Origin of the sequence: Paenibacillus sp. EKM10P, assembly GCF_011800655.1 — a bacterium.
GTDB lineage: Bacteria > Bacillota > Bacilli > Paenibacillales > Paenibacillaceae > Paenibacillus > Paenibacillus polymyxa.
Map to the genome: position 1 here is coordinate 1 of NZ_JAALET010000023.1, position 45,716 is coordinate 45,716.

Sequence of the window (45,716 nt, forward strand, 5' to 3'; positions counted from 1 at the left end):
GGTGACCAAGGCCCTCAAGGAGTCCAAGGTGACCAAGGCCCTCAAGGAGTCCAAGGCGATCAGGGACCACAGGGCGTACAAGGTGATCAAGGCCCTCAAGGAGTTCAAGGTGATCAAGGCCCTCAGGGAGTCCAAGGCGACCAAGGACCACAAGGCGTACAAGGTGACCAAGGCCCTCAAGGTGTTCAAGGTGTTCAAGGTGACCAAGGCCCTCAAGGTGTTCAAGGAGTCCAAGGTGACCAAGGCCCTCAAGGTGTTCAAGGTGTTCAAGGTGACCAAGGCCCTCAGGGAGTTCAAGGCCCACAAGGAGTCCAGGGCGACCAAGGACCTCAAGGCGTACAGGGTGACCAAGGACCACAGGGCGTTCAAGGTGATCAGGGACCTCAAGGAGTCCAAGGCGACCAAGGACCTCAAGGAGTTCAAGGCCCTCAGGGAGTCTAAGGACCGCAAGGTGACCAAGGGCCTCTATAAGCTTAAGGTATAATTAGAAAAAGAACCCAAAAGTTATTTCATAACTTTTGGGTTCTCAGGCTGTCGAGAAACCCCCTGTTTTTTTGCAGGGGGTTTAAAACTGTCTTAGTGGTCTAAAAACTAGAGTCCTCAGATCGTTTTAAATCGATTTTTGTTTTAAAAGATGCGTCTACCCATATAAAAATAGAAGTGATCGAAAAGTCCTCTGGACTTTCTCGACACTCTAAGCAGCTCCTGCATCTGCAGGAGCTGCTTTTTGAAATATCATAGAAACAAATATTAAAAATAGGCTAATATTGAGTTGAATATTGTGGGCCCTCCCATAAACTGTTGTGATACCGGAAAGATGTGACCAAGTATGATCATCCTAAGGGTTTTCAAAAATTTTTTGCACGATAGTTCACAAATTCTCCAAAGGGGGACTGATTGATGAACCTTCACTGGAATATACGCATGTTGAATGCTGCAAATTGGCGACTACGAAGAGCAATACGTCTTTTAAAACTGAAAAGGTTCGAAAAAGCTGAATATGCATTTTAACCACTATAGTTATTCTCAATGGTACGTTGAATTACTTAAATAAATGTAAGAAGACTAAACACCCTCGGAAAATATCGGGGGAGAAAAAATAGTAAACGAGGAAGATTGCAAAAAAGGTGCGTAAGAAAAGTGAATTTGGTTTTAAGGGAACTGAAAGAGCTAAACGCTATGCTGAACAGAGAAAGATAATATTTGTCAAGAAAGGAGTTGCAAGATCCTTACTTCCACTTGGTAAATCATTAAGATATATCGATAGACTTGAAAACTCAAAAATAAAGGACCCGACTGGAGCTGCTGGAGCAACAGGAGTGACTAGGGCAACTGGAGCCATCGGATCTTTCCAACAGTTTCAGGTATCGGAGAATACGCCAAATACGACAGGAAGTTCAGCAATTCCGAAACGTCAGTTGCAACTACATTAAAAACAATAACAATTATAGGGGTTCCAACAGGGAGTCGAGTTTGGTTAACAGGAATCGTCGGATGGGAGGCTACAACAGGTAATACATCATAGCGGCAGGCAGAAGGGATTGAGATAGCGCGGGCAAGGGGTGTTATGTTTGGGAGACCCCGGCAGCCCTTTGATGAAGCGGCGTTTATTAGACTCTATGAAGAATGGAAGGCTGGCCGAATAACAGCAACGGCGGCTTACAGCAATCTGGACTAACGAAGCCTACCTTTTATCGCCGTGTGAAGGAATATGAAGAGTCGTTAGCTAATTAAATTTTACCTTGAGGAAATGTTTATTGATGTTCTTTGTTAATGAGGCCCATAGAAAGAACTATGAATCTCTATTAGAATTCTATGCAAGCAGCCTACCAAGCATTGAATATGAAGTAGCTTGTTATATCTTGGCTTTGCCCGAAGTTTTAAAGAGGATACCTGAAGAACACAGCTTTAAATTTGCTTTTGATTGGGTGCATCATTGGGAAGATGAGAATGATGAAAGCACTAAACGCTTATCTGATGCTATTTTTACATGGATGATCCATACAAATATTTGGTGTTTGCGGGGATGCACATGTATAACGGTGAAATTTTTAGATTTAATAACGGTCTTGATAACTGGAACGACACTCACTTTCAAGTCTTTTTGTAGGCATGTAAGATTAGAGAAAAGTTATAATTACGAACACTATTTGAATAAATTGGTTCTTTAGAAGAATTGGAAATGAGGGGTTAGATATTCTCCTCTCATGCTACAACATATTGAATAAGGAAAGTGTATTGTAGGGACTTTAAAAAGCAGAAAGCCCATCTGAAGGAGAGACGAACTTTATTGGACACATTAACTTTTGGTGTATTATTATAGCTGCTGCCAGACCAATCATTTGTAACTGTTAATCTATTATCTTGTTCAAAGGGATAGGCATTCCAGGAGTCATCTGTTATACTTGTGTATTCTTGATTGCCATGCCATATTGCCAATTCACTTTTCTCAGAACAAATGGTTCTTTTGTTACTTCGCTTAATGAGGTTGGATCCACAAGTCCCCATCAATAACCATCAAGCACTCTACGCCCATCATTATTATTTATTACAGCAATGGTCTAGGAAGGTGCAATGTTGTATCTGGGTGCGTGCTCAGTGATCATTCTTTAAAGTTGACGGATCTCACAAGAAACCAAAATAAGGTATTCATAATCGTAAAAGATTCTGAAGAAATGATAGGGATGAGAAGACTTGAATCTGGTATGTCAGTAAACAACGAATTTTTTTCTGATATTGTCAGGTATGAGCACGAAACTATAAGCGGAACGACCATAATAAACTCGAATGTTAGTTCACCTATATTTTGGAGCTGTAACCTGCATCATCTTGTATTTGATACCTGCGATCTTACGAATGCGAGATTTTTTGCCGGTAGTACAATTGATAATTGTACATTTATTCGTTCCGACTTGCGCTCTGTCGGCATTGCCAGAGACGAAGCTGTTTTCACCAATTGCGAATTTTCCTCCTGCGATATGAGAGGGATGACATTGGAGAATGCTACGTTTATCGACTGTACTTTTTATAAATGTAGATTCAAGGACCGGATTTTACAAGCGGCGAATATCGTCAATTGTTCCTTTACCGGCAAGCTAGTGGATATTACGTTTGAGGGAAATGGCAAACAAAAGCTAATCGCCAATTTTGAAAACTGCATCCTTGACGGTGTTCGTTTTGTGAGCTGTGACCTGACGCAATGTATTCCGCCAAAATCCAAAAACCATCTGTATGTTGAACAGGTATCCGCACGTTTGAAAAATGCTTTAACGAAGATAGGCGATGACCCTAATCTATCTGACGATGATCGGAAAGTACTGGTACGCAGTCTGCGCAAGCTTGAGCATATGGAACAATATATTTTTAACACGGCGCATATGAAGAAAATATATGGTGATGTTTTTGTTGAGCGATTTTTCAGTAGTCTGGAATGTAACAATGCGTAAACCTAAACAATAGAAATTATATAGGATTACGACGGGAACAGTATATATGTAAAAGGAGTCCACTGGAGATCATTACCTCGGCGAATCACTGTATGGTAGTTGATATAGTATATTATGTTAAATTGAACAGCATACTACTTTGAAAAGAAAGAGCATCCGCCGTCGTAGCCCTGCTGATGCTCTTTTTTCATGCGTACATAATCCACATCCACCTTGGCTTCATCCCATTTCACCTTGAAAATCCGTGCCGATTCCGCTTTGATCGGATGCTAACAATGGAACTGATCTCATATTTGTTGATTTAAAACCAATAATAGGGTAGAAGATATTTGAACAACACTGAAAACAGGGTAGAGGCATAGATGATGCTATTTACACAATACAGGGCTAAAATTGTGAGGATTCTAGTATTTAAGATTCAAAACTTAAGCAGCAGCTTGCAAATTATGGCGATCTTAAGGAATAAGAGTTTGGAATATGGGGTGCAATGAAGTGGAAAATGCAGAAAGATAGTGCGGAGGATTTACGGCTTGTCATTGAGTACGTGGAGCTGCCCTTTTTGTTGACGATACTGGAGCACCATCAATTGGAGGATCGTAGTATTACGGCCAAGTATCTTTGCCGGGGGTACACACGAACTAAGACTACTCTGGAGCAAAGTCAAAGTAGATACAGAAATACGGCTTGCGAATATTTGGGCATAGATATCAGCTCACTAAATGTCTGAAGCTTATTCAAGATGGGGGGATTTGTCCAGACTCAAAGAGTCCGTTTGGACCCCCTTTGTTCAGGAAGCTACGGACAGGAAAATCAACTGAATACATATAAATGAATGTTAAAGAGCGATAAAAATCGCTCTTTTTGACGTGTTTATGTATTCTACTATGTTACTGATTGACTATCTTCTTTTGAAAAATCTACATATATCACTAAAGAGACGACTATGGTAAACACCTGGATTAGAAACTGAGGTACAAACATCAAAAACCCATGTAAATTCCTCCTTCAATTCCTTATACATTATTATTTTCTAATTACTTCTACTAATAAAAAAGAAAGATCGCCACTTAAAATGATGTAATTTATTAACTTATTTGTGATAAAAATTCTATCAATTGTACTATTTTCGGCTTTAGTTGATTTTGGAGTTTTTTTTCTACTTTTCAGTCTAACAAACTTGGATATATTAAGTATTTAGTACAAAAGATTTATTTGAAAAAACTATGCAGCGAAGGTGAGCTGCTACGTATAGAGCTGCTAAGCCGCTTGGGTGAACCGAAAGAATCTATTTACGCTCATGCTTGGGAAAAGGAAGCATGGGCAGTTGATGCTGAGCGATCCGGCAAACTGGTCGAACGATTAAACCTGTGGGAAACGGAGAATAAGCAAGGCGCTCACGCTCGAAGATGCTAATGCTACTCAAGAAGCCATTAATTTACTAAGTACATTTGATGAAGCCGATTACTACCGGAAAAATAAAGTCCTAGACTGAGAAATAAAGTGTTAGACTGGCGGCCAGCTATTCTGGAGATTAGTTTAAGATAAAGCGCGGGGAACCTTACCATAAGTAACGTTTGGGCAGTAACCGCTACATGGTCATTTTAACTTTGATTAATAAATTCATGAAGGTCTCGCCTTCTTCTTCAGTAAGGCCCTGGGTGATACTTTTTTCTACCTCCATGAATATTCCATTGAATTCTTCAACGAGATCGGTCCCTTTCTTTAAAAGAAATATTTTTTTCTGCCGCTCGTTATCCTCCGGGATGATACGTTTGATGTACCCCTTTTTCTCCAGCCCTTGAAGCATACTGGTAATGCTAGCACCTGTCCGATTAAAGTGGAGGGCCAGATCTTTCTGGATAACACCTTTGTCCTGATTCTCAAAAATGTAGCCCATCATCTGCCCTTGTTGAGCATTCAGCCCAAGTTCCGATAATTTGGCATTTGCCATGCCTCTGATCTTCATTCCGATGTCTCGGATCAAATCTGAGTAGGGGGTATGCAACAAACCTTGTTTTGTCAACCGAACCCGACTCCCTTCTTATAGTTAGAAATCTAATTATAAGTTCATCTTAATGTTCAAACTCCTAATTGTCAAAACATAAATGCTAGATATCATTCAGTTTTAATATTGACAATTAGAAATCTAACAGTTATATTTCAATTAAAATTGATTGGAGGAAACTGCCATGATTACTGCAATCACCAATGCCCGTATATTTGACGGAGAAAAAGTGATCAAAGCGACAACGGTCCTAATTGAAGGCGAACAGATTGTATCGGTGGGTGGGGAAATACCGGAACATGCGGTCATTATCGATGCGCAAGGAGGGACTTTGTTGCCGGGCTTGATAGATGCTCACGTTCACACTTCCGTGGAAGGCTTGCGCGATGCACTGAAATTCGGAGTTACGACTGAACTGGAAATGATGGGCGGGTTCACGAAAAACGGCCGAGAGGCGCAATTGAAAGGAATCGAGAATATTGCCGACGTACGATCAGCTGGGATGGGGGTTACACCACCTGGGGGACATCCTGATGAACTCATGCCGGGGGATGGCGAGATTCCAGACTTTGTAATGAAGGAAATGGAGAAGATGAGTGAGGAAGAACGTAACGCCAGACTGGCCGCACATAAGCATGATCATGGTGAGGCGCCCACCGTATCAACCCGGGACGAAGCGCTGGCATTCGTGGACCAACAAGTTAGAGAGGGAGCCGATTATATCAAGATTATGATTGAGGAAGGAACGGTATTAGCAGCGCCCGGCCTGCCCGTCTTAAGCCAAGATATTTTGAGTTCGGCTGTAGGGGAAGCTCATCGTCACCACAAGATGGTGATTGCTCATGTTTTAACTGCTGAATCCTCCCGGCAAGCTGTAGAAATTGGAGTCGATGGACTTGCTCATCTATTCATTGACCGTCCTGAAACCACGACGGATTTGGTGAGGATGATAGCAGAGGCAGGTGTTTTCGTTACGCCATGTCTCGTCCTGAACTCCTCAATTATCGGGAACCCTGCATCTGAATTGGTAAGGGATCCCCGTGTGAGTGCCAAGCTCAGTCCCGAATGGATCAATACGCTGAATGCCAGTTTCCATACTTTCCCGCAGGGCAGCATGGCAGATAGCTATCGTAATGTAATGGACCTTCATCGTGCAGGAGTAGACATCCTGGTGGGAACGGATGTCTCCGTACCGGTTCCATCGTTGGGGGGACTTGCCCATGGGGCCAGTGTACATCACGAGATGCAGCTATTGGTTAAGGCAGGATTCACACCCTTAGAAGCCCTTCAGTCCGCTACCTCGAAAACAGCTCGCCGCTTCGGCCTGAACGATCGCGGACGAATTGTGGAGGGGGCGAGAGCGGACTTGGTCTTGGTCGACGGGAATCCGACGTTGAATATCTCAGATACGCTATCGATTCGCGAAATATGGCAGCGCGGTACGCGCAAAATAGCGGAAGCGTGAATCATGGTGGGTAGACCAGACCTTCTTATAGAAATTGAACGAGAAGCAAGAGAATAAAAGTCGGGCCCTCATCTAGTTGTTGAGGACCTTGTGTTTCACCAAAACTTGCCGTTACAGATAGCGCGGAGAAAACCCGAACATTCATAAAGTGGCCGGAATCGGACAGTAACAAATAAAGCCCCGTCTAATAACCGGGGCTTTATTTGTTTAAAATGATTTAGGATTGATCTGCTTTAATAACGGATCATATTCCTCAGGTTCTTCATCTCCCTGGCGGGTTTCTTGAAGGGGAGTTTTCTTAGCCGTTATTTGTTCGTCTATAGTTACGGCAGGTTGTGGTTCAGGGATAGCTTTCATAGCAGTAAACGGCGTTAAAGGTGTTTGTAATCCATTGAGCAAAGGTTCATGATAGAGAATTTTTTGTATGTCATGTTCTGTGATGTCTCGATATCCAAACCGATCAATCATGTGCAAGACGATACTTGCTAGGGATAATTGTATGTTAGACGTGCATCAATCCAACGATTTACTTTTACATGCTCTTTTAACTCGCCTACTCGCCAAGAGACGTATTTCCGCGTAGGTTCTGTTAACCTTCAACACCCGCCTCTTGAAAGAAACTTTTTTGTGCAAAATATCCAATCCATGCACATTCAAGTTTACAGCGTATTCGCCTGGAATCCAAACTAATAAGCAATGGACTGCATCGGCAAACTCCTTTGCTTCTTTATATAGATCAGGCTCAAAGGTGATACTCCACCGCCGAATACCATAATAATTTCAATGTCGCCGCCAATCATGCTGTAGTGGTCTTGCATAGCAACCAGGATGTTGTTAGCTTCTGCATATTGTGCTTCTTCCATAAAGCTAGATGCCATTTTGTATAAGTTATCTTTAGGGTCTTGAAGAATTTGATCAACATGTTTTAGGGCAACACAACCACTTTCTCTTTACAGGACGCAACAAATTTTGCATATTGAATACAAGTTTCTAATGAATCATTTGGTTCCATAGGCCACCATCGTATGAATCCCCTGGGAGCTTTGGAGGCATAGCTTTCGATTTCTGATGGAATTCGACCTACAACCACAATTTCAATCTCCCTAAAGTTGTTTTCAATACCCTTTTGAAGTGTCTTATTTAATTGCGTATGCTCTATTTCAGGGCAGGAATGGGGGATAGGGAACAATATCGAGAATCTTGAGGTATCTTCTTGAATAACGTGAGCAGATTTCCGGGCAGGATCATCCATAGAAGTCTCCCATATACGACGATAAGGTAGTAGCTGGGGTAAATCGAGTTCTTTCAATCTCATTTGAATCCTTTGAAAATAGCATCTGTATAGTTCCCCAACAAGAACCTGAATCTGCTTATTTCTGAGGAATGTAGTGTTATTTCCATGTTCGTTACGATACTGGATATATATTAAATCAGGGACGTTCACTATTTTAGTACAAAGAAATGTCCGAACCAGCAGATCGTAATCATCTGCTACCAGTAGTTCATTGCGATGGCCTCCGATCAGATGATAACAGTCCCTCGTCCACGCACGTGGATGATTGGGTAAACCGACTAAATGACGAATGGTTTTGCCATTAATGGTCGTATGTTTTTGTACATTTTGCCATCTGTTCATTTCATGCAGCCAGACTCGATAATGAACACTGTAACCAAAGCCACAATCCCAGCCGTACCAATGCGCATGATTGCTCCCTGCATACACCTCAGCACAATCCCCATAAACAAAGCCACAGTCAGGATTTTGTTGAAATGCTTTGACGATTTTCTCTAGGCAGTCAGGAGTTAGCTCATCATCATGATCGACTTCTACTAAAATTTCCCCTGTACAGAGACCTGCTGCAAACCTTTTGATAGCCCCTATATAACCATTGCGGGAATCCTGACGATATCTCCGCACACGGTGATCCTCTAAAGGGAGTAAATACTCCTGGTATGTCTCATCTTCATCCCCGGAATCATCCACGATTACCCATTCCCAGTTCTTGTAGGTCTGCTTCAATAAAGATTGATAAGGTCGTTGAATTTTTTCTTTTGATCTGTAACTTGCAGTAAACACGGATATTAAAGGTGTGTTTGAAGTGAAATGTGTTGGAGGAATCGTTCTATTCTCCAGAAGAGGATCGGTTGCCTTAAGCCAGCAGAAAAATAAATGCATAGGTTGAATTTCGTCTGGTGATTGGAAGTGCAACCAGCGTTTTTTTTCGTGACCAGGTAACGCTTTTAGTGCTGAAAATTCTCCCCACTCTTCTCCAAGCGAGACGTAAACCCGAGGCTTTTGAAGGCTATTGTCTATAAGTAGTTGGTCAGCCTCATACAAGTTTATTGTAATGTGATTTTCTTCCAATTTATCTATCAATTCTTTTACATGATCCTTTAAAACCTTCTTCGATACAAATAAATGAGCTGTCAGTAGCGGAGTGAAATTTAATGACATGATCATTCCCCTTTACCCGTTTCGAACACCAACGAGAGGGAGGTGCCGATTCAGACGTAAGTTATTATTTTTATTGAAATACCCATTTTCCCGGCATCATTCTATTTCCCAGCAATATATATGTATGTGTATGTGTATGTGTTCGGGGATGTGAGAAAAATGCCAGCCCATATAAACATAGCGAATTAAATCGTTTGAAGCCTCCGGTAGACACCTAAGCATAAAAGAAAGGTGGAGTAAGCGTGCAATGCCCATTAGTAAGTGTAGTTATACCTGCATATAATCGGCCGTATACACTAAAAGTCGCCATCGACAGTGTATTGGAACAAACTTATCCGAACATCGAAATCATTATTTGTGATGACAGTACAACGAATGAAGTACAAGAAATGCTTGATTCTTATTTAGATTCTTTTCCCCAAATTAAATATTATAAAAATGATAAAAATCTTTTTCTCGGCAATTGGCATAAATGTTTTGATTTGGCGTCAGGTGAATATATCAATTACTTGATGGATGACGACATGTTTCATAAAGAAAAAATAGCGAAAATGATCTATTTTTATGAAAATTTTGAAAACATCACACTGGTTACTTCGTATCGGCAAACCATAGATGAATCAGGGGCTATTCTCCCACCGCTCTATGCAACGGAAAGACTGTACGAGGAAACAAGGATAATGGACGGAAGAATGTTGGCAAACGTTGCATTAACTCGTTGTTTAAATGTGATTGGTGAACCTACGACAGTGTTTTTCAAAAAAACAGATCTTATCGAACGGTTTGGAGTATATAAAGGAAAACAGTATTCTCTTCTTAATGATTTGGCTTCTTGGTTGAACTTACTATCAAAGGGAAAAGCAGTGTATATTACTGAAGCGCTAAGCTATTTCCGAATACATCCCAATCAAAATAATCAGACGCTTGGTCAAAGTGCGTTCACGGAATGGTTAGATATTATGATTGCCTCAAGAGATGATGGATTTCTTGATACTAACGATTTATTTAAAGCTGCACTTCATTCTTATCAGGAACGTATAAGAGGTCGTCCACCATTTGTTGCAGATATCAAGCGAATTGAAATGATATTAAAAACATTGGAAACCTAGCTTGCTCATCCCATATGCGAAGGAGGCTGGCTGATGTTCGACATTCCCTTCTTACGACCTAATTTAGTAAAAAAGGAACGGTTTATTGCTAATTTTGAGAAAATAGAAGAGACGCGGATTTACTCCAATTATGGTCCCTTAAATAACCTGTTTGAAGAGCGGGTTATTGCACAAATGTTTGATGGAATCGGTTCAGCTGTTACCGTTCATAACGCTACCATCGGCTTGATTTTGGCGATCGCTCAAAGCAAGCGACCACAAGGCAAATATGCTGTTATGCCAAGTTTTACTTTTGCTGCCACTCCACTTGCCGCTGAGTGGTGCGGGCTAGAACCCTACTTCCTTGACATTGAACCGGAGAATTGGCAAATGAATAGGGATCAGTTAGAGCAGACAGTCAAGCTGCTGGGAGATGAGATTGCGGTAATCGTTCCTTATGCCACTTTCGGTACAGCCCTTGATTTATCTGTGTACAATAAGCTGCAGGAGCAAGGAATTCCGGTAGTCATTGATGCTGCTGCCAGTTTTGGAACTATAACTTCCGAGGAAGCCACCCATTTTGGTAAAGGCTTTGGAGGAGCCGTAGTATTCAGCTTTCATGCCACCAAATCATTTGGTATTGGAGAGGGTGGATTGGTATACAGTTTGGACCGGGATGTTATTAGGCGAATTCGTCAAGCGGGGAATTTCGGTTTTTCCAGCAGCAGGGAGTCTGTCACCCAAGGCCTTAACAGTAAGATATCCGAGTATACTGCTGCTATCGCTTTAGCCACTCTCGATCATTTCAAGAATGTACGGGAGAATAGAAGGACGATTTACGAATATTATCTTCAAGAACTGATCCAAGCAGACTTATTAGAACGAGGATGGTCTGTACAAAAAACGAAAGGATCGGTTGTTCATCAATTTGTCCCTGTTCTTAGTCCGGATTCACACACGAATCAAGAGGTTGTTAAGTTATTAGCTTCTAATTCAATAGAAGCTAGAACCTATTTTTCTCCGGCGTGCCATCAGCAGAAGCAGTTCCAAAGCTATACGAGGTCTACTCTTCATGTTACCGAACATATTGCCAAACATATTGTCAGCCTGCCCTTGTGGGAGGAACTGGACGAGATTAATATTCGAAAAATTGTGAATGTTCTAGGAAACCTGGGAAAAGAGACAGCCAGATGAGGAAACTCGTTATTTGGGGATCGGGCGGACATGCCAGGGAAATCAACTGGTTATGTGAAGAACTAGGAGTTCGAGTGATAGGTTTCTTAGACGAACGGCCTGAGACAAAAGGGCAGAGTGTAGATGGTGTTCCTGTACTGGGGACGTTGACCGACATTAAAGCGTTAAAATATGAGGTAGAGCTGATATGTGCGGGGGTGGGTGATCCGGCATTAAAGAAGCGATTCGCTTATCATACAATTCAATCGGGATTTCGTATCGCAGCCCCGCTAATACATCCACGTGTTCGTTTTTCTCAAAGAAATACCATTGGAGAGGGAAGTATGATCTTTGAAGGAGCTGTCCTGTCGGACAATATTAAAATCGGACAGCATGTAATTATCAATCGGAGTGTTAACGTGAGTCATGATGCGGTTTTTGGCGATTATATAACCATAGCTCCTGGTGTGAACCTGGCAGGTAACGTAACCATAGATGAAGGAGCCTATATCGGGGTCGGTGTCTCGGTACGGGAAAAATGTCACATCGGTTGTTGGTCTATGATAGGTGGAGGTGCCTTTATTAAAGATGATATACCCAGCTTTACCATGGCTGCAGGTGTACCAGCAGTCGTTAAAAAACGCCTTGATATGCCCTGAGCCTCCTTTCTTTGAAACAGAGCGCAATCAAATTCGTAGCAATATGCTTGGTAATGAAGTGATTTGTCTGTCAAAAGGCCGTAGCGGAAAAGGTTCTTATACCTGATCCGGCTCGGCCTTATTATATTTTAAGCTAGAGGAATAGATTCATTTTAAAGATGGATAAAATTAAAATTATTTTTGATTATTATTGTATTTTGTATTTTCAAATTTAAACAAAAGTGTTATAGTCTCCGTAAATAAAAATATCCACCTTAATAAAGTTATTCAAAACAAAAAACAGAACTTGGAGGTCTTTTTGCTATGGTACAAAGTCTATGGAATTCTTCGCAAGCATCTAAGCAGAACAGCACGCTGGAACAGCTCGTATACCGTTCTAACCTGATTGGCACAGATAGGAGCGTGTGCAACTGGGGAGGTGGCAACACTTCGGCTAAAACGACGATACAAGATTTTCGCGGGCGTGAAGTTGAAGTGATGTACGTTAAGGGGAGCGGTTCCGATCTTGCAACCATGAAAGCGCATAACTTCACCGGGCTTCGTATGGAGGATATTCGTCCACTGTTTGAACGGGAAGAGATGTCTGACGAGGATATGGTCGCATATTTGGCGAACTGTATGATAGATGCCAAGCATCCGCGGGCTTCCATTGAGACACTGCTACACGCATTTTTGCCTTTTAAGCATGTCGATCATACACATTCGGATGCGATCATCAGCTTGTGCTGTGCGCATAACGGCAAGGAAATCGCTAAGGAAATTTTCGGTGAACGTTTTGTATGGGTACCTTATATCCGTCCTGGCTTTAAGCTGTCGAAAATGATTGCCCAAGGGGTGCTCGATCACCCACAAGCTGAGTTGGTACTGATGGAAAAGCATGGCTTGGTTACGTGGGGAGACACTTCCGAAGCAGCTTATGCCAAAACGATTGAAATCATCCAAGAAGCAGAAAGCTATATTAAAGCCCGCCAAGAAGAAAAGCAGGGATTTGGAGGCGTAAAATATAAAGCGCTTACTTTAGAGGAGCGGCGCAGCATGGTGTCCCAGATCATGCCATCCGTTCGAGGTGCAGTCAGTGATGAGAAAAGGATGATCCTCACTTTTGATGACGCGGAGGATGTGCTGGAGTTTGTGAACGGCCAGGATTCTGCTGCTTTATCTCAGATTGGGGCAGCGTGCCCGGATCATCTGGTTCATACCAAAATGAAGCCGCTCTATGTAGATTGGACACCGGATATGGAGGATGTAGAGGGGTTGAAAGTTAAGCTTGCCGAGGGTATAGCAACCTATAAGGAGCAGTACCAAGCTTATTTTGAGCGCAATCGACATGAAGGAGACGTGAGATTTGAAGCAGCACCGCGTGTCATCTTAATTCCGGGTATCGGTATGATTAACACAGGCAAAAGCTGGAGCAATGCGCAGGTGAGCGGCGCCTTATATCATCGTGCCATTGCTGTCATGCGAGGAGCAACGGCGTTAGGAGAATTTGTTTCGCTTAGTGAAAATGAATCTTACAACGTGGAATACTGGCCGCTGGAGCTTTATAAGCTGTTACTTGCGCCGGCAGAAGCAGAATTTTCACGCAAAATTGCATTCATTACGGGTGGTGCAAGCGGAATCGGTAGTGCAACCGCGCGGCGTTTGGTAGAAGAAGGTGCGCATGTTGTATTGGCAGATCTCAATCTGGAAGGTGCGCAAAAGGTAGCTGCAGACATCAATAGCAGTTACGGTGAAAACCGTGCAATTGCCGTGAAAATGGATGTGACGCAGGAGGAGCAAATCCAGGCGGCCTATGCCGAGACGGCGCTGATCTATGGTGGTGTAGATGTCATCGTTAACAACGCAGGGCTTGCTACATCCAGCCCGTTCGATGAAACATCATTAAAGGAATGGAATTTAAATGTAAACGTGTTGGGAACGGGTTATTTTTTGGTCGCGCGTGAAGCGTTCAAGCTGATGAAGGAACAGACGCTTGGTGGCAGTATGGTGTTCGTCGGCTCCAAAAACTCAGTCTATGCGGGTAAAAATGTAACGGCCTACAGCTCGGCCAAGGCGCTGGAAGCGCACCTAGCCCGCTGTATTGCCGCAGAAGGCGGCGAATACGGTATCCGCGTAAACACTATTTTGCCGGATGCGATTTTGCAAGGCTCGGCAATCTGGAACTCCAATTGGCGCAATGAACGCGCCGCTGCCTACGGCATCGAGCCAGACCAGCTGGAGGAGCATTACCGCAAGCGAACGACGCTGCTGGTCAACATTTACCCGCAGGATATCGCAGAGGGCATTGCCTTTTTCGCCTCATCCAAGGCGGAGAAAACGACAGGCTGTATGCTGACCATCGATGGCGGCGTCCCAGCAGCCTTTACACGCTAGCCAAATTCAAATGAATCTCTGTAAGCGATAGACTCATTTCTATTTCACTAATCCATTTCATTAATCGAGGGCACAAGCCCATAGTTCCGAAGGGATGTAAAATACTCTGGGAAACACGTAAATAAGCAACAACACTTATTTGCGTGTTTTCATCCTTTTATATATACACCAACACTTTAAAATAGAAGTGACTTTATGGGTGGTAAGCAGCGAAGCGGCCTCCCATAACTCACTTCATTTTCCAAGGAGGAACCACGATGAGTGACAAAGCGTACGCCTTATTCGAGGATCAGCAGCAACAACGAGGCATTGACCTAGAGCAAGTAAAGACCAAACTGAGAGCGCTTAGCATAGAAACACCTTCCTGGGGATATGGCGACTCAGGTACACGTTTTAAAGTCTTTCAGAAAACGGGTGTGCCGCGTGATCCGTTCGAAAAGCTGGAGGATGCAGCACAGGTTCATGCTTTGACAGGCTTATGTCCGTCCGTTGCCATTCACATCCCGTGGGATAAAGTAGACAATTACGGCAAGCTTCGCAGTCATGCCGAAAGTTTTGGCCTGCAAATTGGGGCGGTAAATCCCAATCTCTTTCAAGACGAGGACTACATGCTCGGTAGCGTTACTAATGTAGACCCGGCAATCCGTCGCAAGGCTATCAACCATTTGCTGGAATGCGTGGATATTGCAAAGGAAACAGGCTCCAACGACTTTAGCCTATGGTTTGCGGACGGAACGAATTATCCCGGTCAGGGGGACATTCGCAAACGCAAAAATTGGATGCTGGAGGCGCTCCATGAAATGTATAAGGCGCTTACGCCGGATATGCGCATGCTGATTGAATACAAGGCGTTTGAGCCGGCTTTTTACCATACGGATATTGCTGATTGGGGCATGGCGTACCATTACGCGACCAAGTTGGGGCCGCAGGCACAGGTGCTGGTGGATACAGGGCATCATCTACCGGGAGCCAACGTGGAGCATATTGTTGCGTTTTTAATGGATGAGAAGCGACTGGGTGGCTTTCATTTTAACAGTTATAAATATGCGGATGATGATCTGATCGTGGGTTCCTCCAATCCGTATGAGCTGTTTTTAATCTTTTATCAGATTTTGAACGCAGCTCAGGATGTCGATGCAGATATCCGTCATACTGTCGATAAAATTGCTTATTTAATCGATCAGTCGCACAATATCGAACCCAAAATTCCGGCCATGATTCGCTCGGTCCTAAATGTGCAGACTCAATATGCGAAGGCACTTTTGATCAATCATGCAGAGGTGGAGGAAGCGGTGAGCCGTCAGGATGTGCTGGGTGCGGAGGATGCCGTACGCCAAGCATTTGAGTTTGATGTGGCCCCGTTGCTCAAAGCAATCCGTGAAGAGCAAGGATTACCTGCAGATCCAATGAAAGCCTATTTGGCGTCTGAGTATGGTACGCAGATTTTGCAAAGAGGCAAGGGTGGTGCGAGCTGGTGAGCATCCTCGCTTATGATTTGGGGGCAAGCAGCGGCAGGGTTCTACTCGGAAAATTAACCGATTCACGTATCGTGGTGGAGGAAATCCATCGCTTTTCCAATGATCCGGTCAAGGTTGGGGAGCGCCTGCACTGGGATATATTGCGTCTCTATCACGAGGTTCAGCAAGGATTGCTCAAAGCCAAGCATACGAGAGTGAACCCATCCAGCCTGGCGATTGACTCCTGGGCGGTCGATTTTGGACTGATTGGAGAAACCGGCGAATTGCTGGGCAACCCTTATCATTATCGGGATTGGCACACCCATGGAGTAATGGAAGAAGTACAGGAACGGCTGGGAAAAGATTTTATTTTTCAGCGCACAGGCATTCAGTTTTTGGCGTTTAATACGATTTATCAGCTGGCTGCTATGCGAAATGCAAGATCACCCTTGCTGGAGCAGGCAGAACATTTCCTGATGATCCCTGATTTGCTGCGGTATTTTCTGACAGGTGAAATGTATCATGAGTTTTCTAATGCAACCAGCACGCAGTTATATCATCCGTTACAGCAAAAATGGGATGATGAGCTTTTGTCTGGAATCAACATTCCCCGCTCTTGGTTTGGAGAGGTACTGGAGCCGGGAAGTGTTGCAGGTACAATCCGTTCATCGGTCATGACGGATCTGGGTATTGGAGCGATTCCTGTGATTGCAGTAGCAGAGCATGACACAGGATCAGCAGTGGCTGCCGTACCAGCGCTGGAGCGGTCCTTTGCGTACTTGAGCTGCGGAACATGGTCACTGATGGGAACGGAGACCGCACAGCCAGTAATTAATGATGATACGCTTCGATTTAATTTTACAAATGAAGGCGGCGTAGGCCGAACCTACAGGCTGCTAAAAAATATCATGGGACTGTGGATTCTACAGGAGGCGCGCAGAGAGTGGGAACGGCAGGGAAACTCCTATTCCTTTCCTGAATTGGTTCATATGGCGGAACAGGCTCCAGCGTTCACTTGTTTGATTGACCCGGATGATGAACTGTTTCTGCATGCCGGGGATATGAAAACACGCATACGCCAATACTGCCGCAATACCGGGCAGCTAATGCCGGAGACGCCGGGAGAGATTACGCGCTGCATTCTGGAAAGTCTGGCGTTAAAGTATCGCTACATTTTGGAGCTTACAGAACGGGTGTCAGGACAGCGTTTTAATGGTTTGCATATGGTCGGCGGAGGGATTCAAAATCGCTTGCTGTGCCAATGGACGGCCAATTCGATTCAAAAACCCGTATGGGCAGGACCCGCAGAAGCGAGCGCAATCGGCAATCTTGCGGTACAATGGATGACACAGGGAAAGTTCGCCGATATATGGGAAGCACGCCGGGTCATTGCGGATTCTATTACCGTAGAGGAATATGAACCTGCCGAGTCAGAAGCGTGGGAGGATGCCTACGGGTGGTTCCGGCGGGTGACAGGACTTTTTGTACATTAAAGATGTGGAGTGAGATTGCCATGCTGGTCGCAGAAAGATATGAGATGATAGTGCAGCTCGTAAATGAAAGAGGAAGCATACGGGTGTCTGAATTGAGTGAGCTGTGTAAAGTGACGGAAGAAACGATTCGCCGCGATCTCGATCGTCTGGAGCAGGCGGGACGACTGCGCCGTTCCCATGGGGGAGCGGTTAGTGTCAAAAACGAGCAGCCTGAAACGCCCTATGCGGTACGGGAAATTATGAACGCGGAGGAAAAGCGTCGGATTGCTGAGGAAGCGGTCAAGCAGATTCAGCCGCACGATCGCATTTTGCTGGATGCCAGTACGACTGCCTGGTATATGGCGTCCAGTCTGCCGGATATTCCTTTAACGATACTGACGAATTCGATTCGGGTAGCTACAGAACTGGCAGGTAAGGAAAAAATCGAGGTCATTTCGACGGGAGGACAGCTGCTTCAACGTTCACTGTCATTCGTGGGCCCGCTCGCAGAGCGTTCATTAGAAACCTATTATGTGGATAAGCTGTTTTTTTCCAGTCAGGGAGTTCATCTGGATCGCGGCATTAGTGAATCAAATGAGCTGCAAGCTCGTTTGAAGCAGAAAATGGTCAGCATTGCGGATCGGGTAATTTTACTGGCAGATGCGAGCAAATTCGGGCAGCAGGCGTTTACCCATGTCGTGAACTTGACGCAAGTGTCCGAAATTATTACAGATTCGCGGCTGTCGGACCCGATTCGCAGTCAGCTCGCAGAGTTGTCCATTCCGGTTACGATTGTGTAAGCAGGTAGTTTCCGGCGTGAGGTCGCTCTGCGGTTCATTTGATTTACGATCGCTGTTGCAGCGGGATTCTCTGATGAGTAAGATCTACTTAGGTGAGAATCCCACTGCAAGCGTATGCTTATGATGAAAGTTTTCCTTTGGAAAATGGACGGAAGGGGTGTGCCGTTTGAAGGTATCTTTATTTATTACCTGTCTAAGTGATGCGATTTATCCCAAGGTAGGGGAAGCGATGGCCCGCTTGCTTGCCAGATATGGTGTCGAGTTGGAATTTCCCAAGGTGCAGACATGCTGCGGGCAGCCGTCCTATAACAGCGGCTATTGGGATGAAACAAGGGCAGCGGCAAAAACGATTTTGAAAGCGTTTAATAACAGTGATTTTGTCGTAGCTCCTTCCGGTTCCTGCACATATATGATTCATCATTACCCGGAGTTGTTCAAGGATGAGCCTGAGTGGCTGGAGTCGGCACGGAGGCTGGAGCAAAAGACGTATGAGTTTACACAATTTATGGTGCAGGTGCTTGGCGTGACCGATGTGGGTGCGTCTTTTCCGCATACGGTAACCTATCATCCGTCTTGTCATGGAACACGTTTGCTCGGCGTAAAGGAGGAACCGATGAAGCTGCTTGGCAGCGTAAAGGGTTTGCAATTAGTGCCGCTTCCTTTTGCAGAGGACTGCTGTGGGTTTGGTGGTACTTTTGCGGTGAAAATGCCCGATATTTCGGGAGCGATGGTGACTGAAAAAGTGGACCATATCAGGGAGACGGAAGCCGAGGTACTGGTCGGACTGGACATGGCCTGTTTGATGAATATCGCCGGTAATCTCAGATATCGGAAAGAGCCAGTTCGGGTGATGCATCTGGCAGAGCTGTTATACGAAGGGGTGAAGCACGCATGACCGCTGTACATACGCACTCTATGAACCAAAAGGTCAAAAAACGTGCAGAGCTGGCTCTGAATGATGATTTTTTGCGGAATGCAGTTCGTTTCACTACCGAGCGACTGCGCAATGGCAAGCGGACAGCTTCAGAGCAGCATGGAAATTGGGAGGAATGGCGTGAGCGGGGGCGTCAAATTCGGCTTCATACCATTGCCCATCTGGACTATTACTTAAATCTGTTTGTAGAAAATGCCCGTGCCAACGGGGTGCATATCCATTTTGCCGACACCGCAGTGGATGCCGTGCGCATTACATTGGACATTGCCGCGCATAATCAAGCCCGTTCTGTCGTCAAATCCAAGTCGATGGTGTCGGAGGAACTGCATTTGAATCAGGCGCTGGAAGGTGCGGATATCGAGACGATTGAAAGTGACCTCGGTGAGTATATTATTCAACTGGCGGGAGAGGCACCATCTCATATCGTGATCCCTGCGATTCACAAAAACCGCTATCAGATTGCCGAGCTGCTGTCTAAAGAAGCAGGGGAGGAGCTGTCCGCAGATACGACGATTTTGGCGGGCTTTGTCCGCAAAAAGCTGTGTGAAAAGTTTCTAGAAGCGGATATTGGCATGACAGGCTGCAATTTTGCCATTGCCGAGACGGGTTCCATGGTTTTGTTTGAAAATGAAGGCAACGCTCGCATGGTTTCTACTCTGCCCAAAACGCAAATCACACTGATGGGTATGGAGCGAATTATTCCATCCTGGACAGATTTGGAGGTGATGGCTACATTGCTGCCACGCTCCGCTACCGGACAGAAGTTGACGATGTATATGTCGGGGATTTCAGGACCCCGGCGCAGCCAGGATGCCGATGGACCGGAGGAAATGCACATTATCATCGTAGATAACGGGCGTTCGCTTCAGCTAGGCAATCCTGAGTTTCAAGAGTTGTTAAATTGCATCCGCTGCGGCGCTTGTTTGAACGCTTGTCCGGTGTACCGACACATTGGGGGACACGCGTATGGCGGGACATATAGCGGCCCTATTGGTGCAGTGCTTACGCCTGCCCTTCATGGCAACATCGAAGAGTGGAACGATATTGCGAGTGCGTCCAGTCTGTGCGGGGCGTGTTATGAAGCCTGTCCGGTCAAAATACCACTGCATGATATGCTGGTTTATTTACGTAGACGCAAGGTGGAGGCAGGACAAGGGGATAAACTGGAGACGATCGGGATGAAAGGTTTTGCGGCGGTAGTTTCCAGCTCGAAGCGATTCGTTGCGGCGATCAGACTCGGACAGATCGCACAGAAAGCGGTAGTCCGTAAGGGAGAGATTACCCTTAAGCTTGGCCCCTTAAAAGGCTGGAATACGTATCGTGTGGCTCCAAGTCTGGCGAATAAGTCCTTCCGTCGGCACTGGAACACACTAGCGCATGAGCTGGAGCAGGAACGCAAGGTCATGCATCCGGACATTCTCAGCCGAATGGAGACGATCTTGGCGGATAGAAGAAAAGGAGGGATGCAGCATGAGTGAACAGCGTAATCCTTCTGCGCAAGCAAAAGCGGAGCATGGAGCATGGCTTCATCAAATGCAAGCAGAATCCCGTGTCAAGCAGGCACGCTTTATGGAAGGCATTGCGACGCGGCTCAAGCGTCCACGACAGACGGAGCCACCGATGCAGCCGTTTCGCGGCGCACCTGCGTTTTGGCACAAATTCGAATGGAGTGCGGAGCAGCGCATTGAGGAGTTCACCGCCAACTTTACAAGTGTTGGCGGACACGTGGTGCGTCTGCCAGATCTGAAGAAGGCGGCAGACTGGATCACGCACAAGGCGCGCGAGCTGGGAGCAGCCTATATCGTCCGGCAGAATGAGCCGGACCTGGATGCGCTTCAGTTGGAAGCAGCGCTACCGGAAGTCCGATTGTCGGTGTGGAACACCGATCCAGCCGAAGACTGGAAGGCACGCGCCGCGGAGGCCGATATCGGCATTGTCATGGCCGATGAGGCCGCCGCCTACACCGGCTCGGTAGCAGTGCTATCCTCGCCGCAGAAGGGGCGCTCGGTCAGTCTGCTGCCGACTGTGCTGATCATTCTCCTGCCCGTGGAACGTCTGCGAACACGACTGGGCGAGATTTTAAACCGTTTTGACGTAGCAGGGCGTGAGCAATTACCCGCAGGCATTCATTTTATTACTGGACCGAGCCGCTCGTCGGATATCGAAAATGATTTGACGATCGGTGTACACGGACCAGGTATCGTTTATACGTTGTTGGTTGGTTAGCGTTATACTGCCCGTCTAACGGGCGCGATAGATCGGAAAACGGGTTTCAAAATCCGTTTGTCTACGATTGCTCCTAACCGAAATGCGGCCATTGTGCAGTTCGGTAATGCTTTTGGTAATAGCAAGGCCCAGCCCGGTACCTCCGGTTTCCTTGGAGCGTGATTTGTCCACTCTGTAAAACCGTTCAAAGAGATGTGGGACATCTTCCGGTGGAATCGGGGTGCCGTAGTTGGTGCAGATCACTATCGCTTCATCGCCTTCACGTCCTATCGTGATATCGAGACGCTTGCCATCCTTTCCGTATCGAATCGCATTGGAAAATAAATTTTCATACAGGCGCACCAGCTCGTCCGTGTCGGCCAAAATCCGAACAGGCTCAACGATTCGGACACGATAGGACATGTCCGCCTGTTCCAGTGAGGGTACAAATTCCTCAGCAAGTTGAGTGAGCAATTTGCCGAGGTCTACAGGCTCCAGCTCCAGTGGCAGGCTACCTCCACTCACACGCGTGTATTCAAATAACTCGTCGATCAGCTTTTTAAGCGTCAGCGATTTTTCATAAGCAATGTTTACATAATAGCGTAGCTCAATTTCATCCCGGTAACGGTCGGTTTCAATATACTCCAAAAAGCCAATCACCGATGTTAGCGGGGTGCGAAGATCGTGGGATACACCAGTGATCAGGTCGTTTTTCGCTTTGGCGGAAGCCCGTTCTTCTTCTATTGAAAGACGGAGCTTGTCTGCCATGGTGTTCATATTTTTTGCCAAGGTTGCCAGTTCATCTGCGGAAGATACCGGAATCGAATAGGATAAATTTCCGTCCGCGAAATTCTGCATCCCTGTCGTAATCTCTCGTAGATAGCCAATCGTATTTTTGGTAAAAAGGAAAAAGAAATAAATATATAAAGGCAGCCCACACACCAGCAAGATCAGTGAGGAACCAATGTGATTGACGGTCCAGCGGATCAGCCGAGTGCCAAAAAAAGAACGCGAGGGATTCAGCCATAACAGCAAAGACGCTCCATAATAAAACACCATTAAAATTAGTCCAGTTAAAGTGAAGGCGGCAAGGCTAAGGGCTGCCAGCTTCCATCCCAGCGTATCGTATCGTTTTGCCTTCAAGACGCAAGTCCTCCATTAATCGAATTTTTCCATTTTATAGCCGATGCCCCACACTGTTTTCAGGTATTTGGGCTTTCTTGGATCAGTCTCAATTTTCTCGCGAATTTTACGCACATGTACCATTAGCGTGTTGTTGGATTCCAGATATTGTTCCTTCCAGACCTTCTCATAAATCTGCTCCATGCTCAGCACTTGACCCCGGTGTCGAGCCAAAAGCTCAACAATAGCGAATTCACGCGGAGTCAGCTTAACGGATTCTCCAGCGAGAGTGATCTCATGTGTAACAGTGTTAATGGAGAGTTCATCCAGAACCATTTCATGCTCCAATATAGGAGAGGAGTGGGTATATTTCCGTACTCTACGTAGCTGGGATTTGATGCGTGCCACTAGCTCCAGCGGGCTGAACGGCTTGGTGACATAATCATCGGCCCCAACGCTAAGCCCTGTAATTTTGTCCATATCTTGTCCCTTCGCAGACAACATAATGATCGGAAAATGCTCGGTTTCCCTGATTTTCATGCAGGCTTCAATCCCGTCCATGTTGGGCATCATCACATCCAGCACCATTACATCTATCTGTTCCCGATTAACCTGCTCCAGCGCTTCCAGTCCGTCCCGTGCCATGAGCAAGCGATATCCTTCATTTTCTAAATATATTTGCATGAGCTTAATAATTTCAGGTTCATCGTCTACTAATAAAATGGTTCCGTTATGCATGGTTGTGCACCCTTTCTGTTCTTTCCAGCAGTATACAATATGGGCGTATTATATACCTTTTTGGCGTTGGAGGCTATGGACACTCTTCTCAGGTCGTTTGTTGGATATCATCGTCCTTTGAATAGTAGCGTTTCGGGCGAAGACATGCGCTCTTCTTGCTTGAAGTTCCTTTTTCCTGTACCCGGTAGTTGACCGAACAAAATCCACGCACATGGCAGGAAGCGGGCGATGACCGACACGACGAGCCAAGAACAAAGAAGTGCACAGAAAAAACCTCCAGCGTACCACACATGAATAAGCTGCGGTGAGCCAATGTGTGGTGAAAACTGCCGATACAAGAGTAGGAAAAATGGATGTATGAGATACACACCAAAGGACAGTGTGCCCAGACGTTCCAGCTTGCGAATGACAAAGGAATGTTGTCTTCTATACATTAAAAAGGAAATCTGTAGTAATACCAGCGTACTAGACAGGCTGTACATGTTATACATAAGTTCAAAAACTAGCGAATTGTACGAGGTTCCGTACAATCTATTTTCGTACCACATATAGACATGAATGGTGGCTGAAATCAGCCATAAAGCCCAAATTGCGATCCATGTCAGCACGCTTGTAAAACTTCGTTCCTCCTTACGTACCAGAAACCAAGTTCGAAGCTGGGGATAGTAATAGCCGAGAGCTGCGCCCAGCATGTAGCAGGCCACATAGGACAGCGCCCAGCTGCCTTTATTTTGAACCTGAAAGAGAAATTTGTTGCTAATTATAAATGACCACTGTAGCAGCAGCCCAATGACAATAGACCATTGCGGAAATTGCCGATAACGCTGGAACAGCCACAGTATGCATGGAAATGCAAGATAAAATTGCATCATGATAAAAATATAATATAAATGGGTGTACGCTTTGCCTGTAACCAGTTTCAGAGCAAAGTTTTCCGCAAGTGTAGTTATACTCCATGGTTCGGTACTGCCAGCCATAAGGGACAGGATGAAATAAAACAGAGAAAACATGACATAAGGTAAGAGGATGTACAGCAATCTCTGCTTATAAAAGCGCCTCAAGAGCTGTCGTCCCAGCGGACGATCCTTATAGTTATAGAACAGCACCATACTGCTAAGCGCGATAAATACAGGGGTACCGTACTTCATCAACACATTGAGCGCATTATATACAACATAAAGGCTGGAATTTGTAAGTTGGACCGTTGCATAGGAAGTGGCATGTACCATTAAGACGGCTAAAATCGCCATGGCTCTGACCAACTGTAATTCAGGAATTTTTTCTTTGGTCGTAGGCTTCATAAGCTTCATTTCCTTTCAGTAGTGAACTGTATCTTGTTGAACTCTTTCTATTAAAAGATAAAGTTCTTAACAACCTGAAAGGGAGCGGCTTAAGAATCGCTTATGAACTTCTTAACTTTTGTTAAGAATTAAAAAAAAGAACTTCCATAGGCTCAAAATGAGCAGCATGGAAGTTCTTTTTAGTACTCATGTTCATTCGTTATTTGCAACGTTTGATAGGTGCGCGTCTGATTTGCCCACGAATGGCACCGTTCGGATGACGGATCGTGTGGACGTTGACGTAGGCATTGCCCTCTCTAATTTGGCATACCAAATCATTAATGGTTCTGCCTCTGAGTGGACCGGTAAGATCAATTGCACGCAGCACGCCGGTAACGACACCTCTTCTTACGGTAATCCCAAACTTCGAAGGGCCAAACAGTGTAGCAACAACAGGACCATTTTCTCCTCTTCGTCCCAGATGAATGTGCGCTTCAGTTACCCGTGAAATATTGCGAACCGTCAGCTCAAAGCTTAATTGCTGGCTCGCTGGACGGTAACGAAATTCCGCAGTTCCTGTCGCATTCGTTCTGACAGGAGGCACTTCATTAGCCCCCCTCAACGTGGCTCTAAACTTATTGGACATTACGTCCCTCCTTTCCCAGTGTTGGTTTAGTGTATTCACAGGATCAGAGAAGGGGCTGTACATTCGCCTATTCATCAGAAGTTGTGTGTTTTACAAGTTATTCAGTCCAAGCACAAAACTGATTTTTTCATAGACTATGAGTATCTGATAGAGAGAGGAGGAGAAACTATGGGAACATTTATTGATGGGAGAACATCCCAAAATGCTTCGACAGCCAACTCTATTGCCATCCCAATCACTCTTTTAAATACGCCGCAATTGTTCGGACAGATCGGATTAAACACCCAAGGAGCTACAGGTACACCACGGGTTCTGCTTAAAGGAACTATATCTCTCCAAATTCCACTTGCTTTAGTAGGGATTACAATTACTATTGTGAGAGGTACGCAGATAACAGACCCTGTTGTTTATTCGGCTACGTCAACTTTTAATTTAAGTTTATTAGCTCCACAGGTTATTGCGTTCTCAGCAGATGATTTTAACCCACCGATTACGCCACAATTGGTGTATACAGCCTTTGTATCAGCTAACCTGCTGGGTACAATACGAGTAGGTCCAGAGAGCTTCGACGGGATTTTGGTTTCGGATTAATGCAGTAGTTTTAACTAACGGAATTTTGCTTCAGGGAGCTTCGCAGTTGGATCTGCGAAGCTTTTTTGTGTACAGGCATATAATATACTGGATCATACTCACTATGCAGGCTGACAAGTACAAGTTCAGCTTAACGAATAAGCTATTTTTCAATTGCATAAGAATGACATAGGTACAACCCTGCAACCATGGGTAGAATTTTATGTATGCGCTTACAAAAAATCTTTGCTTCATGCAATTAAAAATCTGGAGGAGGAATGAAGAATGAAGTGGAAAAAAGGATTGACTGGTATGCTTTTAGCAGCCTTTTTATGTGGTGCGCCGGGGCTGGGTATAGCTACCCCGGCACATGCATCAACTGGCGAGTACAAGTTTGATTTTGGCGGGGGTACGGTCGAAACGGGGTATACCGGAGTGAGCGCTTCGCTGTCCTATGACTCTGCACGTGGCTATGGCTTTCGTACCCCTGAGAATATGCGTAATGTCAGTGCATCGGGGACTGGGGTGGCAAGTGATGCGGTACGATTCTTGGCTACAGGTACGAAAAGCGAGAATACTTTCGACGTCGATCTTCCTCCAGGTTTGTATGAGGTGTCGGTTACTTTAGGAAATACTTCTCGTTCGAGTGTTGTGGCCGAAGGGGTGTATCAGGTCATAAATATGACGGGAAATGGGGCCAAGGATCGTTTTCAAATTCCAGTGACAGACGGACAATTAAATCTGCTAGTTACTGAAGGCAAAGAGGGCGCAGTCTTCACACTCAGTGCACTGGAAATCAGGCAATTGTCTAGCAATCCAGTTACGAATCGCACGATTTATATCGGCGGGGATTCTACGGTATGTAACTATTATCCGCTAGATAGCAGTGTGCAGGCAGGATGGGGTCAAATACTTCCAGAGTTTGTAAACACGAATACTTTTCAAATTCGCAATATGGCGTCAGGGGGCCAGATTGCTAGAGGCTTCCATCACGATGGTCAGTTAGAGGCGATCGTTCAATATATCAAGCCAGGGGATTATTTTATTCTCCAATTAGGCATTAATGACACCAATCCAAAGCATAACGAAAGCGAAGCGGAGTTTAAGGATTGGATGCGGGATATGATTCGGCAGGTGAAGGCTAAGGGGGCGACGGTAATTCTGTCAACACCGCAAGGCCGAGCCACTGACTTTAATGCTAACAATGTACACAACGCTGAAAACAGATGTATAGAAGCGCTATTTTGGCACTGGCTCAAGAGGAACAAACGCCTTTAGTCGATCTGAATGTTCTTAGTTCAGCTTATTTCACCTCTATTGGCAAAGATGCTACGCTGGCTTTGTATATGAACGGTGATACACTACATCCAAACTTTGCGGGTGCAAGGGAACTGGCGCGATTGGTAGCACAGGATTTACAAAGACAGGGCCTGAGTGGATTCTAAATTGCAATGATAGGTTCCCCCCCTGTTTCTTACATTTGTAGGAGCAGGGGTTTTTGGCCTCTGTTCAGGGTGCTATAATAATGGAAAAAAGCAATAGTAACGCGGAGGAATTAGAACATGCAGCCTTTCACTGCCCGAGTGCTTCAGATTATATTGCTGATCCCTGAGGGAAAAGTAATGACTTATGGTCAAATTGCGGCAGAGGCCGGAAGCCCAAGAGGTGCTAGACAGGTGGTGCGAATTTTGCATACACTGAGCCAAAAACATCGACTTCCATGGCATAGAGTAGTCAACCGCTTGGGAGAGATTGCTTTGCAGGAGGATGAGTCCGCATCCCTGCAGCGCCTGTACTTGGAAGAGGAGGGCATACAGTTTAATGCAAACGGACGTATCCCGCTGGATCAATATCTATATCATCCGCAGGCGGAGATGGAAGAATAGGCGAGGAACGAGCAAAGGTGGCATTGTTTTTGAGACACAATATAACACTAGTCTGAATCCTCGCCAAAAAGAGACGGGACAAATCATAGTTTTGATTTGTCCCGTCTCTTTTTAAACTGGCGTATCATGTAGATTAACGAAGGGTGGTATTCATATATAGCACTAAATTTCCCAGTTAAGCTTATCCAATCAGATGCTGCTGGTCACGCTGGGCAAGGTGAAAAGAAATACTGTTCATTAGCGGTATATCATTATTTTTTCGGGCTTCCCGAATGAGTTGTTTCTTTTTTTGTTCTGATTCGCGTAGAAAGCGAGTCATCCATAAATCAGACGGTTCGTTAGTAGTTGTCATGCGAGATTCTTTTATCATCTATTAACCCTCCTAGTGAGCGGCTGTTATTCTTTCTCTAGTATATGTTCCAAACCTTAATAGATGCTGTTAGTTTCCTTAAAATTAGCTGAAATTTAGGTAAAGTTCAGGTAAAAACAGATTAAATCTATGTTTGATGGGATGTAAAGTAGATACAATGAGTAATCTGGCAGTAAAGGTTACAAAAATGTATTGTTTTGACACCTTGTACCAACATAAACCTGAAAGTACAATTAGAATGCGGAGAATTCGTGGAAATTTATGTCGAAAAGAATGGAAAAGATTCGAAGATGCACCGAAAGGGGAGAAATTCATTTATGAAGCAAAAAGCGGCTGCCGTGCTGCTTGTATTGTCCTTTTCTACAGGCTTGGTTACAACTGCGCAGGCTGACAGTTCATCAGGAAGCATGTCAGCAAATATGTCAGTTAATTCATCTGCTGCGGCTACGTCGAAGACATCATCCGTAACGGGACAGGCTCTACCTCCATTAACGCTCAAGCAGGCAGTGGAATGGGCACAGACGAACAGCTACAATACGCGTACCGCCGAGCGGGATGTAGAGCGTCGTAGACTTGAACTAAAAAATGCAGAAAAGGATTTGGGAAATGCATTTGTTGATTTTATAGACGGTGAATATGTCGGTGATAACACTTCTTGGAGAAATTATAACTCTTCGACACTATCCTATCTAGCCAGCAAAAAGCAGGCGCAATATGCCAAAGACCAGATATATTTTAATGTAATGAAAAGCTACCAAAGTGTGTTTGTAGCAGAGAATCAGGTGAAAAATGATCTGGAGGCGCTTGAAATCGCCCAAGCGGAGGAAAAGATTGCACTTGCCAAATTTGCGCGAGGCAAGCTGTCTGAATATGCGAAAAACGAGAGTACACAGGCCAGAGTCCAGGCGGAACAAGCGGTCGAGCAGGGAAAAATTGCGTTGCAAAAATCCAGGGATGCTCTGAACTTCCTTATGGGACAGCCTAACGGAACAGCCTATGAAATGGTGGATCGACCCGTGTACAAGGAACCGAAGAAGCTGGATATTGAATTACATATACAACAGCTGACAGACATGAACCCGAATTTATGGAAGCTGGAGGATAGTATCAAAACTTCGGAACTCAATGTGAGATATTTTGATTTTAATAACGGTGCAGGTGCTTACGATCTAGCTAAAATGGATGTTGATACAGCTAAGGAGGAGCTCGCCAAAGGTCAAAAGGATTTTGCTGAATCACTCCGCAATTTGTATGCCACGGTTAAGGAAAACCAAAAGAAATACGTACAACTGGAAGAAAGCTTGCGTACAGCAAAAGAGGCCTTGGAGTTATCACACAAAAAGTGGGCCAGAGGTCTAATTATCGAGATGGAATTGAAAAATAACCAGTTGAAAGTGAACCAGATTGAACGGCAAATGGAAGAGCTGGCGATCGAGTTGGATCAAAATGAGTATACGTTGAACAAGCCATGGAGCACATAGGGAGGAAAAGGCGTTGGCAGAAACGGTTTTAAATGATGCTTTAATCAAGCTACGGAGAAAACGGAGAAAAAAGTGGATATGGACTGCGATTGTTTTGCTGGTTGTAGGTGGAGGCGGAGCAGCAGTATATCTGAATATGCCCAAAGAGCAGGTAGCACCTATAGTACAGGACGAGACGTTTAAAGTAGAGCGCGGCGATGTGAGCGAGAAGCTGGACACGTCCGGCACCGTGCAAGCATCCAAGGAAGTGAAGCTGAACTTTACGAGTGCAGGCGAAAACAAGCTGGCTGCGGTGAACGTAAAAGCCGGGGACAAGGTCAAAAAAGGGCAAGTGCTGGCGCTTCTGGACAGTTCAGAAATTAAAATGCAAATCCAAAGTGCGTCTGATTCTTTGGAGATATCCAAATCCAAGCTGGCTGAATTGGAGAAGGGTCCAAAGGCGGAGGATATTGAAATTCAGAAAACAAATGTACTTCGGGCCAAAATGGCTGTCGATACAGCGCAAGAATCATTTGAGCTGGAAGAAGCCGAGAGTCAGAAGAAAGCTTCCAAAAAACAGTTAGAGCAGGCCCGGAAGGCATATGAAGACCAAAAGTTTTTACATGATGCCGGGGCAGTATCCAACAGTGAATTGGAGCAGGCTGAGCAAGCATTGGATAAAGCACAAACGGACTATGATAATCTAGATTTACAGTTCCGCAAACTTATGTCGCAAAAACGTCGCACCATTTCAGAGGCTGAAATTGGCTACCGTGCAGCGATGGCTGAGCTTCACAAGACTCAGGTTCCGGCTGATGCATCGAGTATTCAATCCTCACGGATAGAGGTTCGAAGACTGGCAACTGAGCTGGAGCAGAAAAAAAATGAGTTGAACAAGCTTCAGGTCACGGCGCCGTGGGACGGAGTGATCCTGAAGGTGAACGGAGATGTGGGGACCAGTCCGACGGCTCCATTTATTACCATGAATAACTCGGATTCCAACGATCTTAAGGTAGTTGTGAAGGTAAGTCAGACCGACATTGTCAAGGTCAAAAAGGGGCTTTCGGCTGTGTTGACGACCAATGCATATCCGGGTGAATCTTTCCCAGGGAAAGTGCAATTCGTCTCACCGGAAGCCTCTACGGATGAAGGGATGACGACGTATTTAATGGAGATGTCTGTACATGACCCGAAAGGTAAGCTAAAAACAGGCATGATTATGAATGTGGCCGTTATTTTGGGAGTACACAAAAATGTACTGTTCGTTCCTGCGACTGCACTGAGATCCGAAGGAGGCCAGGATGGCGTGTATGTTTCTGCTAACGCTGCGAATCCCGGGGCACGCACATTTAAGCCCGTAGAGCTCGGATTTTACACGCCAGACCGAGTAGAGCTTAAATCCGGTGTAAAGGAGGGGGACACGATTGTTGTGCCTGCTCCTGAACCTCCGCCAGATCCTTCCGCAATGGGCGGCATGCAGGGGGGCTTTTAAACGGGCATGAGATATGTTATTCAGATTGAGGGTTTGAAAAAAGTGTACCATGTCGGAGATCAGGAAATTCATGCTCTGCGTGAGGTCCAGCTTGATATTGCTGACGGTGATTTTGTTGCGATTATGGGACCGTCTGGATCAGGCAAGTCCACGATGATGAATGTTATCGGCTGTCTGGATTTACCTACGTCAGGACAATTTTATTTGGATGGATATTCGATCTTAGATGCCCGCGAGGATGAACTGGCTATTATACGTAATCAGAAAATCGGATTTGTATTTCAAAAATTCCATTTGCTCCCGCGGTCAACGGCTCTGGAGAATGTGGAACTGCCTATGATCTATGCGGGGGTTTCTGCCAAGGAGCGTCGTTTGCGAGCCATGGATGCCCTCACTAGCGTAGGTCTAGGCGACCGGATGAACAACAGGCCAAACGAATTGTCAGGCGGTCAACAGCAACGGGTATCCATTGCGCGTGCACTTGTGAACAATCCGGTTATTCTCTTGGCGGATGAACCGACAGGAGCTTTGGACTCCAAAACAAGTGTGGAAATCATGGGGATTTTTCAGCGTCTGAACGATCAGGGGAAAACGGTTGTACTGGTTACTCATGATCAGGAGGTTGCGGAATACGCCAAGCGTCTGATTCATTTTCGAGATGGGCGGATTGAAAAGGATCAGCCTGTTGAGAAACGAAGAATGGCGGCAGAGGAAGTGAAGGTATGAAATTTCAGGAAATTATTCGTGTATCGCTCAATAGTTTGCGAACCAATATGCTGCGATCCTTGCTGACCATGGTGGGCATTATTATCGGAGTGGCCGCCGTGATTGCGATTGTAGCCATCGGTAAAGGATCAACCGCTACAATTACATCGCAGATCAATAGTATGGGAAATAATCTGCTGATGATCTATCCTTATGCTCCATATGATGGGTCCAGCTCCATGTCGTTCAATCAGACGAAAGGGATATCTCTGGAGGATATCGAGGCGCTAGAGCAGCAAAAAGCAGTCGCAGAGGTAGCACCAAGTGCAATGACCAGTGCAGATATTACGTGGAGTCGCAATAAGGTCAGCGGGCAAATTGAGGGGACTTCGCTGGCATTTGTCCATGTGAGAAAGCTGTCGCTAGCTCAGGGCAGGTCGTTTACTCACTATGAAGTGGATAAACGGATGAATGTGGCTGTGCTGGGGAGTGATGCAGCCCGTAATATTTTTGGCCCGGATGCCTCCAGGGCAGTCGGTGAGACCATCATGATCAAGCAGTTGCCTTTTAAGGTGGTTGGTGTGCTGACCAATTCCAATTCCAATATGAGCAACAGCGGGCAGCAGGTATATGTACCGATTACAACTGGAATGGAACGGCTGGGCAATATGAGCATTCAGCAGGTGAATGCCTCTGCAACAACGGAGGACAGGATTGATCAGGCAAGTGCTGAAATCCGGCAGGTGCTGCGTGCCAGACATGAGCTAAAGCCATCAGAGGGCGATGATTTTCAAATCATGACCCAGACGGAAATCTTAAAAACAGTGTCTGGGGTTGACCGGGTTATGAATATGCTGCTGATCGGTGTAGCTGCAATTGCGCTCGGTGTTGGCGGTGTTGGTATTATGAATATTATGCTGGTGTCCGTCACGGAGCGTACGAGGGAGATCGGAATTCGCAAAGCGATTGGTGCGCAGCGCAGTGATATTATGCTGCAGTTTGTGGCTGAGGCTGTTTTTCTTAGTCTAATGGGTGGACTAGTCGGTGTAATGGTGGGTCTTGGGGGTGCAAAGCTGCTCGAGAAATTCGTCCAAATGCCGATTGTGTATTCGATAGAGCCAGTGATGTACTCTTTTCTGTGCTGCATGGGAGTCGGCGTACTGTTTGGAGTATATCCGGCACGCAAGGCTTCGAAGCTGCGTCCGATTGATGCTTTAAGATACGAATAGGAAAGCGGGTGCTTTGTCTTACTCGAAAGAGGGGGGATAAAGCACCCGCTTTTTGAATGGAATAAGTGTTTTAAATGATAAAAAAACATGAATAACCACTTTAATTTTATATATGTGATGTTTTATATGTTTTTTTAGGTTGATTTATTATTATATATGACGTATTATATTCAATATCAGATCGCAAGCAAAAAAAGGAGGGGCGTTCATCATCGACCTTACGGCAAGACAAGTAGAAATTTTAAACATCGTACAAAAGCATGCCCCGATAACGGGTGACCAGATTGCGGAAATGCTTAATCTCAGTAAGGCGACCATTCGGACCGACCTATCCAAATTGGGCATTCTGAATTACATAGATGCTAAGCCCAAGGTCGGTTATTTTGTTGGAAAGCGGGGCACGCCGAACCGGGAGGAAAAATTCCGGCTTTTGCAAATGAAAGTCGGTGATCTTCACGGGGTTCCAGTCATCGTACGTGAAACAACCACAATTCAGGAAGCTGTCGTAGCTCTATTTTTGGAAAATGTGAGCAATTTGATCGTCACCGATGAAGACGGAGATTTGGCAGGGGTGGCTTCCCGCAAGGATTTACTCAAGGTAACGTTAGGCAATCCCAATGCAGCAACCATTCCTGTCAGTCTTGTGATGACCCGGCAGGCGAATGTGGTCACTGTTTCCCCAGAGGATACCGTACTAGAGGCAGCACGCAAAATTATTGCTCGTCAAATCGACAGCCTGCCTGTCGTCGTCCCTTCGGATTCTGACAAACCAGGAGAGCACTGGAAAGTCGTGGGACGTATTACAAAAACAAATATTATTAAAATGTTGCTCGATATGGTAGCAGAGGATTAATGGGAGGAATCGAATGGTTCAGGCGAGCAGTCATTTTATAGCGATCTGTTCAGACTCGATTGGTGAGACGGCAGAAGCTGTCGTACAGGCGACCATGCGCCAATTTGAGTTACCAGACACAGAGATCAAAAGATTTATGAACGTGAGGGATGAAGACGAGCTGAGTCGGGTAATGGAGGAAGTTGCCGAGCGTAAAGGCTTTGTAGCTTATACGTTGGTACAGCCGGAATTGAGAGAGGCGATGAAAGAAGAGGCTGTCCGGCTGAATGTGCGGGCTGTCGATATTATGGGACCGATGATGCAGGCGTTTGCCGATACGTTTCATAACGATCCCAAAGAGAAGCCTGGTCTACTGCACCGACTGGACGACAACTATTTTCGGCGTGTAGAGGCACTGGATTTTGCAGTTCAATACGATGATGGCAAAGATGTGAGCGCCATTCTCAAAGCAGATATAGTATTGCTTGGAGTGTCACGTATTTCCAAAACTCCTTTATCCATGTTTCTCGCACATAAAGGTTATAAAACAGTCAACATTCCGGTTGTACCGGAGCTTACACCGCCTGTTCAGTTGAAGGATGTTCAGCATGGCCGAGTATTCGGATTGACGATCCAGCCGGAGTTGCTGTTGAAAATACGCAGTGAACGACTAAAGGTTATGGGGCTTCCTAATAATGTGCAATACGCCACAGCGACAAGGGTGGAAGAGGAAATCGCGTATGCGCAGTCTTTGTTTAAAGAGCTGAATTGTCCGGTCATTGATGTTACAGATAAAGCCATTGAAGAGACAGCAGGCTTGATTATCAGAATGTTATAGAAAGCGAAACAACTTAGAAGCAGCGCTTATAAAGAAAATATAATTACGGGATACAGGAGTGTAAATATAAAAGGCAGCAAAGCTGCTCTAAAGATAAGGATCGGCCGTAGGATATAGGAGATTATATAAAGATATAAATAAAATGGCAGCAAAGCTGCCCTGAAAATATTTATTTGCCTGTAGGTAATATCATTTTTAGGAGAGGTGGAGGGATAGGTATGGAGAGTCAAATGGCATTGGAATTCGTTCGGGTAACAGAGGCAGCGGCACTGCAATCGGCACAATGGACAGGGCGTGGAGATAAGAATAGCGCGGACGAGGCGGCAACAGTAGCCATTCGTACTCATTTTAATGCGGTATCCATGGACGGCACGGTCGTGATTGGCGAAGGCGAAATGGATGAGGCTCCCATGCTGTATATCGGGGAGAGAGTAGGCAATCGCAGAGGGCCAGCCATGGACATTGCTGTTGATCCTCTCGAAGGGACGGAAACGGTGGCGAACGGTTTGAATAACGCACTGTCGGTCATTGCTGCTGCACCTCGTGGTAGTCTACTACACGCTCCGGATATGTACATGCAAAAATTAGCTGTTGGTCCGGCATTGGCTGGAAAGCTGTCACTAGAGGACACGATCCCGACTACATTGTCAAAAGCAGCGCGCATACTGGGGAAATCCTTGTCCGATCTTACGGTGTCCATTCTGGATCGTGCACGGCATGCCGGGATCATTCAGCTTCTGCGGGAAAGCGGCGTTCGGATCAAGCTGCTTGGTCATGGGGATGTGATGGGTGCAATTGAAACCTGCCTGGACAGCGGTGTAGATTTGCATATCGGCTCTGGCGGCGCTCCTGAGGGTGTATTGGCCGCGGCCGCGCTGAAATGCATGGGCGGAGAAATACAGGGCCGCTTGCTGCCTCATGGAGAAGAAGAGATTGCACGTTGCAAACGCATGGGTATTACTGATCCAGGGGCGTTGCTGTCGATGGAGGACATGGTCGGACGCCAAGGCGTGATGTTTGTCGCTACAGGCGTGACGCCTGGTGAGTGGTTGCAGGGGGTTCGTTCTCTGCCTGGTCACAGAGCTGAAACCCATTCAGTTGTAATGCATTCAGATACAAAAACGATTCGTTTCGTGCGAAGTATTCATCATACTGCTGATTCTTCCGGTACGCTCGCGGCAGCGGCATCCTCTTGAAATTTGAAGTCAAGACTTCCCTCGCTGGTGAATTCAATCATAATAAACTTATAAAACAGCAAGTCTCTGACTAAAGGGAGACTTGCTGTTTGCTGTTACTGTTTTTGGGGGATGAAAGAGTAAAATCAAGGATATAAATTTCTAAAAAACAGGTACTTATGAAGTAAAATTGAAAAGTTTCTATTAGGCTTGAAAAGAAAAAAACATAGCTTTGGAAGCGAAAAAATCAATTCGAACTAATTTTTTTAGACGAAGAGTCAAAAAAAATTATGCATAATATAGTTCTTTAGAACTACTTAAAAACCCGGTTTATTAAAAATTTAAAGAGTTATTAATTTTGGTTTGTGTGTGCTTTTTTTAAATTAGTTCCATTATATAGGAGGTTGAAGGTGGGCGCGGAAAAAGGCGGAATTTGTCGGATGATATCAGGTTGAATTTGTTACATTTATGTTAATGGCATGTAAAGATAAAATTGTTATAGGATAAGGGGTTTGGGCGTAATTGTAAATCATAATGATTTTAGTTTTACAATGTTCGTGAAAATGTGAAATTATGTTTTAGGCTAGATTTACAGATCATGATGGGCAGATAATGAGCGAAAAAGTCAAATTGTTGTTTTTGTAGTTTGGAAACAAATAGCATAATATGGATTTTGTTTTATTTTTATGAAGTCTAGTAATTTAGCCCTTTTGTCCCGTGTCAAGCCGTTTTAAAGTTTGTATATTTAAAAAAGCTAGAAAGTGTTGGAAGAAAAAAAGAGATATAAGGATTTACTGTAAAATTATGAACTGCATAGAGGATGGAGGAATTCATATGACGACTCGATCACAATCTTGGTTCGCTAAAACAGAGGCCCAACCGACTGCGAAGCTCCAACTATTCTGCTTTCCCTACGCCGGTGGTGGTGCTTACATATTTAACTCTTGGAAGTCCAGGCTCGCGCCTGATATTACTGTGTTGCCAATACAACTCCCAGGACGTGAGAGCCGCTCCACTGAAGCTCCAATGGAAACCCTTCAAGACATCGTCCAATCGTTGGTTCCCGCTATGGCTCCATACATACATAAGCCATTTGCCTTTTTTGGGCACAGTATGGGGGCACTGATCGCATTTGAAACAGCGCGGCAGTTGTACAGCAAAGCTGGAAAACTACCTGTGCATATCATCGTATCTGGTAAATCCGCTCCTCAACTTCCATACTCCAAGAAACGGCTCCATAATTTAGCAGACGATTCTTTCACCGAAGAGCTTCGTTTGATGCAGGGCACCCCCGAAGAGGTGCTGCAAAATGCAGAATTGATGCAAATTATTATGCCTCGTCTGCGTGCAGATTTTAAGGTATGTGAAACTTATGTTTATCAGCCGGGAGATCCACTGGCATGCCCAATGACGGTTTTAGGGGGAACGAGGGATTTTGAGGTTAGCACAGATTCACTTCGTGCCTGGCAGCAGCATACGATGTCACCTATGGATGTCCGGATGTTCGAAGGCAATCACTTTTTCATCCATGAACAAGAGCAAGAGGTTATGAGCGCAGTCGAGGACATTCTCTCCGCATCCTCGCCGATGGCCCACGCTGCGGCAGCTCATACAACTTACAACACAAGCACTCCACAACCACGATTCAGGCAGAGTTGAATGTCCCACACATCACGATACACTTCGTTATCACCATCTCAGCAATAACCGATAAAACCACCCACCATGATGCATTTTCCAGCGTAGATTAAATTCAATTTTTCTGTACAGGCCCTCATCATTTCAGACACAGAGTTTACTTCAATGACGTCCATCGCCAATCTAAAAAGTTCGCACTGCTAAAGTGTGGCAATGAAAAAGAGGGATGCCTTTGTTTCGATCAAATTCTGCTTTTCGGAGACTCACACGCTATATAAAGCCTTATAATCTTTGGGTTTTTATAGCCGTGATTTCCTCCTTGTGTTTGGCAGCTATTGACATTATTTTGGGTAAGGCCATAGAGCAAATGGCACAGGGAACATTCTCCTCCACCCAGAACATGATCTATCTAGTTGTTGGTATGACGGTAATTGGAATGCCTTGTAAGTTTGTGATGAGGTACGCTTCGGCACGATTTAGTGTTAGTGCCCTGCGCGACTTGAGAGGCGATCTCGTACATAAGTTTTATGATTTACCTGTTTCCAGCGTGGAGAGCAAGTTCACCGGAGATTTGGTATCCCGTCTAACAAACAATACGGCGCTGTTGCAGAACTTTTTTATCCAGCAGTTTGCTAATCTGTTTTATTTGCCACTTGTGTTTACGGCATCCTTAACGTTGCTTTTACTGACAAGCTGGAAACTGGTTTTGGCAAGTCTTGCGCTTATGCCTGTAGGAATGATCATAACCTCACTGATGAGCAAGCCAATTGAGAAATACTCCAAGGAGCTTCAGGAGAAAATTGCTCATTTGAACGCGGTGGGACAGGATGCGATCGGAGGCATTCCTATCGTCAAGGCATTTAATATGCAGGCTGTGCTGTTGAAGAAGTATATGGTGATTACGGAGGAGGTCATCAAGCGCGGATTGCGGCTAGAAAAACGCTATGCGTTCATAACTCCAGTAGGTGTGATGATGCTGGCAACACCGATTATTTTGGTCATTGTGTACGGTGGATATTTGATTCAACAAGGTGAGTTGAATGCTGGTGGCATTGTCCTTTTTTTATATCTTATTTCGTTCATATTGCAGCCTGTTGCCATGCTGCCGACGATTATTTCGCAAATGAAGGAAGCGGGGGGAGCAGCGAAGCATTTGTTTGAGGTGCTGGATTGGCCAGATGAGCGGCAAGACGGGAAAATCACTTCAATAAGCCAAGATCTCGAGGAAGACGATGCAGAAAGCAAGGACGACATTCCTGTAGTCAGCTTTGAGCATTTAACCTTTGGCTACAACGAAGGGAACACGGTGCTGAAGGAGATTAGCTTCCAGGTAGGACAAGGAGAAACGGTAGCGATTGTTGGGGCCAGCGGTGGCGGTAAAAGCACAATCTTCAAGCTGCTTTGCGGATTTAATGAACCTGGAGAGCATGCCGGAACCGTTCAATTGTTTGGTAAGAATTTGACAGATTGGAACCTAACAAGCCTGCGTAGCCATATTTCGATGGTATCTCAGGAACCGTCGCTTTTTCCGGCCACTATTGCAGAAAATATCGGATATGGACGTCTGGAGGCGACCCGGAAAGAAATTGTCGAGGCGGCGAAAGCGGCACATGCGCATGACTTTATTGTTCAGCTACCCGAGGGCTATGAAACTCTGTTGAGCGAACGGGGAGGCGGATTGTCTGGAGGACAAAAGCAGCGTATTTCTATAGCAAGAGCATTGCTGAAAAATGCTCCGCTGCTTCTACTGGACGAGCCGACTTCAGCACTCGATAGCCAGTCGGAGGCTCAGGTACAGATTGCAATGAATGCAGCAATGCAAAACCGGACGGTACTGGTCATAGCTCATCGACTGTCAACTGTACGTCAGGCGAACCGCATTATCGTACTTGATCAGGGGAGCATTGTGGAATCGGGTACACATGAGGAATTACTAGGCCGTGAAGGTGTGTACCGAAAGCTGTATTTGCAAAATTTTGAAGGACAGCAAACGGAGGAAAACGGGTATTCACTGCCTGAGGAAAGGAGTGAGCGTCGTGACCTTCAAGCAGGGGTTTTATGAATTTAAGCAATTGATGTCCCTGATGAAGCCGCATCGAAAATGGTATTTTACGGGGTTGGTTGGCAACAGTCTGACCAATGCCAGCATCACAATTTTGCTTTCTATTGTGGTGCATTATTTGCTGAATTTTGCGGTTAATGGCGATGTACAGGAGCTGTACCGAGCGGTCTATTTGGTCAGCGGCACATTTTTGGCGTTAAGTCTTATTTCCCCAGTGTGCAGCTATATGTATAAACGATGTGTCAAGCTCGCAATTGCCGATGTACGAATGAAACTATTCGGTCATGTTGTCAAGCTATCGTATGAAAAAGCCGAAAAACACCATTCGGGTAATCTTGTTTCCCGCATGACAAACGATGTCCAAACGCTGGAGCAGGCTTACACCGTTCATATTCGCTCGATTATACTGGAAACTTCGCTTTTCTTAGGCTCACTAGTCATTCTGATGGTGCTGGATTGGCGATTTGGGATTATGGCGGTTCTACTAGGACTAGCTTCAGCCTGGATAAATGCTCATTTTGCGAAGAAAATGCGACAGACGAGTGAAGAATTACAGGGACGGATGAGCAGGTTCACGGAACGATTGAGTGATTTGCTTTCCGGTTTACAGACGGTGAAGTTATTTGGGTTAAGGACAAAAGTGGGTGGACTTTGCAACGATGCAAGCGAGGACATAAATCGCATCAGTATCCGACAGGGACGTCATATGGGACTGCAGGATATGTGTAATTTTGTTATTGAATTTATTACGCTGGGCGGTGTGCTTGTTGCTGGATTGATCTTGGTTTCGCAGAAGCAAATGGAGCTCGGAGTTTTGGGACAGATTGTGCAGCTGCAAACGGGTATTTCAACGGTATTTTTGGAGCTGGGGGCAGCTGTATCCCTGTTACAAAACTCTTTGGCAGGCTTGGCACGTATCCGCGAAATCTTGAATGAGTCGAAGGAAGAGGAACAGTTTCCCGCGGCGAAACAGAAGGAATCAGTAACCGGGCTTATCGATCCGGAGGTGTCAGCTTCATCAGCCCGTGAATCTAAGGAATCCTATGACGGTGTCGAGACTGTGGATTCAGACCTCTCTATTGAACAGACTGCTGCTGCGCTGGAGCTGCACAATATCAGCTTTGGCTATCAGCCAGACCGTCCAACGCTGCGAAGATTGAACTTGGTCGTGCCAGAAGGGCAGGTAACCGCGATTGTCGGTCCGAGTGGTGGTGGGAAAAGCACCGTGATGAAGTTGTTGCTGGGATTTTACCCACCGGATGAAGGTGTGCTGCGGGTTCGCGGCCGCTTGGCAGAAGAATTTCGGTTGGATGAGGTTAGGGATTTAATGGCCTATGTACCACAGGAGGCTACACTGTTCCACGGTACAGTAGCAGACAATATCCGCTTCGGCTCACCGGATGCCACGGATGAGGAAGTAGAGGCTGCGGCCAAAACAGCCTATGCCAGCGGCTTCATAGCTGAGCTTCCGGAGGGTTATGACACGATTGTCGGTGAACGCGGAGCCAATTTGTCCGGGGGTCAAAGACAGCGAATCGCGATTGCCCGTGCTCTGCTCAAAAATGCGCCGATTTTGCTGCTGGATGAAGCCACCTCGGCCCTGGATGCAGAGTCGGAATATGAAGTTCAGCAGGGCTTAGATGAGCTGATGAAGGATCGTACGACATTAGTTATTGCCCATCGATTGTCTACGATTGAGAGGGCGGATACGATCTGTGTTCTTGCCGATGGCGAGCTCAAAGAACAGGGAACTCATGACCAGCTCCTTGCTGAGGGTGGTCATTATGCGGAGCTGTATGAGCTTCAGTTTCGAAAACATCCAGAGGAACAAACCGCATAAATATGCGAATTTTCTTTTTACCAAATATCTATTTTGCGAGGAGAGAGACGGATGACACAGCAAGATGTTCAATTGTTTTCCTTAAGCCAGCCACAGCAACGTATTTGGTATACGGAGCTTTTGTATCCTCATCGGAACACTTCAACCATTATCGGTACTGTAAAAATCAGAGGAACTGTTCGTATAGATGCATTGCAGCAAGCAATGAACCGAGTGATTGCCCAAAACGATTCTTTCCGTATCAAAATCACTGCTCAGGATGGAATCCCATATCAATATGTAGAGCCGTTTACAGCGGAAAATATTGAAACGCTTCAAGTAACCCCGGAAGAAGCGAATGAATGGTTAAGGCGCCATAATCCACAACCGTTCTCATTGTTGGATTCGCAGCTGTACCGATTTGTTATTTTACAGCTAGGGGTAGAAGAAACCTGGTTCAATTTTAAAATGCATCATATTATTTCGGACGGCGTGTCCATGAATCAGGCCATTAATGAAATCACTGGACATTATATGGATATTGTGCATGGTACAGGTCAGGATGCACCGACCAAAGGCAATCCTTATCTAGAGTTTATTCAGGTAGAGCAAAGCTATGAGCAATCTGATCGCTATCAAAAGGACAAGACGTATTGGACGGAAAAGTTTGCTGATTTGCCAGAGACCACAGGCTTAAAATCATATAACCCGCTGACATTGAGCACAGCTGCACGCCGGGAGAGTTTTATACTGAAGCATGAATTGTATCGTGGTGTTACGGCTTTTTGCGAGGAACATAAAATCAGTATTTTCACGTTCTTCCTGGCGGCTCTGTATATTTATTTGCATAAAGTGACGGGTGAGCAGGACTTAACCGTAGGGACTCTCTATGCCAACCGTACGTCTAAGAAAGAAAAGGATACCATCGGCATGTTCGTCAGCACCGTGGCTACTCGTCTGTTGGTCGAACCGGAATCCGAACTGCTGGCCTTCTTGCAGGGTGTAGGGAAGGAGCAGGCGTCCATTTTGCGGCATCAGCGTTACCCGTACAACAAAATTATTCAAGATTTACGCGAACAGCAAAGTAGTCTGGACATCCAGCGTCTATTTGGGGCATCTATTCAGTACCGTACCTTGAGTTTCTCCCGTTTTGATGAAGCGATTCAGCAGGTGGATAACGATTTCTGCGGAGATACAGTGAATGACTTCGATATTCATATGGTTGAAATGCTGGATGACGATAGACTCGTATTATACCTGGATTATCGTACCGAGCTGTTTAGTGAGCAGGAAATTGCTCGAATTATTCAACAATTTTTGAGTGTGGCGGAGCATATGGTACAGGGCCCACACAAGCGGATAGAGGAATTGTCGCTGATCAGTGAGGAAGAACGGGCGCAAATCGTTGACGTATTCAATGCCACAGCAGTGGAATACCCACACGAAGCAGGCATTCATGAGCTGTTTGAGGAACAGGCGGCACGTACACCGAATCAGACAGCAGTTGTGTCTGACAACGCCCATTTAACTTATGGCGAATTGAATGTAAAAGCCAATCGGCTGGCTCACACGCTGCGCGGACACGGTGTTACCGCTGAGCGAACTGTAGGTATCGTTGCTGAGCGTTCCGTAGATATGATCGTCGGCATGCTGGCGATTCTCAAAGCGGGCGGCGCATATGTGCCGATTGACCCTGATTATCCGGCTGAACGTGTGCGCTACCTATTGGAAGATTCGGGAGCGGAGTTGCTGCTGGTGCAGCATGCGAAACAGCAACCGGAGGATTACACCGGAATTGTGCTGGATCTGAGCGATGCCGCTGTGTACGGGGCAGAGAATAATCAAGATGCAAATAACATACATGGGGAACAAAACGAAGCTAGTCATGCAGATTTTACCTATTATTCAAATCTGAAAAATGACCTTTTAAAGGAATCTTCTTCGTCTGTCGTAGACAGTACTACTGGAGCACATCCATTTGGTAATCGACTTGCCTATCTTATGTACACTTCGGGTACGACCGGACAGCCTAAAGGGGTTATGGTAGAACACCGCAATGTTGTGCGCTTGGTGAAAAATACAAACTATGCGCAACTGGGTGCTGACACGCGCATTTTGCAAACCGGCGCCGTTGTCTTTGACGCGTCCACCTTCGAAATTTGGGGTGCGTTGCTGAATGGAGGACAGCTTGTACTGGTAAGCCAGGATGTCATTTTGGATGTGCCGAAGCTCAAGGAAGCTGTCCGCAGCCATGGTATTACAACAATGTGGCTGACTGCGCCACTCTTTAACCAGCTATCCCAGCAGGATCTGGAGTTGTTCGAGGGGGTACAAGAACTGTTGGTCGGCGGTGATGTGTTATCCGTACCGCACATTAACCGGGTGCTGGAGGCTCATCCGTCCCTACGGATTATCAATGGCTATGGCCCGACGGAAAATACAACTTTTTCTACAACTCATGCGATTGCTGGCGTGCAATCGGAAGCAGTGCCGATCGGGCGTCCGATCCACAACTCCACGGCGTATGTCGTAGACCGTTCCATGCAACTTCAGCCTGTGGGGGCATGGGGTGAACTGATCGTCGGCGGCGACGGGGTGACACGTGGCTACCGGAATCGTCCTGATTTAACAGCTGAAAAGTTCATAGATAGTCCGTTCCGCAGTGGAGAGCGTTGCTACCGTACAGGCGATTTGGTTCGCTGGAATGAGGACGGGACGCTGGAATACAAAGGACGGATCGACGCGCAAGTGAAAATCCGGGGCTACCGGATTGAATTGGGCGAGGTGGAAGCGCAGCTGTTGAAGCTGGAGGCGGTGCAAGAAGCCGTCGTCATTGCACGTGAGGATGAGCAGGGACAAAAACAGCTTTGCGCATATGTGGTCACCCTTGCGGATATTACGGCAAGTGAGCTACGAAGCGCCTTGAGCCAGGAATTGCCAGGTTACATGGTGCCGTCGTATTTTGTACAGATGGAGCAATTGCCGTTGACACCGAATGGCAAGGTGGATCGGCGGGCGTTGCCACAGCCGGAGGGAAGCGTGGATTCCGGCGAGGATTATGTAGCCGCCCGTAATGAGGTAGAGCGGACATTGGTATCGGTATGGCAATCTGTACTGGGTATCGAACAGATTGGTGTACTGGATAACTTCTTCCATTTGGGAGGCGACTCGATTAAGGCCATCCAGGTGTCTTCGAGATTGCTGCAAAATGGTTACAAGCTGGAAATGAGAGAACTGTTCCAGTATCCAACGATTGCTGAGCTGAACGGACGGGTGCAGCGGGTGACCCGCGTGTCCGATCAAGGAGAAGTCAGAGGAAACGTGGCCTTGACACCGATTCAGCACTGGTTTATTGAACAGCAGCCATCTAATCCTGAGCACTATAACCAGGCTCTGATGCTGCACCGTGAGGATCGTTTGGACGAAACGGCGCTTCATCAAACATTGCAACGCATTGTCGAGCATCATGATGCTTTGCGCATCGTATTCCGCCAAAATGCAGAGGGTGGTTATGAAGCATGGAACCGTGGCGTGCAAGAAGGAGAGCTGTATAACCTCGAAGTGGTGGATTATACCCAGGAGTCTGACTTTGCCCATTTGCTGGAGAGCAAAGCTAGCGAAATTCAAAGTAGCATCCATCTACATGAAGGACCGCTGGTGAAGCTGGGTCTGTTCCGTTGCACCGATGGAGACCATTTGTTGGTAGCGATCCACCATTTGGTGGTCGACGGCGTGTCTTGGCGTATTTTGCTGGAGGATCTGGCATCCGGCTATGAACAGGCTTTACGGGGCGAGTCTGTCCGTTTACCGAATAAGACGGATTCCTTCCGCCTTTGGGCGGATCAGCTGTCAGCTTATGCGAACAGCACCGCTTTGGAGAAGGAACGTGCGTATTGGGAGCAGGTGGAGCGAGCTGGTGCTGTTCAACAGGCATTGCCTAAGGATTACACTCGAAAATCTCAGGCCAAACCACAGCTTCGCGATGATCGGACACTGACCGTAGCGTGGACGGTCGAAGAAACGGAACAATTCTTGAAACAAGCTCATCGGGCCTACAGTACAGAAGCAAACGACCTGCTGCTCACAGCTCTGGGTACAGCCGTTCAGGAGTGGGCAGGCATCGGTCAGGTGCTTGTGAATCTGGAGGGGCATGGACGGGAAGCCATTTTGCCGGATATGGATATTACGCGCACCGTCGGTTGGTTTACCAGCCAATTTCCAGTGGTCCTGGATATGGGCGAGGACCGGAATGTGGGACAGCGTGTCAAGAACGTCAAGGAAGGGCTACGCCGTTTGCCGCATAAAGGGATTGGATACGGAAT

At 45.9% G+C, this 45,716-nt stretch carries 40 protein-coding genes and 1 pseudogene; 31 read left to right on the plus strand and 10 right to left on the minus strand.

Annotated elements, in window-relative coordinates:
* The 4 genes from HFE01_RS25720 to HFE01_RS25735 form a co-directional block, all read left to right on the plus strand.
* On the plus strand, positions 1-484 hold a 484-nt coding region (locus HFE01_RS25720; RefSeq protein WP_243208260.1), incomplete at its 5' end, for a hypothetical protein.
* A gap of 643 nt (positions 485-1,127) precedes the next feature.
* The gene (locus HFE01_RS26995; RefSeq protein WP_181323701.1) at positions 1,128-1,433 is read left to right on the plus strand and encodes a hypothetical protein; all 306 of its coding nucleotides are present in this window, start codon (positions 1,128-1,130) and stop codon (positions 1,431-1,433) included.
* Between the two features lie 327 nt (positions 1,434-1,760).
* Positions 1,761-2,171: a DUF2538 family protein gene (locus tag HFE01_RS25730; protein WP_107735275.1), complete on the plus strand. Its 411-nt coding sequence runs from the start codon at positions 1,761-1,763 to the stop codon at positions 2,169-2,171.
* A 534-nt stretch (positions 2,172-2,705) separates the two neighbouring features.
* The gene (locus tag HFE01_RS25735; RefSeq protein ID WP_243208261.1) at positions 2,706-3,446 is read left to right on the plus strand and encodes a pentapeptide repeat-containing protein; all 741 of its coding nucleotides are present in this window, start codon (positions 2,706-2,708) and stop codon (positions 3,444-3,446) included.
* Between the two features lie 134 nt (positions 3,447-3,580).
* Here HFE01_RS25735 and HFE01_RS27670 read toward each other — a convergent pair whose 3' ends face one another.
* Positions 3,581-3,709 carry a hypothetical protein gene (locus tag HFE01_RS27670; RefSeq protein WP_258196299.1) on the minus strand — a complete coding sequence of 43 codons (129 nt, stop codon included), beginning with the start codon at positions 3,707-3,709 and terminating at the stop codon, positions 3,581-3,583.
* A 224-nt stretch (positions 3,710-3,933) separates the two neighbouring features.
* Here HFE01_RS27670 and HFE01_RS25740 point away from each other — a divergent pair, with 224 nt between their 5' ends.
* Positions 3,934-4,173, plus strand: a complete 240-nt coding sequence (locus tag HFE01_RS25740; RefSeq protein ID WP_107735274.1) for a hypothetical protein — start codon at positions 3,934-3,936, stop codon at positions 4,171-4,173.
* A gap of 485 nt (positions 4,174-4,658) precedes the next feature.
* Positions 4,659-4,859 carry a hypothetical protein gene (locus HFE01_RS25745; protein ID WP_146169131.1) on the plus strand — a complete coding sequence of 67 codons (201 nt, stop codon included), beginning with the start codon at positions 4,659-4,661 and terminating at the stop codon, positions 4,857-4,859.
* A gap of 175 nt (positions 4,860-5,034) precedes the next feature.
* On the opposite strand, the gene HFE01_RS25750 is transcribed toward HFE01_RS25745, so the two are convergent.
* Positions 5,035-5,469, minus strand: a complete 435-nt coding sequence (locus tag HFE01_RS25750) for a MarR family winged helix-turn-helix transcriptional regulator (protein ID WP_308810697.1) — start codon at positions 5,467-5,469, stop codon at positions 5,035-5,037.
* 166 nt (positions 5,470-5,635) lie between these two features.
* Here HFE01_RS25750 and HFE01_RS25755 point away from each other — a divergent pair, with 166 nt between their 5' ends.
* A complete protein-coding gene (locus HFE01_RS25755) occupies positions 5,636-6,916 on the plus strand; it encodes an amidohydrolase family protein (protein WP_107735272.1) in 1,281 nt (426 codons plus the stop codon).
* A gap of 207 nt (positions 6,917-7,123) precedes the next feature.
* On the opposite strand, the gene HFE01_RS25760 is transcribed toward HFE01_RS25755, so the two are convergent.
* The 3 genes from HFE01_RS25760 to HFE01_RS25770 all read right to left on the minus strand — a co-directional run bounded on the left by HFE01_RS25760 (position 7,124) and on the right by HFE01_RS25770 (position 9,371).
* Positions 7,124-7,384, minus strand: coding sequence for a hypothetical protein (locus tag HFE01_RS25760; RefSeq protein WP_146169129.1), 261 nt, complete (start codon positions 7,382-7,384; stop codon positions 7,124-7,126).
* Between the two features lie 218 nt (positions 7,385-7,602).
* Positions 7,603-7,794 (minus strand): hypothetical protein, encoded by a 192-nt coding sequence (locus HFE01_RS25765; RefSeq protein ID WP_107735270.1) that lies wholly within the window; start codon positions 7,792-7,794, stop codon positions 7,603-7,605.
* Positions 7,795-7,841: 47 nt separating this feature from the next.
* A complete protein-coding gene (locus HFE01_RS25770; protein WP_107735269.1) occupies positions 7,842-9,371 on the minus strand; it encodes a glycosyltransferase in 1,530 nt (509 codons plus the stop codon).
* 242 nt (positions 9,372-9,613) lie between these two features.
* Between HFE01_RS25770 and HFE01_RS25775 the strand changes: the two genes are divergently transcribed.
* The 10 genes from HFE01_RS25775 (at position 9,614) to HFE01_RS25820 (ending at position 21,553) form a co-directional block, all read left to right on the plus strand.
* Positions 9,614-10,480, plus strand: a complete 867-nt coding sequence (locus HFE01_RS25775; protein ID WP_107735268.1) for a glycosyltransferase family 2 protein — start codon at positions 9,614-9,616, stop codon at positions 10,478-10,480.
* A 33-nt stretch (positions 10,481-10,513) separates the two neighbouring features.
* On the plus strand, positions 10,514-11,653 hold the full coding sequence (locus tag HFE01_RS25780) for a DegT/DnrJ/EryC1/StrS family aminotransferase (RefSeq protein ID WP_107735267.1): 1,140 nt from the start codon (positions 10,514-10,516) through the stop codon (positions 11,651-11,653).
* Positions 11,650-12,291 carry an acetyltransferase gene (locus HFE01_RS25785; protein WP_107735266.1) on the plus strand — a complete coding sequence of 214 codons (642 nt, stop codon included), beginning with the start codon at positions 11,650-11,652 and terminating at the stop codon, positions 12,289-12,291. Before HFE01_RS25780 ends, HFE01_RS25785 begins: the two co-directional genes overlap by 4 nt.
* 303 nt (positions 12,292-12,594) lie before the next feature.
* Positions 12,595-14,664, plus strand: coding sequence for a bifunctional aldolase/short-chain dehydrogenase (locus HFE01_RS25790; RefSeq protein WP_167438791.1), 2,070 nt, complete (start codon positions 12,595-12,597; stop codon positions 14,662-14,664).
* Between the two features lie 257 nt (positions 14,665-14,921).
* The gene (gene rhaI / locus HFE01_RS25795; protein WP_107735264.1) at positions 14,922-16,142 is read left to right on the plus strand and encodes an L-rhamnose isomerase; all 1,221 of its coding nucleotides are present in this window, start codon (positions 14,922-14,924) and stop codon (positions 16,140-16,142) included.
* Positions 16,139-17,614 (plus strand): rhamnulokinase, encoded by a 1,476-nt coding sequence (locus HFE01_RS25800; RefSeq protein WP_167438790.1) that lies wholly within the window; start codon positions 16,139-16,141, stop codon positions 17,612-17,614. The genes rhaI and HFE01_RS25800 overlap by 4 nt, the downstream gene beginning before the upstream one ends.
* A gap of 20 nt (positions 17,615-17,634) precedes the next feature.
* Positions 17,635-18,393: a DeoR/GlpR family DNA-binding transcription regulator gene (locus HFE01_RS25805; protein WP_016818460.1), complete on the plus strand. Its 759-nt coding sequence runs from the start codon at positions 17,635-17,637 to the stop codon at positions 18,391-18,393.
* A 166-nt stretch (positions 18,394-18,559) separates the two neighbouring features.
* Positions 18,560-19,288 (plus strand): (Fe-S)-binding protein, encoded by a 729-nt coding sequence (locus HFE01_RS25810; RefSeq protein WP_107735262.1) that lies wholly within the window; start codon positions 18,560-18,562, stop codon positions 19,286-19,288.
* The gene (locus HFE01_RS25815; RefSeq protein ID WP_167438789.1) at positions 19,285-20,805 is read left to right on the plus strand and encodes a LutB/LldF family L-lactate oxidation iron-sulfur protein; all 1,521 of its coding nucleotides are present in this window, start codon (positions 19,285-19,287) and stop codon (positions 20,803-20,805) included. Before HFE01_RS25810 ends, HFE01_RS25815 begins: the two co-directional genes overlap by 4 nt.
* Positions 20,798-21,553 (plus strand): LutC/YkgG family protein, encoded by a 756-nt coding sequence (locus tag HFE01_RS25820; RefSeq protein ID WP_107735260.1) that lies wholly within the window; start codon positions 20,798-20,800, stop codon positions 21,551-21,553. Before HFE01_RS25815 ends, HFE01_RS25820 begins: the two co-directional genes overlap by 8 nt.
* 15 nt (positions 21,554-21,568) lie before the next feature.
* Here the strand turns inward: HFE01_RS25820 and HFE01_RS25825 are convergent, their stop codons facing one another.
* The 4 genes from HFE01_RS25825 to HFE01_RS25840 all read right to left on the minus strand — a co-directional run bounded on the left by HFE01_RS25825 (position 21,569) and on the right by HFE01_RS25840 (position 25,318).
* A complete protein-coding gene (locus HFE01_RS25825) occupies positions 21,569-22,675 on the minus strand; it encodes a sensor histidine kinase (protein ID WP_019687132.1) in 1,107 nt (368 codons plus the stop codon).
* A gap of 15 nt (positions 22,676-22,690) precedes the next feature.
* A complete protein-coding gene (locus tag HFE01_RS25830; protein WP_025364763.1) occupies positions 22,691-23,392 on the minus strand; it encodes a response regulator transcription factor in 702 nt (233 codons plus the stop codon).
* A 107-nt stretch (positions 23,393-23,499) separates the two neighbouring features.
* Positions 23,500-24,693: an acyltransferase gene (locus HFE01_RS25835; RefSeq protein ID WP_107735259.1), complete on the minus strand. Its 1,194-nt coding sequence runs from the start codon at positions 24,691-24,693 to the stop codon at positions 23,500-23,502.
* 199 nt (positions 24,694-24,892) lie between these two features.
* Positions 24,893-25,318 (minus strand): CHRD domain-containing protein, encoded by a 426-nt coding sequence (locus tag HFE01_RS25840; protein ID WP_016818467.1) that lies wholly within the window; start codon positions 25,316-25,318, stop codon positions 24,893-24,895.
* A 168-nt stretch (positions 25,319-25,486) separates the two neighbouring features.
* Between HFE01_RS25840 and HFE01_RS25845 the strand changes: the two genes are divergently transcribed.
* The 3 genes and pseudogenes from HFE01_RS25845 to HFE01_RS25855 all read left to right on the plus strand — a co-directional run bounded on the left by HFE01_RS25845 (position 25,487) and on the right by HFE01_RS25855 (position 27,774).
* On the plus strand, positions 25,487-25,909 hold the full coding sequence (locus HFE01_RS25845; RefSeq protein ID WP_016818468.1) for a hypothetical protein: 423 nt from the start codon (positions 25,487-25,489) through the stop codon (positions 25,907-25,909).
* 264 nt (positions 25,910-26,173) lie between these two features.
* Positions 26,174-27,333 (plus strand): annotated as a pseudogene (locus HFE01_RS25850) (rhamnogalacturonan acetylesterase).
* Between the two features lie 117 nt (positions 27,334-27,450).
* Entirely contained in the window at positions 27,451-27,774 is a 324-nt protein-coding gene (locus HFE01_RS25855) for an MGMT family protein (RefSeq protein WP_107735257.1), read from the plus strand.
* A gap of 181 nt (positions 27,775-27,955) precedes the next feature.
* Here the strand turns inward: HFE01_RS25855 and HFE01_RS25860 are convergent, their stop codons facing one another.
* Positions 27,956-28,144 carry a hypothetical protein gene (locus HFE01_RS25860; protein ID WP_013370989.1) on the minus strand — a complete coding sequence of 63 codons (189 nt, stop codon included), beginning with the start codon at positions 28,142-28,144 and terminating at the stop codon, positions 27,956-27,958.
* Between the two features lie 317 nt (positions 28,145-28,461).
* On the opposite strand from HFE01_RS25860, the gene HFE01_RS25865 reads away from it, so the two are divergent.
* From HFE01_RS25865 to HFE01_RS25915, 11 genes are all read left to right on the plus strand, one after another.
* Positions 28,462-29,625, plus strand: a complete 1,164-nt coding sequence (locus HFE01_RS25865) for a TolC family protein (protein WP_107735256.1) — start codon at positions 28,462-28,464, stop codon at positions 29,623-29,625.
* Between the two features lie 13 nt (positions 29,626-29,638).
* Positions 29,639-31,096 (plus strand): efflux RND transporter periplasmic adaptor subunit, encoded by a 1,458-nt coding sequence (locus HFE01_RS25870; RefSeq protein ID WP_044786591.1) that lies wholly within the window; start codon positions 29,639-29,641, stop codon positions 31,094-31,096.
* 6 nt (positions 31,097-31,102) lie between these two features.
* Positions 31,103-31,822, plus strand: coding sequence for an ABC transporter ATP-binding protein (locus tag HFE01_RS25875; protein WP_107735255.1), 720 nt, complete (start codon positions 31,103-31,105; stop codon positions 31,820-31,822).
* Positions 31,819-33,030, plus strand: a complete 1,212-nt coding sequence (locus HFE01_RS25880; RefSeq protein WP_107735254.1) for an ABC transporter permease — start codon at positions 31,819-31,821, stop codon at positions 33,028-33,030. The genes HFE01_RS25875 and HFE01_RS25880 overlap by 4 nt, the downstream gene beginning before the upstream one ends.
* Positions 33,031-33,268: 238 nt before the next feature.
* Entirely contained in the window at positions 33,269-33,883 is a 615-nt protein-coding gene (locus tag HFE01_RS25885) for a helix-turn-helix transcriptional regulator (protein ID WP_223822107.1), read from the plus strand.
* A gap of 13 nt (positions 33,884-33,896) precedes the next feature.
* A complete protein-coding gene (locus tag HFE01_RS25890; protein ID WP_016818475.1) occupies positions 33,897-34,700 on the plus strand; it encodes a pyruvate, water dikinase regulatory protein in 804 nt (267 codons plus the stop codon).
* Positions 34,701-34,918: 218 nt separating this feature from the next.
* On the plus strand, positions 34,919-35,896 hold the full coding sequence (gene glpX, locus HFE01_RS25895; protein ID WP_016818476.1) for a class II fructose-bisphosphatase: 978 nt from the start codon (positions 34,919-34,921) through the stop codon (positions 35,894-35,896).
* 813 nt (positions 35,897-36,709) lie between these two features.
* Positions 36,710-37,534 (plus strand): thioesterase II family protein, encoded by an 825-nt coding sequence (locus HFE01_RS25900; RefSeq protein WP_019687139.1) that lies wholly within the window; start codon positions 36,710-36,712, stop codon positions 37,532-37,534.
* 211 nt (positions 37,535-37,745) lie between these two features.
* Positions 37,746-39,575, plus strand: a complete 1,830-nt coding sequence (locus tag HFE01_RS25905) for an ABC transporter ATP-binding protein (RefSeq protein WP_025364769.1) — start codon at positions 37,746-37,748, stop codon at positions 39,573-39,575.
* Entirely contained in the window at positions 39,550-41,415 is a 1,866-nt protein-coding gene (locus tag HFE01_RS25910) for an ABC transporter ATP-binding protein (RefSeq protein WP_107735253.1), read from the plus strand. The genes HFE01_RS25905 and HFE01_RS25910 overlap by 26 nt, the downstream gene beginning before the upstream one ends.
* A gap of 51 nt (positions 41,416-41,466) precedes the next feature.
* Positions 41,467-45,716, plus strand: a 4,250-nt coding sequence (locus tag HFE01_RS25915) for a non-ribosomal peptide synthetase (RefSeq protein ID WP_167438788.1), incomplete at its 3' end; no start/stop codon positions are given.

Excerpts from the sequence above, each read along its gene's own strand:
- HFE01_RS25730 (WP_107735275.1), top strand. The coding sequence starts at position 1,761 with ATGTTCTTTGTTAATGAGGCCCATAGAAAGAACTATGAATCTCTATTA.
- HFE01_RS25735 (WP_243208261.1), top strand. The coding sequence starts at position 2,706 with ATGTCAGTAAACAACGAATTTTTTTCTGATATTGTCAGGTATGAGCAC.
- HFE01_RS25740 (WP_107735274.1), top strand. The coding sequence starts at position 3,934 with ATGAAGTGGAAAATGCAGAAAGATAGTGCGGAGGATTTACGGCTTGTC.
- HFE01_RS25755 (WP_107735272.1), top strand. The coding sequence starts at position 5,636 with ATGATTACTGCAATCACCAATGCCCGTATATTTGACGGAGAAAAAGTG.
- HFE01_RS25760 (WP_146169129.1), bottom strand. The coding sequence starts at position 7,384 with ATGATTGATCGGTTTGGATATCGAGACATCACAGAACATGACATACAA.
- HFE01_RS25765 (WP_107735270.1), bottom strand. The coding sequence starts at position 7,794 with ATGGCATCTAGCTTTATGGAAGAAGCACAATATGCAGAAGCTAACAAC.
- HFE01_RS25770 (WP_107735269.1), bottom strand. The coding sequence starts at position 9,371 with ATGTCATTAAATTTCACTCCGCTACTGACAGCTCATTTATTTGTATCG.
- HFE01_RS25780 (WP_107735267.1), top strand. The coding sequence starts at position 10,514 with ATGTTCGACATTCCCTTCTTACGACCTAATTTAGTAAAAAAGGAACGG.
- HFE01_RS25785 (WP_107735266.1), top strand. The coding sequence starts at position 11,650 with ATGAGGAAACTCGTTATTTGGGGATCGGGCGGACATGCCAGGGAAATC.
- HFE01_RS25790 (WP_167438791.1), top strand. The coding sequence starts at position 12,595 with ATGGTACAAAGTCTATGGAATTCTTCGCAAGCATCTAAGCAGAACAGC.
- rhaI (WP_107735264.1), top strand. The coding sequence starts at position 14,922 with ATGAGTGACAAAGCGTACGCCTTATTCGAGGATCAGCAGCAACAACGA.
- HFE01_RS25805 (WP_016818460.1), top strand. The coding sequence starts at position 17,635 with ATGCTGGTCGCAGAAAGATATGAGATGATAGTGCAGCTCGTAAATGAA.
- HFE01_RS25815 (WP_167438789.1), top strand. The coding sequence starts at position 19,285 with ATGACCGCTGTACATACGCACTCTATGAACCAAAAGGTCAAAAAACGT.
- HFE01_RS25820 (WP_107735260.1), top strand. The coding sequence starts at position 20,798 with ATGAGTGAACAGCGTAATCCTTCTGCGCAAGCAAAAGCGGAGCATGGA.
- HFE01_RS25830 (WP_025364763.1), bottom strand. The coding sequence starts at position 23,392 with ATGCATAACGGAACCATTTTATTAGTAGACGATGAACCTGAAATTATT.
- HFE01_RS25835 (WP_107735259.1), bottom strand. The coding sequence starts at position 24,693 with ATGAAGCCTACGACCAAAGAAAAAATTCCTGAATTACAGTTGGTCAGA.
- HFE01_RS25840 (WP_016818467.1), bottom strand. The coding sequence starts at position 25,318 with ATGTCCAATAAGTTTAGAGCCACGTTGAGGGGGGCTAATGAAGTGCCT.
- HFE01_RS25845 (WP_016818468.1), top strand. The coding sequence starts at position 25,487 with ATGGGAACATTTATTGATGGGAGAACATCCCAAAATGCTTCGACAGCC.
- HFE01_RS25855 (WP_107735257.1), top strand. The coding sequence starts at position 27,451 with ATGCAGCCTTTCACTGCCCGAGTGCTTCAGATTATATTGCTGATCCCT.
- HFE01_RS25860 (WP_013370989.1), bottom strand. The coding sequence starts at position 28,144 with ATGATAAAAGAATCTCGCATGACAACTACTAACGAACCGTCTGATTTA.
- HFE01_RS25865 (WP_107735256.1), top strand. The coding sequence starts at position 28,462 with ATGAAGCAAAAAGCGGCTGCCGTGCTGCTTGTATTGTCCTTTTCTACA.
- HFE01_RS25875 (WP_107735255.1), top strand. The coding sequence starts at position 31,103 with ATGAGATATGTTATTCAGATTGAGGGTTTGAAAAAAGTGTACCATGTC.
- HFE01_RS25880 (WP_107735254.1), top strand. The coding sequence starts at position 31,819 with ATGAAATTTCAGGAAATTATTCGTGTATCGCTCAATAGTTTGCGAACC.
- HFE01_RS25890 (WP_016818475.1), top strand. The coding sequence starts at position 33,897 with ATGGTTCAGGCGAGCAGTCATTTTATAGCGATCTGTTCAGACTCGATT.
- glpX (WP_016818476.1), top strand. The coding sequence starts at position 34,919 with ATGGAGAGTCAAATGGCATTGGAATTCGTTCGGGTAACAGAGGCAGCG.
- HFE01_RS25900 (WP_019687139.1), top strand. The coding sequence starts at position 36,710 with ATGACGACTCGATCACAATCTTGGTTCGCTAAAACAGAGGCCCAACCG.